This is a genomic window from Rubricella aquisinus (assembly GCF_014199445.1).
Classification (GTDB): Bacteria; Pseudomonadota; Alphaproteobacteria; order Rhodobacterales; family Rhodobacteraceae; genus Rubricella; species Rubricella aquisinus.
On sequence record NZ_JACIJS010000003.1, the window covers coordinates 280,999 to 334,648 of the forward strand.

The window sequence follows — 53,650 nt, forward strand, 5'->3', positions numbered from 1 at the left end:
CCGCTCCATCGCGATGGCGTTGATTGAGGGCGGGTTGAGCCGGACGGGCGATATGCTCGAATTCCCTATCTCTGACGACAAAACCATCCGGGCCAAAATCGTCAGCCCGGTATTCTATGACCCGGAAGGAGCGCGGCAGAATGTCTGATACCGTCACCATCACCCGCGCCCGTGTCCGGGGCATGATCACCCTGCGCGGCGATCTCGATAGCAGTGTTTTGCGCAAGGCCGTTGAGGTGATCGCCTCGATGCCCGCACAGCGCAGCATTGCCCGCAAGGGTGACAATGCTGCAGCGTGGATGAGCCCTGATGAGCTGCTTTTGATGGTGCCGCATGACGCGGTGTCACAGACCATAACGGATCTGTCGGGCGCGCTGGAGGGCACCCATCACCTTGTCGCTGATGTGTCCGACGCGCGCGCGATATTCAGCGTCAATGGGCCTGCATGGCGCGAAGTGCTGGCCAAGGGCGCGCCGGTGGATTTCCACAGCTTTGGCACGGATGAGGTCCGCCGCACCCGGATCGGGCAGGTCGCCGCTGCGTTCTGGCCCACCGCGCAGGGGGCGGAGGTGATCTGCTTTGCCTCCGTCGCGGACTATATGCAGGCGTGGCTGACGACCTCTGCGACCGAAGGCACGCTGCCCGACATCCTGCCGCGCGGATAGCCGACGATTCCTTGCGTCATACCAGAGGTGACGCAAGGGCAACCCATTGACAGCGCCGATCAGTTGGCCAACCCTGCACGGCAGTTTCAAACCGCTATGACAGGGACAAAACCATGAAAAAGACACTCGTCACCGCCGCCATCATGACCGCATTCGCCGGTCAGGCCATCGCGATGGACGTGGATATCTGCGTGGAGGGCGCCTACCCGCCGTTCTCCTACACCACCGATACCGGCGCGGTTGAGGGCTTTGACATCGACATCGCCAACGCCCTTTGCGAAGAAATGGGCGCGACCTGCGAAATGGTCAAAACCGATTGGGACGGCATCATCCCCGCGCTGCTTGAGGGCAAGTGCGACGCGATCATCGCCTCCATGTCGATCACCGAAGAGCGTAAGCAGGTCATCGACTTTTCCGAGAAGTATTACCAGACCCCGGCAATCTTCCTTGGTGCTGAAGGCATGACCCTGGACATGCTTGAGGGCAAGGTCGTGGGCGTGCAGCGCGGCACGATCCATCAGGATTTCATGGAAGGCGAGTTTCCGGGTATCGAGCTGCGCCTCTATGGTTCTCAGGACGAAGCCTATCTCGACCTGACCTCTGGCCGGATCGATGCGATCATGGCGGACAGCATCGCGATGGATGACGGCTTCCTCAAGACGGATGCGGGCGAAGGTTATGCCTTTTTCGGGCCGGGCTATTCGATCCCGCAATATCACGGCGACGGTGCCGGGATCGGCGTGCGTCAGGCCGATACGGACCTGCGCGACAAGTTCTCCGCCGCGATCCAAGCGATCCGTGCGGACGGCACCTATGCCGAGATCAACGCCAAGTATTTCGATTTCGACATCTATAGCGACTAATTGATCACGCTCCGGGCGGGGTTTATTCCCGCCCGGAGACACCCTTATGGACACTCTCATTCAATACGCGCCCTTGTTGGCGAAAGGCACGTTCGTCACGGTGATGCTCGCGGTGACGTCGCTTATTCTGGCGACCGTGCTGGGCAGCCTTGCTGCGGCAGGAAAGCTGGGCGGTGGCCGGATCGCCAAGGCGATTGTGTTCCTCTACACATCCATCGTGCGCGGCGTGCCCGATCTGGTGCTGATTCTGTTGATCTATTTTGGTGGTCAGCGGCTGGTGAACACCATCGGCAAGCAGTTCGGCATGGATTACATCGAGTTAAATCAGTTTTTTGCGGGCGTGCTGGCGATCGGCTTCATCTATGGGGCTTATCTGACAGAGACGTTTCGCGGCGCGTACCTGACTGTTCCGCCCGGGCAGGGGGAGGCGGCAAAGGCGCTGGGTATGCGCCCCTTTGGCATTTTCTGGGCGGTGAATTTCCCGCAAGTCATCCGATTTGCGCTGCCGGGCTATGCGAATGTCTGGCAGGTGCTGGTGAAATCCACGGCGGTCGTGTCGGTGATCGGGCTCGGTGATCTCGTTGGCCTCGCAGGGGACGCGGGCAAATCGGTGCGGGAGCCGTTCACCTTCTATTTTGCGGTGTTCTGCGTCTATCTCTGCATTACGGCGATCAGCCAATTCCTGTTTGACCGCGCAGAGCGGCGGTATTCGCGGGGGTTCTCGGATGCGCGTTGACCTCGTTCTGGCGAATTGGGAGCTGTTTCTGGGTGGGGTCTGGATGACGGTCCAGCTCACCGGCCTTGCATTGCTGATTGGCTTTTGCATCGCGATCCCGTTCGGCATCATCCGCGCGAACAAGGTCCCGGTCTGGTCGCAACTCATAAACGCGTATGTCTATGCGTTTCGCGGCACGCCGTTATTGGTGCAATTGTTCCTGATCTATTTCGGCCTCGCACAGTTCGATTTTGTCCGGGAAAGCTGGGCATGGGTGTTTCTGCGCGACGCATGGTGGTGCGCGCTGATCGCCTTCGCGCTCAATTCCGGTGCCTACGCGACGGAGATTATTCGCGGTGCCGTCGCCACCACCCCGAAGGGAGAGATCGAGGGCGCGCGCGCCTTGGGCCTTTCGCGCTGGCAGGTCTATGCGCTGGTGCTGCTGCCCTCCGCCCTACGGCGCGCTTTGCCGCAATACGGCAATGAGGTGGTGTTCATGCTGCATGGCTCTGCGGTGGCGAGCATCATCACCATTCAAGACATCCTTGGCGCAGGGCGTACGCTGAACGCGCGCTATTATGTGGCCTATGAGGGCTTTTTGACCGCGGCGCTGCTATATATGGCGATCACGTTCCTTTTGGTGATGATCTTCCGCCAGTTGGAGCGTCGCTATCTGCGCCATCTCGCTCTACGGTAGCTATGCGTCGGGCGCATGGCGATTGTGCAAAGCTATGCGGTGAACTCGGAATTTCCATGACCTATGTGTTGTGCATCAGCGGCGTTGGGCCGCTGGAGCACAGCCAAGAGGGCATTAGGAATGAACGACTTTTCGCAATTCACCCATCTCGACATGACACGGGTTGACGCTGAAGCACGCCAGATGCGCGCGCAAGCGATGCGTGACGCGCTCAAGGCATTTGGCACATGGATCGGCAATGGCGCACGCGCCGTGGTCGCGTTTATCGCACGGCCGTCGCACGTCTGATCTGACGACCATTCTGCGGGGCGTTGTCCCGCTGATCCGGCGCTTCTGTCTGCATGACAGGAGCGCCGTTCTCGTTTTTGGGAGACGCTTTGAGGAATAGAAAAAGGCCGCGCCATGAACCGGCGCGGCCTTTCTATTGTCGAATGAGACGTCTGCTGATTACTGCGACAGGCTCTCAAGATAGGCGATCACATTCGCCCGGTCCTGTTCGCTGCGCAGACCGTTATAGGTCATCCGGGTGCCGGGCGCATATTCGCGCGGGTTCTCAAGGAAGCCGTTCAGCTCCTCATAGCCCCAGTTGCCCTCAAGGCTGGTCAGCGCATCAGAATAGCGGAAGCCATCGACGGAGGCTTTCTCACGCCCCACAATGTCCACCAGATGCGGGCCGACACGGTTGGTCGGAGCGTCCGCGACATGGCAGGCACGGCACTGGCGGTAGACCTGCTCACCTGCGGCAGCGTCGGCGGAGGCCATGAAGGCCGGCAGGGCGACGGCTTCGGTCGCCTCTGCAACGGCTTCCGTTGCGGCAGCGGTTGCATCCTGAGCCGTTTCGGTCGCGGCGGCGGTTGCCTCTTCGGCTGCCTCGGTTGCGGAGGCAACCTGCTCTGTCGCTTCTTCCTGAACGACCGTCAGGGCCGCGGTCACATCTGCGGCTGCACTCTCAACTGCTGCGGTCGCGGCATCCGCCATTTCGGTCGCTTCCTCGGTCACGGCCTCTGCGGCTTCAGCGACAGCGGTGGTGGCCTCTTCAACGATTGCGTTGGCCTCTTCTTCGACCGCCTCAACGGCCTCTTCGGCCGTGGCCGGGGCGTCGCTGACCGGTGCAGCCGCATCGGATGCCGCCTGCGGGGCCTCCTCCGCGACGGCTTCGGTGATATAGGGGGCCAGATCAGTGCCGGACACGGACGCGAGATACGCGATCATGTTGCCGCGATCCTCGGACCGGCGCATGCCGTTATAGCCCATCTTGGTTCCCGGCATGTAGCCTTTCGGGTTCTCAAGGAAGAGATACATCGCTTCCGGGGTCCATTCGCCACCGAAATTCGCCATCGCGTCGGAATAGGCATATTCCTCAATCGCGCCTTTTGGACGACCGATCACATCATAGAGATGCGGGCCAACGCCGTTTGCACCGTCTTCGAGCTTGTGACAGGCCGCGCACTGGCGCCACAGGGTCTCCCCATCTGCGGCATTCGCGGCCAGCAGGATCTCTGCAATGGAGGGGGCTTCTTCAGCCACTTCGGCCACGGCTGTATCCGCGTCCGGCAGTTCGATCACGAACGCCTGCTCATGGTGATCCTTATGGCCGGCTTCGCCCGTGCCATAAATGATATCGCCAGCCCAGCCAAACAGCATGAAGGCGAGGAAGGATCCCAGCACACCTGCCGCGATCTTGTTGAACTCGAGTGCGTCCATAGGTGAAGACCTCTCTGACATTAACGTCGCATGATTTTGCGCTTGTTTACGCGCTACCCATCGCGGATGACAAGGTGTAGAACCCGCGACCAATCGCCCAACTGGTGAAAAAGCGGCTAAAATTGCGGAGGACAGCATGAATGCAGCGGTAAAGCGCGTCTCGTTTCAGGGGGAAGCCGGGGCCTATTCCCATCAGGCGGTCGTGGAGGTGTTTCCCGGTGCCGAGGCGCTGCCCTGCAAAACCTTCGAAGCCGCGATTGACGCGGTGCGTGAGGGGCGGGCCGATCATGCCATGCTGCCGGTCGAGAATTCGACCTATGGCCGCGTCGCGGACATCCACCAGCTTTTGCCCCATAGCGGCCTGCATATCGTCGGCGAGCATTTCGTGCGGGTCCATATCAACCTGATGGCGCTCAAGGGCGTCACACTCGATCAGGTGAAAGAGGCGCAGAGCCATACTGTCCTGCTGGGCCAGTGCCGCAGCTTCCTCAAGGAGCACGGGATTCATCCTATCGTGGGCGTCGATACGGCGGGATCCGCGCGTGAGATTGCGGAACTTGGCGATCCAAGCCGCGCGGCGCTTGCCTCTGAACTCGCGGCGGAAATCTATGACCTCGATCTGTTGGCCCGCCATATCGAGGATCAGGCGCATAACACGACCCGATTCCTTGTCATGGCGCCTGAACCGGAAGTGCCCGAACAGGGCACCGACCCCGTCATCACCACATTCGTGTTCCGGGTCCGCAACATCCCTGCGGCCCTTTACAAGGCGATGGGTGGTTTCGCGACGAATGGCGTGAACATGACCAAGCTGGAAAGCTATATGGTCGATGGCTCCTTCACCGCGACGCAGTTCTATGCCGATATCGACGGCCACCCCGATGACCCGGCGGTGCGCCGCGCGATGGAGGAGCTACGGTACTTCACCAGCTATCTGGAAGTGCTGGGCAGCTATAAAGCCGACCCGACGCGACCGTAGGAAAGAGTTTGTGTTGGGAGGGCGCAGTCCTCCCACCCTTTGCGACCGCGCCACACTGGGGGGCAGGCGTTAGCGCGTTTCCAGCCGGAATTTGAGGAATGTCTCCCCGTCATAGTCAACTGTGCCAATCTGCGTCGCCCCGAGTTTTCTTAGCGCGCCCAGATGTTTGCGCGATGGCGGCAGCAAAAAGGTCACGAAGGGAATGCGGTCGTCACCCTTGGCAAATGCGAGCGCCTTTTGCGTGATCCGGCGGCCAAGGCCGAAAACGTCCGGCCTTAGGACCAGCCCGAAATCCCATTCGTCCCCTTCCTTCTGAAATCCGCCCCAACCGACATAGGCGCCATCGTTGAGGAACGCCCAGTGCCCCAGCCCGTCGCGCGCCCAGCTTGCCTCTTTGAATGCGACGAACCGGTCCACCGCTGCCACGTCCCAATGCGATTTCAGCAGCGGCATATGCTCGGCCACGCGTGGGTCGGACATATGCGCCGCGATTTCTTCTGCGGGAATGGTCGTCAATCGTGTGAACGTGATTTTGTCGTGCAAAATGAGACCCTTTTCGGATGCTGCCGGGAGGTGATGATCCCAAAGCCAAGCAGAGCGGGTACTCCGGGCTGCTGGCATCGTCCAGCCCGCAAACACAGATTGCAGCGCGGCGTCACATCACGGCAACAGCGCCCCAAACAAGGCCAACCAAGACCGTCAAAACTGTCACCGCAAACGCATAGGCCGCCAGTTTCGAGCGGGAAAAGGGCCGCTCGCCATAGGTCCGGCCATCAATGCCGGAGACCACGATTTTCTTGGCCCGCCCGCCATAGCTGTAGTGCAAAATCCAAACCGGCAGCAGGATACGGCGATAATGGATGCCGGTTGTGTCCGTCCGGTAGCGCTGCACCTCGGTGCCGCGCTTATCGACCTTGCGGATGATGCGGTTGCGGATCAGCAGATCCTTGTCATCAGCGTTGGCGCGTAAGCCTTCGTCCACCGTCATATGATGCCGTTCCGCCGCGAACCCAGCGATAAACCCTGGTTGATAGGCACGCAGGCGCGACGGGTCAAAATCATGGAGGATGCCGTCGCGGATCAACGGCGTGACATGGGGGGAGGCCGGGACCAACAGATCATCGAAGGTGATCCGCATCTTGCCAGTGGTCTCGCGGGTCCGGCGATGTTTACCGCTGCCCACCACATACGTGGCCCAATATTCGACGGCTTCCTGCGAATCGAATGTCCAGAACGGGACATAGATTGGGGCCAACCGGCCCTGTGACGCGATATCCTTGAGGTCATCTGGTGCTGCGATCCGGCCCTTGATCCACGCCGCGATGCCGCGCGCCGCGTCCTCGTGTGTGCGGGCAAAGGGAATGACGGCCATGGTTTCAAACGCGCTTTGTTCGGTGCCGCGCACCACAGGGCCATCGCAATAGGCGCATCTGTCGGACAGGGACGGCCCGGCAAACACGACCTCGCCGCCGCAGGTTTGGCATTTGTGGATCTGTTCACCCTGAAACGCGGGCTGTTCGGCCTCTGGCCGGTCGGGATCGTAGGGAAACTCATCCGCCGCGCGCGCGTCCCCGTCGCTGGAGAGCGGGCGATAGGTGCCGCAGCTGTGGCAGGTCAGTTCCTGCGCGCGCGGATCAAACAGGCATTGGCCCCCGCATGCGAGGCACAAAAGATCAATCTGATGAACCTGCGCGCCCCCGGTCATCACGAATCCGACAGGGCGGACAGAAGTTCAAGCAGCACCCAGAGCCGCACCGTCCCCCGATCCACCGCCGCGTCCAGATCGCCGGTCACGGCCCAATCGCCAATCACCGTCGCAATCAGCCATGTAAACGAAAGCCAGATCACGATCACAAGCCACCCCGTGACGGAACGCAGCCACCCCGCGGAGTCTTTCTTCAGATCGTGATTGGCTTCAAAGATCGAGATGGTCTTGCGCACCTGACCAAGCCCGATCAACGTCGATACCGCCAAGAGAACCAGCACCGACAGCGCGGGCAAGGCAAATTGGGAGAGGGCTTCCATCGCGATGACATTCCTCCTTGGCGGCAAGGCCCCGTCAGGACCGCGCCAGCACCTCCACATGATTGCCTAGCCGCTTCACGGCTTTCTTGTAGCGTTTGGCGATGCGCGCCTCGGCAAGCCCCATGCCGCGCAGGGCAAGGCGCGCGCGCAATGTCTCTGCACTCAGTTCAGTGGTGACGCGCAACTCGGTCTTGCGGGGGGAGCGGGGGTGCAGGGCGACCGTGATCTTGGCCCGATAACCGCCGCCGGACAAAAGCCACCGCATGTGGCCATCCTCCTCCTCCGGCAGGCGGATCAGGGCGGCTTCCCGCTCTTTGTCACGATAGCTGCCGGTGAGCCGCCATGCGCCAGTGCCGTTTGGGCTGACAGCCACCTCCTCCACGCCAAGGGACAGACGGCATGGATCGGTCAGGATCGCTTTGGCGCGCTCGTCGTCGCATTCGATCAGGTCTTCATGGTGGAGCTTCATTCACGCCTCGTCCGCGAGCCACATTTCCAGAAGGGAGCGTGCGATTGCCCCCTTGCGCGCAGGCAGCAGATCGGGGTCGTGCCCGGCCATTGCCATCATGCACCGCTCCTTGCTCACCCACATTGCGTCCTCCACCTCCACCGGATCAAGGGTGATGTCGCGGGTCAGCGCCTCCCCCTTGCAGCCGATCATCAGGGAGGAGGGAAAGGGCCACGGTTGAGAGGCGAGATAGGTCACCGGGCCGACCTCGATCTGTGTTTCTTCGACCACCTCGCGGCGCACTGCCGCCTCGATCGTTTCGCCCGGTTCCATGAAACCCGCGAGCAGAGAATACATCCCCTCCGGCCAGCCGGGAGAGCGGCCCAACAGCACGTCATTGCCATGGGTGATCAGCATGATGACCACAGGATCGGTGCGCGGGAAATGATGCGCGCCGCAGTCAGGGCAGGTGCGCTGCCAGCCGCCCTTGTTCACGTTGCTTTTGGCACCACACCGCGCGCAATGGGGATGGGTGCGTTGCCATTCAAGGATCGCACGGGCGGTCGCCAAATCCCCGGCCTCATAGCCGCTCAAGCCGCCCATGGCGCTGCGCAGCGCGGTGAAGCCATACCGCTCGGGCAGGCTGGGATGGTGGTTGATGCTTTGGTCGATGAAGGCGCGCATCGCGTCCGCATCAAGGCTCGGATCGACCCAAGCGGAGATATCGACGGTGAAGCGCGGCGCGCCATGGGACAGGCCCAGAAACAGCATCTCACCGCCTTCGCGCAGCACCTCTGCGTCCATCGGCAGCCAGCCCGCGCGCAGGCCCTCTTCGGTGGTTTCAATCAACGGTTTGCCGCGCCACACCGGCACACATCGCGCCGCCGGATCGGCGGCCGCGCGGGCCAGCGCGTCCGGCTCACGCAGATGGGCGGCCCGGTCCAGACTGGTTTCGGAAAAGGCAATCGGATCGACCATGGCGCGCACTCCAGCAACAGAATTGACGTCGGTTGTAGGCCGAAGCGCGCGGGGTTTCCACCGATGCTTGACCTTTTTGTCCGGTCACGTCTCACTGTCGAAAACCGCAGGGAGGACAGCATGGCCAAGGCGCTGATCGTGGGAGCAGGGATCAACGGGCTAAGCACCGCATGGGCGCTGACCAAACGCGGCTGGGATGTGGAAGTGTTCGAGGCAGGGCCAGTGCCCAACCCCAAGGCCGCGAGCACCGATCACCACCGCCTGATCCGCAGCCATTATACCGATCCCGGCTATGCCGCCCGGATTTCAGAGGCGTTCAGCGCATGGGACCGGATGTTCGACGATCTGGGGGAGCGGCCTTACGCGCCGCTCGGCATCCTTGGCCTGTCGCGAGAGGAGGGCGACTGGACGGATCGCTGCCGCGCGACCATGGCCGCGCGCGGTGTGCGCAGCGATCTTTTGGACCCGGATGAGGTCGCCGCCCGCTATCCGATGCTTGAGACGGACGGTGTGCGCTATGGCCTCCTCACGCGGGATGGTGGGGCGCTGATGGCGAGGCGTATCCTGGCAGCCCTCGCGGCGTGGCTCCGGGGCGCGGGCGTCGTGATCCATGAGCACAGCCCGGTGACGGAGGTTGACCCGGCAGGCAGTCTGCGCAGCACGACAGGGCGGCATCACGCGGACCGCATCATCGTGACCGCCGGGATCGAGACGGGCGCGTTCTGCCCGGCGCTCGCGCCCAAGGTTCATCCCCGGCGGGTGACCGTGATCTATGCGCTGCCGCCCGACGATCTGCGCGAAGCTTGGGAGGCTGGCCCATGCTGGATTGATCTTGGCGGGGAGGATGACCTTTGGGGTATGCCGCCCATAGCAGGACTGCCGATGAAACTCGGGTTCGGGGCCTATACCCAGCCCGGCGACCCGGCGACGGAACGCGCGGTGCGTCAGGCTGATATCGACGCGGTGATGGGCGCCTATCAGGGGCGGTTCAAGGGTATCGAGCGGTTCACCGTGGTGGAGCCGCATGTGAATTTCTACCTCATGGCGGAGGAAGAACGCTTCCTCATGCATCAGGAGGGCGCTGCGCTTTTTGCCACGGCAGATAGCGGCCATGGCTTTAAGTTCGGGGCGCTGTCGGGAGAGGATATTGCCGAGGCTGCGGATGGCGGGAACGTGCCCGCCATCGCACGGCGTATGGCAGGGTTATTGCAGGTCTGAAAACGCGTTCTGCATCCGTGCCACGGCCTCTTTCACCACCGCGCGGGGTGTGGCGAGGTTGAAGCGCATGAACGTATCGCCACCCTTGCCGAAGGTCGGGCCGTAATTGGCCGCGATCTTCGCGTCCTGCTCGATCCGGCGCACGAATTCCTCTCGTGCCATTCCGGTATCCGCGAAATCGACCCATGCCAGGTAGGTCGCCCCCATCTCCATGCTTTTGACACCCGGGATCGTGTTGATCCCCTCGTCAAAGATTTTGCGGTTGCCGTCGATATAGGCGACCAACTCATCGAGCCACGCATCCCCTTCGGAATAGGCGGCGGTGGACATCAGGATGCCGAAGCGGTTGGGGCTTGCCCCTGCGGCCATGTGCACCTTGGAAAACCGCGCGCGCAGATCGGGGTCGGAGATGATGACGTTTCCCGTCATCCCGCCTGCAAGGTTGAACGTCTTGGACCCTGCGGTCAGCATCACCAGACGATCCGCGATCTCCGGCATGATCTTGTGAAAGACGTGATGCTTTTGGCCTGAGAACACGAGGTCATGGTGGATTTCATCCGCGACAAGGATCAGGTCATGCTTGACGCAGAAATCGCCCACGGCGCGCAGCTCGTCCTCCGTCCAGACCCGACCACCGGGATTGTGCGGGGAGCAGAGGATCAGCATCGATTCCGATCCGCTCAGTGACGCTTCCAGCGACCCAAGGTCCATGTGGTACTGCCCACCCTCAAGCCGCATTTCGCTTTCCACCAGGGTGCGGTCATTGGCGTTAATCATCTTGGCAAAGGCGTGATAGACAGGTGTGAACAGGATGATCCCGTCGCCCGGTTTGGAATAGGCTTGAAGGGCAAGGCCAACTGCCGCGACCAGCCCATGCGTGGTCAGGATCCAGTCATCCTCAACCTGCCAGCCATGGCGGCGCAGCATCCACCCCTTGATCGCGTCCTTATAGGCCCGGTCATCCCCGAAATAGCCATGTACGCCATGCGCCACCGCAGCGGCGAGTGTATCATTCACGCATTGGGGCGGTTTGAAATCCATATCCGCGACCCACATGGCGATGCCATCATCGGGGCTGACACCATAGAGCGCCTCGCACGCGTCCCATTTCACCGAATGCGTGCCTCGGCGGTCGATTACTTCGTCAAATTGGCTGGTCATGTGGTCGCTCCTGTCCTGATGGACAGAAACCTATTGCGCTGGTCGCCGGGCGCAAGCCCTACTTTCGCCGTCCCCGGTAATGGGTCGGCACGATCACCAGCGCACCGATGGAGGACACGATCGCATTCACGCCCGGGCTGCCAAATCGGATGCCGAACATCACGGTGATCATGAAAAACAGCGTTGCGCCACCAAGGCAGATGATCATCGACGGGATGATCCCATTGCGGGTGAAGCCATATTTTTCAGAGACATAGCCAATGATCCCGGCCAGAACCAAGGTGCCGAAAAATGCGAAAAATCCCATCGTCTAGCCTCCCAATATGGTGCCGGGGGTAAAGACCCGGCCCATCTGCAATCCGTCTGCGTCCTGCGCCTTTTTGCCAGCGCGCTGGGCGGCGGTGATTGTGATCGCGCCCGTGCCGCAGGCCACGCTCAGTCCATCCTCCAGCACCTGACCCGGCGCGCCTTGCTCTGATATAGGGCGGGAGCCAAGGATTTTCACCCGCTGATCCCCGATCATCGTCCATGCGCCGGGAAAGGGGGAGATGCCGCGAATGAGCCTGTCCACCTCGTAAGCCGGTTTGGTCCAGTCGATCTGCGCCTCTGCCTTGTCGATCTTGGCGGCATAGGTCACGCCGTCCTCGGACTGTGGGGCGGGTGTCACTGTCTCAATCCGCGACAGGGTGTCGACGATGAGGCGCGCACCAAGCGTTTGCAACTTGTCATGGAGGGTCGCCGCCGTATCCTCCGGTGCGATTGCCAGCGCCTCCCGCAACAACACGTCCCCGGTATCAAGGCCCGCATCCATCTGCATGATGCACACCCCGGTCTCCCCATCCCCTGCCATGATCGCACGCTGAATGGGCGCGGCCCCGCGCCATCGGGGCAGGAGGGAGGCGTGGATATTGAGGCATCCGCGCGTCGGTGCATCAAGGATCGCTTGTGGCAGGATCAGGCCATAGGCCACGACCACACCGATATCCGCACCAAGAGCCGCGAATTCCGCCTGTGCCTCTGCCGATTTCAGGGATTTCGGGTGCCGCACCTCAATCCCCAACGCCTCTGCCCGTGTGTGGACGGGGGAGGGCCGTAGCTTTTGCCCGCGCCCGGCGGGGCGGGGCGGCTGGGTATAGGCGCAAATCACCTCATGGCCCGCGTCGATCAGAGCATCGAGTGCGGCGACGGAAAAGTCGGGCGTGCCCATGAACACAATGCGCATCAACCACCCCTCCGCTGCCATTTGCGGGATTTCTCAACGAGCATCTTGCGCTTCACCGGGCCAAGATGGCTGATGAACAACTGACCGTTCAAATGGTCAATCTGATGCTGCACGGATGTCGCCTCTAGCTGCACGAAATCGCGCTCCACCGCCGCCCCTGTTTCATCGAGGTAGCGGACCGTGACCGCCCGTGGCCGCTCAATCGTGGCGGAGACGCCGGGCAGGTTCGGGCTGGCTTCCTCATGGGCGCGCAGTTTGACCGAGGCATGGAGGATCTCAGGGTTTGCCAGCCGGATCGGCGCGTTCTGCGCGGCGGAGCAATCGACGACCGCGAGCCGCAGATTGATGCCGAGTTGCGGCGCGGCAAGTCCGACGCCCGGCATGGCGTACATTGCCTCCAGCATCTCGTCCCAGATCGCGCGCACCTCGTCCGTGACCGCCTCCACCGGGTCCGCGATCCGGCGCAGGCGGGCATCGGGCCACATCACGAAAGGGCGCGGCATGTCAGGCGCGGGCCTTTTTCAGCTTTTTCATCTTGTTGGTGATCATCGTGCGTTTGACAGCCCCCAGATGGTCAATGAACAGCTTGCCGTTGAGATGATCCAACTCATGCTGCGCGCAGGTGGCCCAGATGCCATCGAAATCCGCCTGATGTTCCTCGCCATCAAGGCCGAGCCAACGCATGGTGACAGCCTTGGGTCGGGTGACTTCGGCATATTGCTCGGGGATCGACAGGCAGCCTTCCTCATAGACATTCGTCTCGTCCGAGGCCGCGATAATCTCCGGGTTCAGAAGCACCATCGGGGTCGGCTCCTGCCCCTCGTCGCGGCTGGCGCAATCCATGACGAACATGCGGTGCAGAACGCCGATCTGGGGCGCGGCAAGGCCGATGCCCGGCGCCTCATACATGGTCTCCAGCATATCGTCAGCGAGCGCGCGCAGCTGATCGCTGACATCCGCGACCGGATCGCAGGTTTTGCGCAGGCGCGCATCGGGGTGAATGAGGATCTTGCGTAAGGTCATGACAGGGATTTATGCGAGCAGACCGCGCGGGGCAATCCCAGAAAGTGAAGAGTTTGCCTTCGTGGGGTGCGCGCCCTATCCCGTCTTTTGCGGCTTATACGGGGCCATGCCCGCGCGGGCCAAGGCATCCGCCCGCTCATTTTCCGGGTGGCCCGCATGGCCCTTTACCCATTCCCATGACACATCATGCCGGGCCTGCGCGGTGTCGAGCCGCTGCCAAAGTTCCGCGTTCTTCACGGGCTTTTTGGCGGCGGTTTTCCAGCCATTGCGTTTCCAGCCATGAATCCACTTGGTCAGCCCGTCTTTGACATAAACGGAATCGGTCACGAGCGTGATCGCTGTGGGGCGGCCAAGCGCCTCCAATGCGCTGATCGCGGCCATCAGTTCCATGCGGTTGTTGGTCGTGTCGGGTGCGCCGCCGCTCAATTCCCGCTCCTTGAGGATTTGATCGCCGTCCTTGGCCTGAAGCACAACGCCCCAGCCGCCGGGGCCGGGATTGCCGGAACACGCCCCATCCGTATAGGCGAAAAAGGCGGTCATGCCAGCGCCCCGATCAGGAGGCAGATGCACACCACGGTTGTCAGCGGGATGCGCAGCGCCAGCCACCAGACCGGCGCGATCCCGCCCCGCTGAAACGTCACATCCGCCAACAAGAGCGCCAGAAATCCTGCAAAAATCGCCCAGATGGACACGTCCATGCCGCTTGATAGCGCGAAAAAGATCCAGATGGCTGGCAGCACCGTCATGGTCAATTCGCTCATGCTGGGGCTGCGGCCCGGTTGGGCGGCAAACCCCCACAGGCAGCCGCCCATGAACGCAAGGATGATCGTGCCGTAGCGCACCAAAACGACCTGACCGCCATTCGGCCCGTTTGGCAGGAACCAAAGCGCGGGCAATGTGCCCTGCGGCAACAGGATCATCGCCACCGCCCACAGGAATGGCAGCAATCCCGCCGCACCAAGGATCAGGGCTGGTCTTGGAATGCTGGCAAACATCGTGGCTCCTTTTGTGCTGATGGTTTGGGTTTTAACGCGGATCAGGGCCGCACGGCAGCCCCGGTTCCGCTTTTTATTGAAAAAGAAATGTAGCGGTTTCAGGGGGTTTCAAATTGTAACGATTTTATCGGCCCATCCGCGTGAACCAATTGCGCGCTCATGCCGTTTCCCCCCTGAGACGAGGGATCAGGCATGAGGGGGTCTGACCATCGGTGGGGCACCATAGCTGCGCCCCCTGCGGATGAGGGGCCGCATCGGGCGCAGCGCATGGTTCCAGTTTCGCGGATCACCTTGGGGGAGGTGGTTCCGCGTCAGGCGGCGGGAGCCTTAGCGGGTTTCCGCCGCCAAACGCAGCGCCAGTGCGCCAAATGCCATGGCAAAGACGCGCCGCAGCCATTTCATCACCGTCACATTGCCAAGCACATGACGCCGCGCTGCTGCCGCCGCAAAGCCATAGAGCAGAAATACGGCGAATGTCAGCGCCATGAACGCGCCGCCCATCACCGCCATTTGCACCGTTTCATTGCTCGCGCCGGGCTGGATGAATTGCGGCAGAAAGGCGAGGAAAAACAGCGACAGTTTGGGGTTCAGCACGTTGATCGCCACGGCGCGCAATCCCGTTTTGAGATAGGTGCGCGGTGTGGTCTGCGCGCCAACGTTCATCGCGCCCGCCTCCCGCAGGGTCATCCATGCCATATACAAAAGGAACGCGACGCCCGCGAATTTTACGATCTGGAAAGCCAGCGCGCTGGCATGAAGGATCGCCGCCAATCCCAGAATGGCAGCCACCAGATGCGGTACGATCCCGAATGTGCATCCTACAGCCGCCGCAACCATCGCCCGCCAGCCCCGGGTCAGGGCGACGGACAGCGTATAGACCACGCCAGTGCCGGGCGCGAGGACAACAATCAGGGCGGTGATGAGGAATTCAGGTCCGATCATGGGAACACTCCAAGGAATAGTTCCACAAACCCTAATCGTAGAAAAGCTGCCTGTCTGCCCCCAATTCTGGGGAGTTGGCAGGCGCTCAGGCCACTTTTTCGCGCAGCACGCGCGGCACCTTGAATTCCACGTTCTCCTGCGCCGTCTCGACGATTTCGACGGTGACCTCATAGCGATTGCCAAAGGCAGAGATAACCTCGTCGATCAGCACTTCAGGCGCGGAGGCACCAGCGGTGATCCCGACGGAGGTGATCCCTTCCAACGCGCGCCAGTCGATATCCGCGGCCCGCTGGACAAGCTGCGCATATTTGCAGCCCGCCTTTGAGCCAACCTCGACCAGACGGCGCGAATTGGACGAATTCGGCGCGCCGATGACGAGCAGCGCATCCACCAACGGTGCCACGGCCTTGACCGCTTCCTGCCGGTTGGTGGTGGCGTAACAGATGTCTTCTTTATGGGGGCCGACAATTTTGGGGAAGCGGGCCTGAAGGGCTGCGACGATATCTGCCGTATCATCGACCGACAGGGTTGTCTGGGTGATAAACGCGAGCTTTTCAGGATCGCGCGGCGTGATCTGCGCCACATCCTCGACCGTTTCGACAAGGATGACTTCGCCCACGGGAAGCTGACCCATCGTGCCCACTGTCTCGGGATGGCCCGCATGGCCGATCATGACCATCTGCAAGCCGTTCTGGTGATGGCGCTCCGCCTCGATATGCACCTTGCTGACAAGGGGGCAGGTCGCGTCCACAAAAACCATATTGCGCCGCTGCGCTTCCTGCGGGACGGCCTTTGGCACGCCATGGGCGGAAAAGATCACCGGGCGGTCCTGCGGGCAGTCGTCCAACTCCTCCACAAACACCGCGCCCTTCGCCTTCAGATCATCGACGACATATTTGTTATGAACGATTTCGTGCCGCACATAGACGGGCGCGCCCCATTTTTCCAAGGCCATTTCCACGATCTTGATGGCGCGGTCGACACCTGCGCAAAATCCACGCGGCGCGGCGAGATAGAGTTTCAGCGGCTGGGCCATGGGGGCGAATCTCCTGTAAACGTCGCCTGACACTATGGGGCAAAGCCGGGCAACGGAAAAGGGGACCTTATGTCTCGATCATGTCGTCGTCGCGCGGCTCCCGCGCGGGGCGGCCGATGACATCCTTGAGGTCGTCCAACTCGATGAAATTGTCCACCTGACGGCGCAAATCATCGGAAATCATCTGTGGATTGCTGCGGATCGTGGACACGACCGACACCCGCACGCCCATCCGCTGAAGCCCGGCGACGAGGGGTTTGAAATCCCCATTGCCGGAGAACAGCACGATGTGATCCACATGCTTGGCCATTTCCATCGCATCGACCGCAAGTTCCACATCCATGGAGCCCTTGATCTTACGCCGCCCTGCCGAATCGGTGAATTCCCGTGCCTGCTTGGTCACCATCGTGAACCCGTTGTAATCGAGCCAATCAATCAGCGGGCGGATCGGTGAATAATCCTCGTTTTCCAGCAAGGTGGTGTAATAGAATGCCCGCGAAAGCCGCCCACGGCGCATGAATTCTGCACGGAGCTTCTTGAAATCAATGTCAAAGCCGAGCGCGCGTGCCGCCGAATACAGGTTTGCGCCATCTACAAAGAGGGCCAGTTTTTCGTTTTGATAGAACATGTTGGAACCCATATATTGGTCAAATATGCAATTTTTGCTATGCACCCTCACTCTACGCCGCTGCGTGACGGATGCAAGGGCAGGGGGCGGCAATGCATGACTATCTGATCGCCCTTGGCGCGAATGTTCCGACAGGCAACAGCGCGCCGGTTGACACCCTCGAATGGGCGCTCACATCCCTTGCCGCAAAGGGTGTAGAGGTGGAGGCCGTCAGCGCTTTCTACGCCACGCCTGCTTATCCGGCTGGGTCCGGCCCGGACTTCGCCAATGCGGCGGCACGGGTCAAAAGCAGCCTTGCCGCTGCCGATTTTCTGGCGCTCCTGCATCAGATCGAAGCTGATGCGGGGCGGCAGCGCGTCAAACGCTGGGGGCCACGGGTGCTGGACCTTGATCTTTTGGCCGAGGGCGCGCGCATTCTGCCGGACAGGGCCGTCCTGACCGAATGGATGGGCCTGACGGCTGAGGAGGCAGCGACCCTGACGCCGGATATGCTGTTGCTGCCCCATCCGCGCCTGCATGAGCGGGGATTTGTGCTTGTCCCGCTGGCCGATATCGCCGCCGATTGGCGCCATCCCGTGACAGGCAAAACGGTCACGGAGATGCGGGATGCCCGGCCTGCGGCGGAATTGGCACAAATCCGTGCTATTCCACGCAAACTCTAGGGGAAACACGCCGGGCCGCCCTTGCATCCGGCTATCATGCGCGATATGTGCAGGGTTCGCCCCGCAGGACCGAGTTTTGGAGGATGCCGCATGGCCCGTGTCACCGTTGAAGATTGCGTAGATAAGGTTCCGAACCGTTTCGAGCTTGTCATGCTCGCGGCGCACCGTGCGCGTGAACTGTCCACCGGTGCGCCGCTGACCGTGGATCGCGACAATGACAAGGACGGGGTCGTTGCCCTGCGCGAAATCGCGGAAGAGACCATTGCCGTTGATACCCTGCGCGAGGACGCGATCGGCGCTGAGCAGGACCAGATCGAAGTGGACGAGCCGGAAGATGATCGGATGCCCGCCCTGATGGGTGAGACGTCCGACGCGCCCGAAGATGATATGTCCGAGGATGCCCTCCTCAAGGCGCTTCTCGAAGCGCAGGCCGGGCAGTAACACCGCGTGCCGGACGGAGCGAAAGCCTCGTCCACAGGAGAAGGCCACGCAGCCTTCTCCCCCACGGCTCAAGAGCTTGCCGCTCTGGTCAAGTCGTATAACCCAAGCTCTGACAGCGATCTGATCATCCGCGCCTATGCCTATGGCGCGGCGGCCCATGACGGGCAGAAGCGGCGCTCTGGCGAGCCGTATTTCACCCATCCCATTGAAGTGGCAGTGATGCTCGCGCATCAGCGGCTTGATGACGCGACCATCGTCACGGCCTTGTTGCACGACACGGTGGAGGACACGCAATCCACCCATAACGAGGTGGTGGACCTGTTCGGGGAGGAGATCGCCAATCTCGTCAACGGCGTGACCAAACTGACAAAACTGCAACTCGCGTCCAAGGAAACCCGGCAGGCGGAGGATTTCCGAAAACTCTTTGTCGCTATGTCCGCTGACATCCGTGTGCTTCTGGTCAAGCTGTCCGACCGATTGCACAATATGCGCACGATCAAGCATATGTCGCCCGACAAGCAGGCCCAGAAAGCCGCCGAGACGATGGAGATTTATGCCCCCCTCGCTGGTCGGATGGGGATGCAGGGGATGCGGGAGGAATTGGAGGACTTGTCCTTCAAGGTGCTCAACCCCGAGGCCCGCGACGCGATCCTGCGCCATTTCGTGATCCTGCGCCGCGAAACCGATGATGTGATCCCCGCAATCGCGCAAGACATCGAGCTTGAGCTGCGCAAGGCCGGGGTCAAGGCCACCGTCACGGGCCGCGAAAAACGCCCCTATTCGATCTGGAAGAAATTGAAGGCCACAGATGGCGGCTCTCCTACCGCGAATACGCCCGATGACCAGATCGAGTTTCACCGCCTGTCCGACATTTACGGCTTTCGCATTGTCACGCAGGATGAGCGGGATTGTTATGTGGCGCTTGGCGCGGTGCACAGGCGCTGGGCTGCGGTGCCGGGTCGGTTCAAGGATTATATCAGCCAACCCAAAAGCAACGGATACCGCTCCATCCACACCACGGTGTCAGGCCGTCGTGCGCGGCGGGTGGAGATCCAGATCCGCACACAGGAAATGCACGAAGTGGCCGAAAGCGGCGTCGCGGCGCATTGGTCCTACAAGGACGGCGTTCGGCTGGAAAACCGGTTTGCCACCGATCCCGTCGCGTGGCTTCAGGGTTTGCAGGATCGGCTGACCGCAGCGGAGAACCCGGCAGAGTTCCTTGAGCATGTGAAGCTGGAGATGTTCTCCGATCAGGTGTTCTGCTTCACGCCCAAGGGCGAGGTGGTCAAGCTGCCGCGTGGTGCCACGCCGATTGACTTTGCCTATGCGATCCATACCAAGCTTGGTGATAGCTGCGTCGGCGCGAAGGCGGATGGAAAGCGCATTCCGCTGTTTGCGCAACTGCGCAATGGGCAATCTGTGGTCATCATCTCTGCCCCCGGTCAGACCCCGCCGATCACTTGGGAGGACCACGTTGTCACCGGTAAGGCCAAGGCCGCGATCCGCCGTGCCGCGCGCGAAGAAAAGCGCGCAAGTCAAATCCGGCTGGGCCGCGAATTTGCCCGCGTCGCGTTCGAGAAGGTCGGCAAAAAGCTGACAGACAAGGCGCTGGGCACCGCCGCGAAACGGTTTATCGGCGTGGACCGCGAGGAATTGTTGCGCCAGATCGGTGCCGCAGAGCAATCGGCGGATGAGGTGGTCGGCTTCCTCTATCCTGAGCGCAAGGCCGCCGCCGATGGAAAAGATGCGACGCCATCGGGCGTGATCGGGCTTGAGCCGGGGCAATCGGTGCAGCCCGCCACCTGCTGCCGCCCCTTGCCCGAAGAGCGGATCATCGGCATCACCTTTCGCGGGCATGGCGTGGTCGTCCATGCCATCGACTGCCCGCGTTTGCAGGAATATGAGGATCAGCCCGAACGCTGGGTCGATCTGAAATGGGGAGACGGGCAAAGCCTTGGTATCTTCCGCGCCGATTTGCATGTCATCATGGGCAATGATGCTGGTGTTCTGGGGCGTGTCTGCTCTCTTATTGGGGAGCATGGGGCGAATATCGCCAATATCGAGTTGGAAGACCGCAAGCCGGATTTCTACACCTTCCGCTTTGAACTGGAAGTCAAAGATTTGAAGCATATTTTGCGTATTCAGACGGCGATTGAGGCCGATTCTGCGGTGTCATCCGTGCGGCGTCTGCGGACCAATACCGCCGTCGCCCCGAAACCATAGTCCGATGAAGCGAGGCTGATCCCCGGTGTTCAAAAGGCGAAACCCGCTCTCCCGTGCCGAACGGTTGCGCGCCTATGTGATGCCGCGCACCGGATGGATGCGCGCGCTGGGCTATATGGGGCACCGGCTGCGGCGCCTGCCGGATCGGCCAAGCAAGGTGGCGCTGGGTCTCGCGGTTGGGGTGTTTGTCTGCTTTACGCCGCTCTTTGGGTTTCACATCGCGGCGGCAGCGGCGCTGGCATGGCTGATTGGTGGCAATGTGCTGGCCGCGATGATCGGTACGTTTTTCGGCAATCCCGCCACGTTTCCTCTGATCGCGACCATCAGCCTGTGGTTCGGGCGCAAGGTGCTCGGCATCGGGCATAGCTCAGAGACGATGAATGATTTTGAGCTTGTCGCCTTCGCCTTTGCCAAGGCGTTTCTTGGCGTTTGGCAAACGATGAAAAGCCTCGTGACGGATGTGCCTGCCGCTTGGGGGATGCTCGGCACCTTCTTTCAGGAACTTTTCCTGCCATACATGGTCGGCGGTCTGATCCCGGGTCTGATCGCGGGCGCGATCACGTTCTTTGTCAGCCGCCCGCTTGTCGCGGCCTATCAGAAGCGCCGGCGGGATAAGTTGCGCGCGCGGGTCGCAAAACGGGAAGCCCGTGCGCGGCTCGCCGCCGAAAAGGCCGCGCTCAAAGCGGGCAACGCAAAACATTCCCCGCCCAAGGGCTGACCTGCGCGAAATTTCGGTCTATCTCTTGGAAACCGAAGGCTATGGAAGGACATGGCGATGACAGATCAACCCTTGGGCCGGCTGCGGCTTGGCGTGAATATTGACCATGTGGCCACCGTGCGGAATGCCCGTGGCGGGGCCTATCCTGACCCGGTACGCGCGGCAAAACTGGCCGAAGCTGCTGGGGCCGATGGCATCACCGCGCATCTGCGCGAGGATCGTCGCCACATCACCGACCCGGATATCGAGCGCCTGATGGAGGCGCTGACGCTGCCGCTGAATTTTGAGATGGCCGCCACGGATGAGATGCAGGCCATCGCCCTGCGCCACAAACCGCACGCTGTCTGCATTGTCCCTGAACGGCGGGAGGAGCGCACAACCGAAGGCGGGCTTGAGGTCGCGCGGGAGGAAAACCGACTTGCCCATTTCATCGCCCCATTGGCAGAGGCCGGGTGCCGGGTGTCGATCTTTATCGCCGCCGACAAACGACAGATCGAAGCCGCCGCACGCATCGGCGCGCCGGTGATCGAATTGCACACGGGCGCCTATTGCGATGCTCATTCCGAAGGCCGCTTTGCGGAGCGGGATGACGAATTGAGGCGGCTCGCCGATATGTCCGCCTATGCCACATCCTTGGGGCTTGAGGTCCATGCCGGCCACGGCCTGACCTATGACACGGTGAAGCCCATCGCCGCCTTCCCGGAGGTGATGGAACTCAATATCGGGCATTTCCTGATTGGGGAGGCGATTTTCTCTGGGCTCGACAGTGCGATCCGGCGGATGCGCGCGCTGATGGATGAGGCGCGGCAGGATGCGTTCGGGTCGGGTGCCGCATGACCGGGCCGGACCTGTTGCTGATCCTAGGGGCTGCGTTGATCGCAGGCGGCAGCCCCGGCCCCGCGACGCTCGCCATCACGGGCACCGCGATGACCCAAGGGCGGGCAGCGGGGCTTGCCCTTGCATCGGGCGTGACGAGCGGGTCGTTCATCTGGTCCATCGCGGCGGCGCTCGGTCTGAGCGCCCTCATGGTCAGCCATGTCTGGGCGGTGGAGGTGATGCGCTATCTCGGGGCCGCGTATTTGGGCTGGCTGGCGTTCAAATCCGCGAAATCCGCATGGAAAGGGGGCGCGCTCAAAACGGTTGAGATCGACACGAAAGGGCGGCTTGGCCGCGCCTATGCGAAGGGCTTGGCGCTGCACCTGACCAATCCCAAGGCGATCCTGTTTTTCGGCTCATTGTATGCCATCGGTGTGCCACCGGGCAGCACACCCGCTGACCTGATGATCGTGATTGCCGCCGTGGGCCTGCAAAGTGCGATTGTGTTTCATGGCTATGCGGTCCTGTTCTCCACCGGTGGTGCGATGCGGGCCTATGCGCGGATGAAGCGCGGGTTTGAGGCCGCGTTTGCCGTCCTGTTTGGTGCGGCAGCCCTCAAGATTTTGACGGCGAGGCTGACGTGATACTTGGCATCGGTACCGATCTTGCCAATATCGAACGGATCGGGCGCACGCTTGATCGGTTTGGTGAGCGGTTCCTCAATCGCGTGTTCACCGATACCGAACGCCGCCGCTCCGACAATCGGGCGGAGCGGGTGGCGAGCTATGCCAAACGTTGGGCCGCGAAAGAAGCCTGCTCCAAGGCGCTCGGCACTGGCTTGCGCATGGGCATCGCGTGGAAAGACATGGCCGTGAGCAATCTGCATACCGGGCAGCCGGTGATGGAGGTCACAGGCTGGGCCAAGCGGCGCTTGGCGCAGATGACGCCCGATGGCTACACCGCGATCATTCATGTATCGCTCACCGACGATCACCCATGGGCGCAGGCTTTCGTGACCATCGAAGCCCGCCCCAACAACGCGCCCACCCTTGACTCGGTCCCCCCGAGTGGAGACAAGCGCGCGAAGCATTGAGCAAGGGCTGAGAGCATGGGAAAAAAGGACGAAGGCGGATTTCTGGAAACGGTCAAAACGATCGTCTACGCGCTGCTTTTGGCGGGTCTGTTCCGGACGCTGTTTTTCCAGCCGTTCTACATCCCGTCCGGCTCTATGAAAGAAACGCTGCTGATTGGCGATTTCCTGTTCGTGAACAAGATGGCCTATGGCTATTCGCGGTATTCCTGCCCGTTCTCCATCTGCCCGATTGAGGGCCGGTTGTTCGCCAGTGAGCCGGAGCGGGGCGATATCGTCGTGTTCCGCCATCCCACAAATGGCACCGATTACATCAAGCGTCTGATCGCGATGCCGGGTGACACGGTGCAGATGGTCGATGGGCGTGTGGTCCTCAATGGCGACATGCTGCCCCATGAGCCGCTGGGCGTATTCACCGAAACCTTCGAACCGCAGGGCGGGGCGGGCAACACGCCGCGCTGTTCCAACAGCCCGGTTGCCCTTGGCGGGGCGTGTGAAAAGCGCGCTTACCGCGAAACGCTGCCCAATGGGGTCAGCTATACGGTGCTCGATACCGCCAATATCTACACCGACAACACGCCGACCTATACCGTGCCCGAAGGCAACTATTTCTTCATGGGCGATAACCGCGACAATTCCGTGGACAGCCGCGTGGCACAGCGCGCGGGTGGCGTCGGGTTCGTGCCCTTTGAGAACCTTCTCGGTCGGACCAGCATGGTCGTGTTCTCCTCTGGTGGGTCGTCCATGTTCGCAATCTGGTCCTGGCGGTTTGATCGCTTCTTTGAGGGGTTGGAGTGAGCCTGACTGCCGCGCAAACGGCCTTTGCCCGAAACCTCGGCCATGCGTTCGCCAATCCCGCTTTGCTGGAAACGGCGCTGACGCATTCGTCGATCTCCTCCAACGTGCGGCCCGCCAATGAACGGCTGGAATTCCTTGGTGATCGGGTTTTGAACCTTGTTATCGCGGAGGCCCTGCTGGATCAGGACAAGGCAGCGCAAGAGGGCGACATCGCCCCGCGCCTCAACGCGCTGGTGCGCAAGGAAACCTGTGCCGAAGTGGCCGAAAGCATCGGGCTTGGCGAGGCGCTGATCCTTGGCCGGGCAGAGGCGAAATCGGGCGGGCGGCGCAAGATTGCCCTTCTCGGTGACGGGATGGAGGCAGTGATCGCCGCCGTGTACCGCGATGCGGGGTTTGACGCGGCCCGCCGCGTGATCCGGCGGCTCTGGCATGATAGGATCAAGGCCGCGGACAAAATGGAGCGGGATCCGAAAACCCAGCTTCAGGAATGGGCGCAGGCGCGCGGATGGGCGCTGCCCCGGTATGTGGATGTGGATCGCAGCGGCCCGGACCATGCGCCGGTGTTTGGCGTTGAGGTCCGGTTGGAAAATGACATGGCCGCGCGCGGCACGGCGAAATCTAAACGACAGGCCCAGCAGGAGGCTGCCGCCCAGATGCTCGCGCGGATCGAAGGATTGAATGATGACGGATAAGATAACACGCGCGGGCTTTGTCGCCCTGATCGGGGAGCCGAATGCCGGCAAATCCACCCTGACCAATGAAATGGTCGGCGCGAAAGTGTCGATCGTGACCCATAAGGTGCAAACCACCCGCACCCGCATTCGCGGCATCGCCCTTGAGGGCGACAGCCAGCTTGTGTTTGTGGACACACCGGGCCTGTTTCGACCCCGACGCGGGCTCGACCGCGCGATGGTCGCTGCTGCGTGGTCGGGGGCAGCGGATGCGGATGTGGTCGTGCTGATGATCGAGGCGCATCGCGGCCTGACGGATGGCGTGCGCGCGATCATCGAAGGATTGGGAGAGCGGAAAGACCAGACCATCGCGCTCGCCATCAACAAAATCGACCGGGTGAAGGCCGAAACCCTGCTGGCGCTGAGCGAGGAGGCAAATGCCGCCTATCCGTTCGAGCGGACCTTCATGATCTCTGCTGAGCGCGGGCATGGGGTGCGCGATCTGCGGGCATGGCTGGCCGATGAGGTGCCCGCGGGCCCGTGGCTCTACCCCGAGGATCAGATTGCCGATCTGCCATTGCGCATGATCGCGGCGGAAATGACCCGCGAAAAGCTGACGCTGCGCCTGCATCAGGAATTGCCCTACCAACTGACCGTAGAGACGGAAAAATGGGAGGAGCGCAAGGACGGCTCGGTCAGGATCGACCAACTGATCTATGTGATGCGGGACGGGCACAAAGGTATCGTTCTTGGCAATCGGGGTGAGACGATCAAGGCGGTGTCGATGGCGGCACGCGCCGAGATGGCCGAGTTTCTGGATCGGCCCGTGCATCTTTTCCTTCAGGTCAAGGTTCGCTCCGGCTGGATGGAAGACAGCGAGCGCTATGAGGAAATGGGGCTGAACTTTTCCGACACCAAGGGCACATGAGCGCCCCGCGCCTTGCCACCGGATTTTGGGTCGCGGCCTATCGCGCACGGCTGGCACAGGCGGATATCCCCTGTTTCGTGACTGCAAAGGGCGATGAAACGGCAGGAGCCGTTATCGTCAAACTCAACACGCTGGATGGGCAAGCGCGGGCCTTTCACCGGACCTATGGGGCGGATTGGGAACGGGTCTGGGCGGAACTTGCCGCAGGCCCGGACGCGGAGGTCGAGGCCGCCCTTGACCGGCAGCGCCAATATGACCCTGACCTGTGGATCATCGAGGTGGAGGACCGCGCGGGGCGGCATCTTCTGGAAGAGGACGGATTGCGGTAAAGAGGGGATGCCGCCCTGACGGGCGGCATGCGCTGACGCGCGTGGATATTTGGAGAAAGTGAATTGGGAGCAGGGTCGTGATCCAATGGGAAGGGGAGGGCATTGTTCTTTCCGTGCGACCCCATGGGGAAAGCTCTGCCATTGTTCAGGTATTCACCGAAGCGCAGGGCCGTCATGCGGGCGTGGTGCGCGGCGGGGCATCCCGCAAGATGACCCCCGTATTGCAACCCGGCGCGCAAGTGGCCGTGGAATGGCAAGCGCGGCTTGAGGATCATATCGGGAGCTTTCGGGTTGAGCCGGTGCGCAGCCGGGCTGGGCTTTTGTCGGACCGGGCCGGGCTTGCCGGATTGACCGCGATTTGCGGTCTGTTGCGCGAATGCCTGCCAGAGCGGGAGGCCCATGGCGCGCTTTATCGTCGGACCGGGGTTTTGCTTGACGCGATGGTCGCCGGGCATAGATGGGACGCGGCCTATGTACTTTGGGAATTGGACCTCTTGGGCGAGTTGGGGTTCGGGCTGGATCTGTCGCGCTGTGCGGTGACCGGACAGACGCAAGAGCTTGCTTATGTCTCTCCCAAATCGGGGCGGGCGGTCAGCCGAGGCGGCGCGGGGGAGTGGGCGGATCGGCTGCTGCCCAATCCGGCCTTTCTTGGCCTTCGTGACCTAGAGCCGCCGCCCGATCAACTGCGCGATGGCTTGTCGCTGACCGGTCATTTCATCCGGCAATGGCTGGTGCCAGCCTTCGGGCGCGCGGGCCTTGCCGATGAGCGGGACCGGTTGGCCGCAGTTTTAACCCGTCAGGTCGGATCGGGCGCATCCTCTACCGGGGCATCCGGATAGAAAGCGTCGAAGGTCATCACCGCCGCCCCGCCCTCATCCAGAAGCGTCAGGGTGCGATCCTCAATCTGCCCCGACCGGGCAGTCAGCAGCGTCTGGATGAAATCCTGCTCATATTCGATCTCGGGACAGGTCGCGCGGGTGGTGACAACCGTTTCCACGCGGAAGATCGGCCCGGTGCCAAGGTAATTGCCCTGAATGCTGTTGCACGGTCCCTGACCGTCAATGAAGCTGCCGGAAAGCTGCAAACGGATCAGTGACGTCGCGTCCTCCCCGGCGAGGGTGGCGAGTTGCCATTGCGCATCCCCCAAACGCTCCGGCGGGGGCGGCGGGGTCCATGGGGCGGCCTGGTCGGTTGGCACAGGCTCGCAGGCGGCGAGGGTCGCGCAGGCAAGCGCAATCATCCCTAATCGTTGCATTATGAAACTCCCCAAACATTTGTTGCCACATGGGTAACAAGCCGCTTGGAGAGTGGCAACGATGCTCAACCCGTGATTGTCAGCGGGTCTTGGCGCGATTTTCCAGCACGCGCCGGGCAATGACCTGTGCCTGAATTTCCGCCGCACCCTCAAAAATGTTGAGAATACGCGCGTCACACAGAATGCGCGAAATCGGGTATTCCAGCGCAAAGCCGTTGCCACCATGGATTTGCAGGCCATTATCGGCTGCGGCCCACGCCACACGCGCGCCCAAAAGTTTGGCCATGCCCGCCTCCAGATCGCAGCGGCGATCGGCGTCTTTCTCGCGGGCGGAGAAATAGGTGAGCTGCCGCGCGATCATAATCTCCACCGCCATCATGGCGAGTTTTGAATACACTCGGCCATATTCCGCCAATGCTTTGCCGAACGTCTCCCGCTCAAGGGCGTAGCGCATCGACACATCAAGCGCGTTTTGCGCCACGCCAATGGCGCGGGCTGCGGTCTGGATGCGGGCCGATTCGAAGGTTTGCATCAACTGTTTGAAGCCCTGGCCCTCAACCCCGCCCAAAAGCGCGTCTTTCGGCACTTTATGCCCGTCAAGCGCGAGGGTGTATTCCTTCATCCCGCGATAACCAAGCACTTCAATCTCCCCGCCATGGATGGTGTCATCGGGGAAGGGCGTGTCATCCGTGCCGCGCGTTTTCGGGGCGAGGAACATCGAGAGGCCCGCGTAATTGTCGGTGCCGGGGATCGTGCGGGCGAGCACGGTCATCACATCGGTGCGCGCGCCATGGGTGATCCATGTCTTGTTGCCCGTGATCGTCCAGCCCTCGTCATCCTCAACCGCGCGGGTTTTCAGCGCACCAAGGTCGGAGCCGGTGTTGGGCTCGGTAAACACCGCAGTGGGCAGGGTTTCACCGCTGGCAAGTTTCGGCAGCCATTCGGCCTTTTGCGCGTCGGTGCCGCCGCACAGGATCAGTTCAGCCGCGATCTCCGACCGGGTGCCGAGCGAGCCCACGCCGATATAGCCGCGCGACAATTCCTCTGAGACGACACACATGGCCGTTTTGCCCATGCCGAAGCCGCCGAACTCCTCCGGGATGGTCAGGCAGAACACGCCAAGCTCTGCCATCTCTTCGATGATGCCCATGGGGATCAACTCGTCCTTCAGGTGCCACTCATGGGCATGGGGCAGCACCCGGTCGAGGGCGAAGCGGCGGAACTGGTCGCGCACCATGTCGAATTCATCATCCAGCCCCGTCGCGCCGAATGTGGTCGCCCCCTCACGCTCCACCATCAGGCGGGCGAGGTGGCGGCGGGCGGTATCGGTGTTGCCCTGCGCGATCAGGCGGGAAATGGCGGGATCGGTGGCCATTGTGCGTGCCTCTGCCGCCACGCCAATATCCGCGGGCCGGGCCAATTCGCCCTGGCTCATGGGCAGGCCGCCCGTCAATTGCGCAAGGTATTCGCCCAGCCCGATCTGTAGCAAAAGCTGCTCCATCTCACCAAATGCGCCATCAGCCTCCAGCGCCTCGGCCCATGCGGCCATTTGGGTGATGCTCTCCGCATAGGTCGCAACCCAGGCAAGCGCGTGTGCGGCGTATTGGTCGGCCTCCAGCGCCTTGCCCGAAATCCGCTCTCCTGCCGTCACGCGCGCGGCCACGGCATCCGCCGCCGCATCCGCATATTGGCGCACGGGGGCCACCGCCGCGCGGGACAGGGACAGCAGGTCCGACAGGATCGGGCTTTCGGGCAGGGTATCTTTCATCGGGCTCTCCATCATGCGGCGTCGCAGCATTCTCTTCGCAGTTGCGGGCAAACTAGCTTTGCAGGGAGGGAGGGTCAATCTCTATCCGCAAGAAAATGACGCGATATTGGGTCACACCGGAATTATATTAGCATTGTGTTTGCTCAAGCCGCGTGGGACATCACACCATGCTCGACACGCTCCTGTCTGATATTGGCCCGACCGCGATGGTTCTCGCTGCGCTTGTGATGTTCACGGCGGGGCTGGTGAAGGGCATTGTCGGCTTTGCCCTGCCGATGGTTGCGGTGAGCGGGTTAGGCTCCTTCCTGCCCGCGACATATGCCGTGGCGGGGCTGCTGTTGCCCGCGTTGCTGACCAACATCTGGCAAGGGTTGCGTGACGGCCCGCGCGCGGCGTTTGAGACGGTCATGAAATGGTGGCGGCTAACAGTGATCGTCGTCGTGGTAATAGGGTGCGTGGCGCCTTTTGTGGCGATCATGTCCCAGCAATTGCTGTTCCTGATCCTTGGCGTCGGCGTGACCGGCTTTACGCTGTTGCAACTGTCCGGCTGGACCCCGAGTGAGGCGATGGTGCGCCATCAGGTTGCCGAATGGCTGGCGGGTATCTTCGCGGGCATCTTTGGCGGATTGGCCGCTGTCACTGGCCCGCCCATCGTGCTCTATCTGTTGGCGAGCAACGTCAAGAAGGCCGAGCAGGTGCGCCTGCAAGGTATCATCTTTTTCCTTGGGCTTGCGTTGTTGGTGGTGATCCATGGGCAGACGGGCGTGCTGAATGCGAGCACCGGGCCGCTGTCGGTTTTGCTGATCCTGCCTGCCTTCGCGGGAATGGCGTTGGGGCTTTGGGTGCAGGACCGGATGGATCAGGTCACGTTCCGCCGGGCAACACAGATCGTGCTGGTGATCGCGGGGCTCAACCTGCTGCGGCGCGGGATTTTCGCCTAGAACCAGATCTCGGCCCTGAGGCCATTCGTGTCCGTTTCCGGCGTCTCGGGAATATGCTGCGCCGTGCCCGCGATGCAGCGTTGAGCGGTGCGGATCAGGATACAGGCATCCAGAAGGTCATCCGTGCCCCAGCGCCCTTTTCGTCGTCCAAGCATGACGGGAAGGTCGTCGTGATACAGCCCAAGGGTCCGCAGCAGCGCAATCCGCGTATGTCGCCATTGGCTGCGTTTCTTCGGGCCAAGGGTCTTGCCCGCAGCCTCAAGAAAGGAAAGCTCTGGGTGCCCCTCCCGAATACGGTTTTGAAGTGCGGGAGTGATCTGCCGGTCGGCCTCATCAATCTTGTTGAGGATATGAAAGGCCTGAAGCGTGAGCTTTTTGCCCAGCATCGCGGCGTTGATGTCGCGGTAAGCCATGCCGCCCCGCCACATCTCCAGCGCGGGGCGGGGTGGGGCCGGGAACACGCGCGATCCGACGGAACGATGCCCATCGGTGTTTCCCTCTTTCAGCAGACGTCTTGCGATGCCGTCCGTTGCGCGCGGGCGTGTTCCGTCCATGGGCAGGCCGACAGGCGTGTCAACGACAATCATCGGGTCCGGCCAGCGGTCTGCCACATCGAGGAGGCTAGGCAAAATGGCCGCCTCCAAAATGCCGGAAGGCTGGCGCGCAACCGCGAGCCAGCCCCCTTTGCACCCGTCTATCCCGACGGGAATGGTCACGCGGCCTTCACAGCCGCGGCCAACACATCTTCCCCGACGAAGGGCTCATACTGGCCAAAATTCTCGGCAAACATGGACGCAAGTTTCGCAGCCTGCGCGTCATAAGCGGCCTTGTCATCCCATGTGCGGCGCGGGTCGAGCAGCACATCCGATACCCCATCGACAGAGATCGGAACCTCAAAGCCGAAATTCGGGTCGGTGCGGAACGTGGCATCCTTGAGCGATCCGTCGAGGGCCGCGTGCAGCAGCGCCCGCGTCGCGCGGATCGGCATCCGGGAACCGGTGCCATAGGCACCGCCGGTCCAGCCAGTGTTCACCAGCCAGCAATCCGCGCCATGCTCTGCGATCTTGTCTCGCAACAACGCGCCGTAAACCTCTGGCCGACGCGGCATGAAGGGCGCGCCAAAACAGGTGGAGAAGGTCGGCTGAGGCTCTGTCACGCCCTTCTCGGTCCCGGCCACCTTGGAGGTGAAGCCCGACAGGAAGTGATACATCGCCTGCGCAGGCGTCAGCCGCGCGATGGGGGGCAGCACGCCAAACGCATCACAGGTCAGCATCACCACATTGCGCGGATAGCCCCCGATGGAGGTTTCCGACGCGTTGGAGATGTAATGCAGCGGATAGGCGCAGCGCATATTCGCCGTCAGGCTGTCATCCTGAAAATCCAGTTCCTTGGTGTAAGGATCATAGACCATGTTTTCGATGACCGTGCCGAATTTCGACGTGGTGGCATAGATTTCAGGCTCGGCCTTCGGGTTCAGGTCGATGGTTTTCGCGTAACAGCCACCTTCAAAGTTGAAGGTGCTCTCTGACGTCCAGCCATGCTCATCATCGCCGATCAGCACGCGGGACGGATCGGCGCTGAGCGTCGTTTTGCCGGTGCCAGACAGGCCAAAGAAAACGGCGGTGTCCTTGGGATTGCCCGGCGCGTGGTTGGCCGAGCAGTGCATCGGCATCACGCCCTTTGCGGGCAGCAGGTAGTTGAGGATGGAGAACACGGATTTCTTGTTCTCACCAGCATAGGAGGTGCCACCGATCAGCACGAGCTTCTCCTCAAAGCTGATCGCGATCACCGTCTCAGACCGGCAGCCATGGCGCGCGGGATCGGCGTTGAAGCTAGGGCAGTTCAGAACGGTGAATTCAGAGGTGAAGGTTTCCAGCTCTTCCAATTCGGGCCGCCGCAGCAGGTGACGGATGAAAAGGTTGTGCCAGGCAAGCTCGGTCACCAGGCGCACGTTGAGCCGGTATTCCGGGTCCGCGCCACCATAAAGGTCCTGCACGAACATCTCGGACCCTTTGACATGCTTCAGCATGTCCGCCTTGAGCACCGCGAATGCCTCCGGGCTCATGGGCTTATTGTTTTCCCACCAGATGGAGTCTTCGACGGAGGCTTCGCGCACGACAAACTTATCCAGCGGCGACCGCCCGGTATGTTTGCCGGTGGTGACAAGGAATGCCCCCCCGCGACCAACCTCGCCTTCGCCCCGGCGCACGGCGGCGTTGATGAGGTCATGCTCCAGCAGATTGTAATGAACGGTTTTAACACCAGTGATCCCCGACTGCTCCAAGCGGAACGACGGATTGACCTTGCCAGTCTCCATGTGGACTGAACTCCCAGGATTTGGGGTGGTAGGTTTTCTCAAGCGGCATCCACCCCGCACTTTTTCGACCAAGCCCGGCGGCGGCGGAAGGGCCAGTCCCGCGGGTAGCCTGCAAAACATGCGCAGGCCCGTCACCGGGCGGTGAGGTCTGCCGTATATCATGAACTTTTCGTGAATCCAGCCACAAGGTGTGGATCATTTCCGCGCACCCACTTCCCGGTAGACGACAGATTATTGCGATCGCCTCACCGGGCTTGTGTCGGGGGGGCTGTTGCCGCTAGGTTTAGCAATCACGGAGTTTGCTAGTTAAGGGGCGGGGTATGACGCGCATTGCGTTGGTGGATGACGACCGGAATATTCTCACATCCGTGTCTATTGCCTTGGAATCCGAAGGCTATCAGGTCACGACTTATAATGACGGGGCATCGGCCTATCAGGCCTTGTCACAAGATCCGCGGGATTTGGGTGTGTTTGACATCAAGATGCCGCGCATGGACGGCATGGAGCTTTTGAGCCGCCTGCGCCAGAAATCGGACATGCCGGTGATTTTCCTCACCTCCAAGGATGAGGAGATCGACGAGGTGCTCGGCCTGCGGATGGGCGCGGATGATTATGTGCGCAAGCCCTTCTCCCAGCGTTTGCTGATCGAACGGATTCGCGCCGTTCTGCGCCGCCGCGAAGCACGGATGAACCCCGACGCCGAAGAGAACGCCGCCAGCACCATCACCCGTGGAAAGCTGACGATGGACAACCAGCGCCATCTGGTGACTTGGGACGGGCAGTCTGTCTCCCTGACGGTGACGGAGTTCCTGATCCTCGAAACGCTCGCCTCCCGCCCCGGTTTCGTGAAAAACCGCGATCAGTTGATGGATGCGGCCTATGACGATCAGATTTATGTGGATGATCGCACCATCGACAGCCACATCAAACGGGTGCGCAAGAAATTCAAAGCCGTGGATGACAGCTTCTCCTCTATCGAGACGCTCTATGGCGTAGGGTACAGGTATAACGAAGCGTGACCACCGGGTCGTCCGACGAGCAGATGACAGACCGCCCGAAACGGCGCTGGGGAGGCTTGCGCGAAAAGCATTCCCTGCGGGAAGGGATGACCCTCTCGCTTGATCCCGGCAGTCACGGGGGTGGCCCGTCGCAATCGCGCTGGCTCACGACCTCACCCATCGCGCGGCGCATCATGACGGTGAACGCGGTCGCGATGAGTGTGCTGTTCGTCGGTGTGCTGTTCCTCAACCAATCCGAAGACAGCCTGATCGAACAGCGGGCCCGCACCCTCGTGATCGAGGCGGAAGTGGCAGCGCGCGCCCTTGGCGCGTTTGCAGGTGATCCTCAACAGCGCGCCCTTGATACGCTTCAGGTCGTGGAAGTGATGCGCGTCATCGCCCGGCCAGATGGTGCCACGATCCGCGTCTATGATCCCGAGGCGATGGAGATCGCGTCGTCGGAGACGATTGTCGGCCGGGAGATGCAGCTTCTGGAGGCCGCGAAAAGTGCCAACCTCCATACCGCAGAGGTTGCCCCCGCCGAAGAAACAGTCTGGGACAGGCTCACCACCCGATTGACCCGGTCGGCCAACGCGACCTCGCCTGCGGGAACATCCGTCAGCCCGCAAAACGCAGGGCCAATGATTTCCGCGGCGCTTGATGGGCGAACCGTGTCGCAGGCCATTCGCGATCAGGACAGCAATCTGATCCTCTCTATCGCGATGCCGATCTATTCGGGAACGATTGTTAAGGGGGCGGTGACCCTCTCGACCCCGGCGGGCGATATCGACGCCATCGTCGCGCGCGAGCGGGTGGAGGTGCTGATCCTTTTCGCGCTTGCGCTTGTGGTGTCGGTTTTGCTGACGACGATCCTGTCGGGCAACATCGCGCGCCCCTTGCGCCAGCTTGCGGCAGCAGCGGAGGCTGGAGGGAATGACGGCGCAGGCGGCAAATTCGCCGCCGAACGCATCCGCATCCCCGACATGAGCCATCGCCCCGATGAAATTGGCTATCTGAGCCAAGCCATGCGCGGCATGACCAACGCACTGTTCGACCGGATCGAGGCGAATGAAAGTTTTGCCGCGGACGTGGCCCATGAGATCAAAAATCCGCTGACCTCCCTGCGTTCAGCGGTGGAGACGATGCGCTATGCCAAGACGGACGAGCAGCGCGAACGCCTGATCGGCGTGATTGAGAATGATGTGGGGCGCCTTGATCGTCTGGTCACGGATATCTCCAATGCGTCACGTCTCGACAGTGAACTGGTGCGCGAGGAAATGGAGGAGTTTGACCTCGCCCGCCTGACCGAAAACCTCGTGGAGTATAATCAGGGCGTGGCAGAGGATGCGGGCGCAGCCCTCGTGCTCGACCGACCGGAAGAGCCGTTGCTGATGCGCGGATTGGAAGGGCGGATCGCGCAGATCATCATCAATCTCATCACCAATGCGCTGTCTTTCTCGGAACCGGGGCAGACCGTGCGCGCCATCGTGCGCCGCAAGGATACCTCTCACCTGCGCGTAGAGGTGGAGGATGAGGGGCCGGGCATCCCAGATGACAACCTCGAAGATGTGTTCGAGCGGTTCTATAGCGAGCGTCCGGGGCAGGAGTTTGGCAACCATTCCGGCCTTGGCCTTGCGATTTCCCGCCAGATTGCGGAGGCGCATGACGGGCGGCTTTGGGTGGAGAATATCCGGGCCGAAGGACATGGGCGCGACGATCCGCGCCTGGGCGCGCGATTCATCCTCGAAATTCCGGTATGAGCGACGGGCGGACCGTCGCGGGAACGGCGGTTGCCCTGAACGGCGCTGCTGTCTGGATCAAAGGCGCCTCCGGCGCGGGCAAAAGCCTTCTGGCGCTGGACCTGATCGCGCGCGGCTGCGTGCTGATTGCGGATGACCGGGTCTTGATCGGGCAGGGTAAGGACGGCCCGGTCCTGTCCGCCCCACCCGCCATTCGTGGCTTGATCGAAGCGCGCGGCATCGGCTTGCTGAAAACCGAACCCGCTCCGCACCCCGTCCCGCTGAAATGGGTGGTTGATCTTGATGCGCGGCCTGACACCCGGCTGCCCACCCAGAAACAGGTTGTGGTTCAGGACCATTCGATACCCTATATTGCAGGGCGGGGGCTTACAGGGCTTGCCGCGGTGGTCATGCTGCTTTTGTCCGACCGCGCGCACCTCTTGGACCCCGACGCAGTGGATCAAGGGTGACATCAGCATGGTGACTTCAAAAGAGGGGCAGAAGATCGTTCTGGTCACTGGCCCGTCGGGCGCAGGGCGGATCACGGCGATCCGCAGCCTTGAGGATTTGGGCTTTGAGGCGATCGACAATCTGCCTTTGGGCCTTATCCGGCCCCTATTGATCAGCCAGCCGGATGCCGCAGCCCCTGTTGCGATTGGGGTGGATGTACGCACGCGCGGCTTTAACTCCTCTGCGATGCTCGATGTCCTTTACTGGATGCGGAAGGAGCCGCGTCTGGACCCGGTGCTCCTGTATCTCGATTGTCACGAGGACGTGCTGCTGCGCCGCTTTTCAGAGACGCGGCGCAAGCATCCGCTGGCCCATGAGGACACCCCGTCGGAAGGGATATCGCTTGAAATTCAGGCGCTGGAGCCGCTGCGCCAACATGCCGACATGCTGATCGACACGTCCGATTTGTCACCCCATGACCTGAAAGCGGAACTTGGCAAGCTGTTTGGCCGGGGTGCCGGGCCGACCATGTCGATCAGCCTCGAATCGTTTTCCTATAAGCGGGGCACGCCCTCAGGGCTGGATATGGCACTTGATTGCCGGTTTTTGCGCAACCCCCACTGGGATGAACGGCTGCGCCCTCTCACAGGGCTTGATCCGGCTGTTGCCGCCTATGTGCAAGAGGACAGCCGACATGCGCAATTCATGGACCAAACGATTGAATTGCTGAAACTTTTGCTGCCCGCCTATGTCGAAGAAGGAAAGGCGTATTTTACCCTCGGTTTCGGTTGCACTGGCGGCAAGCATAGATCAGTCTATATGGCTAACGAAGTCTCAAAGCGCCTTGCCCAAATGGGTTGGCCGGTCACCGTCAGGCACCGGGAGTTGGAGAGACGACAGGTCTAGGCAGCTCTTGGGAAGGGACACCCGCGCTGTGATTGGGATTGTAATTGTTGCACATGACACTCTTGCGACGGCCTATAAGGCCGCGATGGAGCATGTGGTGGGCCCGCTCGACAATGTGCGCGCGATGGCCATTGCGTCAGACGATAGCCTTGCCGACAGGCAGGCCGATATCTGCCTTGCCGCTGATGAGGTGGATACTGGGGCGGGCGTTGTGCTGGTGACGGACCTGTTCGGCAGCACGCCGTCCAATCTGGCGCTGAATGCCTGTATCGTGGACCGGATGGATGTGATTTATGGCGCGAACCTACCATTGCTGATCCAATTGGCAAAATCGCGAAACCTGTCCCGGTCCGAGGCCGTGGCCAGCGCGCTCAAGACCGGGCGCAGGTATATTGATGTATGGGATGCGCCTGTCGCAGCCGCTGAGTAACACGATTTAAGAATGCTCCAGACACTTGAGATCGTAAATGAAAAGGGCCTTCATGCCCGCGCCTCCGCCCGTTTTGTCGAAACGGTGGAGGGGTTCGATGCCAACGCGAAAGTCACCCGCAATGGGGAGACGGTCTCGGGCGATTCGATCATGGGCCTGTTGATGCTGGCCGCCGCCAAGGGCACGGTGATCGAGGTGGAAACCAGCGGTCCTCAAGCAGAAGCGCTTGCCACCGCGCTGCGTGATCTGGTGGCGGACAGGTTCGGCGAGGGGCGTTAAGAGCCCTTCACCATCCGGGCAAGCACGCGGTCCTTGTTCACGAAATGATGCTTGAGCGCTGCACCGATGTGAACAAGCAGCGTCAGCGCCATCACCTTACCCGTGACATCATGCACAAGATGCGCGGCTTCTTCGATCCATTTCACGCCTGGCACCCATGGATCGGGCAGCGCGAACCAGTCGAACACCATATTGTCGATGTTGAGCAAATCCTGAAGCGGTGACGCGGCAGACATGATCCAGCCGGACAGCGGCAAAAGGAAAATCCCGATATAGAGGATCGCGTGGCTGACCCGTGCGCCGATGCTTTCATACCGGGGCGCATCCGCGCCCGGCTCTGGACGCGTGCGATTGATCAACAGCCAACCGACCCGCAGCACGGCGAGCGCGAACACCAGAAAGCCCCAGCTTTTATGGGTCTGGGTCAGGCCGAATTGCACGATCGGATCGGAAACAAACCGTGTCATGTAAACGCCCAATCCCATCGTCCACAGAAAGAGACCGGCAGTGATCCAGTGAATGGCGCGGCTTGGAAGGCCCCAGCCCTGCTTGTCATTCTTCAGTTTCATTGGATGCCTCCTGTTGGACATGGGGCCGCACCGTTTGTGGTGCGGCCCCGTTTTGGTGAGGTTAGTTGATCAGTGCGGCAGGCGCATTCAATTCCGTGTTAATCGTCACCGGAATGATCGCCCCAATCACTGGCGCGCCAAAGTCGATGCCGAATGCCGTCCGGTCCACTTCGCCCGTGATGGTGAAGCCCGCAACCCCCTGCGTCGGGTTGAACGGGTTGGGGGCAAGCTGGTTGAGCGATGCGTCAAAGGTCACTTCCTGAGTCACGCCGCGCAGGGTCATGTCGCCCGTAATGATCGCGGTCGTGTCGCTCGTCTGCTCAACAGACGTGGAGACGAAGGTGATCGCCGGGTGGTTCTCAACATCGAGGAAATCGGCGTTGCGGATATGCGCATCGCGTGCCTCCCAAAGCGTGTTGATGGATGCAGCGTCAATGGTGAAGGACACTTCGGTTGCCGGGATGTTGTTGGCATCGAACGTCACATCGCCATCAAAGGACTCGAAAAAGCCGATCGTATCGGAAAAGCCAAGATGGTTGACGCTGAACATGATCGAGGTGTGCGACGGATCAAGCGTCCAGTCCGCCTGCGCGGCGAGCGGGGCGGAAACAAGTGCGGTGGTCAGAGCCAAAGAGCGGATAAGCATGGGGAAATCCTCCTGTTGCGTTGCTGTGAACGGAACATGGGTTCGTTTCCCGACGGTGCCTAGAGCGAAAGCAAGAACAGGTTTGTTGATGAAATCAGAACGATCACCGGGTGGGCACTGGTACCTCGCCGCGGTAATCATAAAAGCCGCGATCCGTCTTTCGGCCCAGCCATCCGGCCTCGACATATTTCACCAAAAGCGGGCAGGGGCGGTATTTCGTGTCCGCCAACCCGTCATGCAGCACGTTCATGATCGCAAGGCAGGTATCCAGCCCGATGAAATCGGCAAGTTCCAGAGGCCCCATCGGATGATTGGCGCCGAGCTTAAGCGACGTGTCGATGCTCTGCACCGATCCGACCCCTTCATAAAGCGTGTAGATCGCTTCATTAATCATCGGCATCAGGATGCGGTTCACGATGAAGGCTGGGAAATCCTCCGCACTGGCCGCCTGTTTGCCCAAGCGGTCCACCACATCGGCGAGTGTCTTATACGTCGCCTCATCAGTCGCGATCCCCCGGATCAGTTCCACCAGTTGCATCACCGGCACAGGATTCATGAAGTGAAAGCCCATGAACCGCTCTGGCCGATCCGTGCGGGACGCAAGCCGCGTGATGGAGATGGAGGAGGTGTTTGACGTCAGGATCGTATGCTCCGCCAGATGCGGCGCGAGGGAGGCGAAGATCTTGTTCTTCACATCCTCATTTTCGGTCGCGGCCTCAATGATCAGATCGCTTTGACCAAGGGCTGCGAGGTCCATCTGCGGGGCGATCCGGGCCATTGCGGCGTCGCGGTCCTCCTGACTGATCTTACCCCGGCCCACCTGCCGATCGAGATTGTTTTCGATCAGGCCAATCGCCCGGTCGACCGCGTCAGAGGAGATATCGTTGAGCGCCACGTTATAGCCGGACAACGCAAAAACATGGGCAATCCCATTGCCCATTTGCCCCGCGCCGATCACGCCAACTGTCTGGATCGCCATCGCATTCTCTCCTGTATCCGCTATGGGCCTGACAATAGGGCGATTGCCAGAATGGCCGCAAGGGGAATGGGGCGTTCAGCCTTTGTTTACTGACAGACGGTATGGCTGGTCAGGACGCAAGACGGAGAGCGCGATGTCAGTGCAAAAGGTCATTCCGACCACCCTCAATTATCAGGAATACCGGTTCGGGCGCAGTCGGCAGATTTTTCGCGGCCCGATGCCGGACCTCTCGAAACCCTATGCCGCGTTTATCGGTGGGTCGGAAACCTATGGCAAATTCTCCCCCGAAACCTACCCTTCGGTTCTGGAACAGGAACTGTCCTATCAGTGCATCAACTGGGGCACGCCGGGGGCGGGGCCGGGCTTTTTCATCAAGGATCCCGTGATTCTGGAGGCATGTTCACAGGCCAAGATCTGCGTGATTTCGGTGATGAGCGCGCATACCGTGCCCAACCGGCTCTATTCCACCTATCTGCGCCGGAACGAGAAATTCAAGGAGGCGTCGGAACAGTTGAAAACCCTCTACCCAGAGGTCGATTTCAGCCAGTTCCGTTTTGCCGCCAACATGGTTTCGCGATTGGAGGAAGTGGACGAGACCCGCTTTGCGATGATCCGGCTTGAGATGAAAAATGCGTGGATCGCGCGGATGAAGGAATTGATGACCGATATCGAGACGCAGAAAATCCTGCTGTGGTTCTCTGATCTGTCGCCGGAGGAGAGTGGCAGCCTGCCCGCGCGGGAAGTGCGCCGCCGGGTTCCTGCCTTCGTCTCTCGCGAGATGGTGGAGGCGGTGGCCCCGATGGCCGATTATTATGTCGAGTATGTGGCCTCCGAGGAGGCTGCGCGCGGGGAGGTTGGCGACCGCATTCCGGGCGCGCGCGGGATGCATGTGGCCCGCCGGTTTCCCTCCGCAATGATGCATGAGGAGGTCGCGGAATTGTTGGAAGCCCCCTTGACCAAGCTGCTGCGCATCCGCCGCTGACCCATGCAAAAAGGCCCGCCTCGGGGGGGCGGGCCTTTCCTGATGTCGATTTGAGGGCGCTTAGCCGAGTTTGCCTTCAAGCTCTGGCACCGCATCGAACAGATCCGCGACAAGGCCATAATCGGCGACCTGGAAAATCGGCGCCTCTTCGTCCTTGTTGATGGCGACGATGATCTTGGAATCCTTCATCCCCGCAAGGTGCTGGATCGCGCCCGAAATGCCGACCGCGATGTAGAGTTCGGGGGCTACGACCTTACCCGTCTGGCCCACCTGCCAGTCATTCGGGGCATAACCGGAATCGACCGCCGCGCGGGAGGCACCGACTGCGGCACCGAGCTTGTCCGCGAGCTTTTCGATGATCGCGAAATTCTCTTCCGAGCCGACGCCACGGCCACCCGATACGACGATCTTTGCGGAGGTGAGGTCGGGGCGGTCGCTTTCTTCCACCTTGTCCTCAACCCATTCAGACAGGCCCGGATTGTCCGCCGCCGCCCCGTCGGACACAGCGGCAGAGCCGCCTTCGCCCGCCGCGTCAAAGCCTGCGGTGCGGATCGTCATGACCTTTTTCGCATCGGCGGATTTCACGGTCTGGATCGCGTTCCCGGCATAGATCGGGCGCTCGAACGTGTCGCCATCAACGATGGTCATCACGTCGGAGATCACCATCACATCAAGAAGGGCCGCGACCCGCGGCATCACGTTTTTGCCCGTCGCAGTGGAGGGGGCCACGATATGCTCAAAATCACCTGCCATCGACACGACAAGTGCTGCCAGCGGCTCGGCCAGACCATTGGCAAGTGACGCGTCAGACACCGCGATCACGGCGGATGCGCCGGTCAGCTTGGCCGCTTCTGCGGCGGCGGCAGCCGCGTTGCCACCTGCGACCAGCACCGTCACGTCACCCAGCTGGGCCGCTGCCGTCAGGGCCTTTGCGGTGGAATCGACGGACAGGTCATCGCCCATCACTTCAGCAAGAAGAAGAACAGCCATCTTAAAGCACCTCCGCTTTCAGCTTTGCGACCAGCTCGTCAACGGAGCCAACCTTGATCCCGGCGGCACGTTCCGCAGGCTCGGTCGTTTTCACGACGGACAGGCGCGGGCTCACGTCAACGCCATAATCCGCAGCCGTTTTCTCATCAAGCGGCTTTTTCTTTGCCTTCATGATGTTCGGCAAGGAGGCATAGCGCGGCTCATTGAGGCGCAGATCGGCGGTGATGATCGCAGGCATTTTCACCTTGATCGTTTGCAGGCCGCCATCGACCTCACGGGTCACAACGGCGCTGTCCCCATCGACGTTCACTTCGGATGCGAAGGTCGCCTGAGACCAGCCCAGAAGGGCGGACAGCATCTGGCCGGTTGCGTTCATATCATTGTCGATCGCCTGCTTCCCCGCGATCACGAGACCCGGGGCCTCCTCATCAATCACGGCTTTGAGGATTTTGGCCACGGCGAGCGGCTCGATATCCTGATGCACATCATCCGCCGCAATCACGAGGATCGCGCGATCCGCCCCCATGGCGAGCGCCGTGCGCAGGGTTTCCTGGCTTTGCTTGACGCCGATGGACACCGCGACCACTTCGTCCGCGACGCCCTTTTCCTTCAGACGGATCGCCTCTTCCACGGCAATCTCATCGAACGGGTTCATCGACATTTTGACATTTGCAAGATCGACACCGGAACCATCCGCTTTCACACGGACCTTCACGTTATAATCGATCACACGTTTGACGGGGACGAGCACCTTCATTCGCGTTCACTCCATAGGGTTGCGCCGGGTGGGTCCGGCAGATTTCATCCCCTAGGTGGTAATTTTATTTCGCTAACGCGCCTAGGGGAAAAGCGACGCAGGAGCCGCTTTTCACGTCGAAATCTGCCCCATAGTTGACGTGCGCGTCAACTAAGACGCCGCGTCAGCGATTTGCGCCCGGCACCCAAAGCACGTCATCGGCACCGTTGTTATTCGCAACCCGGCCCGCCACGAAAAACCAGTCGGACAGGCGGTTGAGGTAGCGAATCGCGGCCTCGTTCACGGGCTCCGTCGCGGCCAGTTCGACCACCAGCCGCTCCGCCCGCCGCGATGTGGTGCGGCACAGGTGCAGATATGTGGCAAGCGGGCTGCCACCGGGCAGGATGAAGCTGCGCAACGGTGCCAGATCGGCATTCATCGCATCAATCTCCGCCTCCAGCCGGTCCACTTGAGAGGGCACGACGCGCAGCGCGGGGTATTCGCGCTCGTCATCCTTGTCCATATCGGGGGTGCAAAGGTCAGCGCCCACATCAAACAAGTCATTCTGAATCCGGGTCAGGGCTGCCGCCATCTCCCCGCTGGCATGGAGTTGGGCAAGGCCAACCGTCGCGTTCGTTTCATCCACCGTGCCATAAGCCGTGACGCGCGCGGAATGTTTGGCCACCCGCGCGCCATTGCCAAGCGCGGTTTCCCCCGCATCGCCGGTGCGGGTGTAGATCTTGTTCAGAACGACCATTTGTCAGCCCCCTTGTCGCGCCAGAAAGACAAACAGCAGGATCAACAGCACAGCCACAAATTGTGCGCCGATCCGCAGCCGCATGATCTTGTTCGCGTATTTCTTGTTGAATTCACCGCCGCGGGCGAAACCACCCACGCCGACAAGAAGGATCGCCAGCACCGCAAGGCACGCGATGATAACAATCCAGAATAATGGTCCCTGTGTCATAATCGTGCATCTAGTGTGGTCAGGCGGGCAGGGAAAGGGTCAATTCCGTCGCAATATCGCATCCGCCGCGCGCGTGGGCAAAAACCGGCGGACAAGATTGCCCAGATAGGTGCCCGGCGTGATGAAATAGCGCGCCTTGGGGCGGGGGCTTTCGCAGGCATGGATCACGGTTTGCGTCACCGCAGACACCGGTCGCTCAAACCGGTCTGGCGTGCCGCTTTCGTCATAAAGGCGCGGGCGCAGGCTGCGTTCGTAGAAGGGGCGGTGGCGGGAGGTTTCCCAAGCAATCCACCGCTCGAAATTCTTTTGCGCGTTTTGCCTGATGCGGGTCGGGATCGGTCCCGGCTCGATCAGGCTGACGTCGATCCCTGAGCCGTGAAGCTCCATCCGCAGGCAATCGGCATATCCCTCCATCGCGAATTTGCTCGCCACATAGGGTGCGCGATATTTGATCCCCACCAGCCCAAGCACGGAGGAGCAGAACAAAAGCCGCCCATGCCCCTGATCGCGCATGATCGGGACAAGCTGGCGGGCAATGTCATGCACGCCGATGAAATTCGTCTCCATCACCGCGCGCATCCCGTCGCGCGGCACGTCCTCCGCCATGGCGGGCAGGGCAAAGGCTCCGTTGAGGAAGGCCGCGTCGATCCGCCCCGCACGCTCCATCGCTTGCGCAATCGCGGCGGTGATGCTTTCAGGGTCGTCATGATCCAGAACGAAGCTCTCTAAGCCTTCGGCCTGCAACCGCGCGCAATCCTCCGCCTTCCGGCAAGTCGCAAACACGCGCCACCCACGGGCCGCCATGCTGCGCGCGGCATCAAGACCGATGCCAGATGAACACCCGGTAATCAGGATCGTGCGGGTCATGGGCATCCTTTCCGCTGGACCGATTTCATCATGGGCATTACACAACATCTATGTCCGACGATACCCTCATCCCCGATATGGAGCCCGAACACGGGCATGTCACCAGCGAATTGCTCGCCAAGGCGATTGGCGATCGGTATTTGCAGTATGCGCTGTCCACGATCATGCACCGGGCGCTCCCGGATGCGCGCGACGGGCTGAAGCCGGTGCACCGGCGTATCCTTTATGCGATGCGCGAACTCAGGCTTTCCCCCGAGGGACGATTCCGCAAATCGTCGAAGATTTCGGGCGATGTGATGGGCAATTATCATCCCCATGGCGATCAGGCGATCTATGACGCGATGGCGCGGCTCGCGCAGGATTTCAACGTGCGCTATCCGCTGGTCGATGGGCAGGGGAATTTCGGCAATATCGACGGGGATAACCCCGCGGCCTCCCGCTACACCGAGGCGCGCCTGACCGCTGCGGCTGAGGCGATGATGGTGGGACTTGCGGAGAACGCGGTCGATTTTCGGGAGAATTACGACGGCTCCCTGACCGAGCCTGCGGTGATGCCCGGCGCGTTCCCCAACCTGTTGGCCAATGGCTCCTCCGGGATTGCGGTTGGCATGGCCACGAATATTCCGCCCCATAACGTGGGCGAAGTGATTGACGCGGCCCTACACCTCATCAAATTCCCAAATGCCGGGATCGAAAAGCTGGTGGAATTTATCCCCGGCCCTGATTTTCCCACGGGCGGCGTGATCGTTGAACCGCGCGAGACGATCATCGAAACCTACCGCACCGGGCGCGGCGCGTTCCGCCTGCGCGCGACGTGGAACACGGAGGATCTTGGCCGGGGGCAATGGCAGATCGTCGTCACCGAAATCCCCTATCAGGTGCAAAAATCCAAGCTGATCGAAAAGATCGCGGAACTGATCAACGCCAAGAAAATCCCGATCCTCGCCGATATCCGGGACGAGAGCGCGGAGGACGTGCGCATCGTGCTGGAGCCGCGCGCCAAAACCGTCGATCCGCAGATGCTGATGGAAGCGCTGTTCCGGCAATCGGACCTTGAGATCCGCTTCTCTCTCAACATGAACGTGCTGATTGATGGACGCACACCCAAAGTGTGCAGCCTGCGGGAGGTGTTGCGCGCCTGGATCGACCATCAGCGGGATGTGATGCTGCGCCGCGCGCAACACCGGCTTGATAAGATCGACCACCGGCTTGAGGTGCTTGAAGGCTATATCACCGCGTTCCTCAATCTCGACCGCGTGATTGAGATCATCCGCAATGAGGATGAGCCGAAACCGATCATGATGGCGGAGTTTGACCTCACCGACCTTCAGGCAGAGGCGATCCTGAACATGCGCCTGCGCGCCCTGCGGCGGTTGGAAGAGATGCAATTGCGTGAGGAGCGTGAGGCGCTGCTGATCGAACGCGCCGATCTGGAGGATTTGCTGGCCTCCGAAGACACTCAATGGTCCCGCCTGTCCGATCAACTGCGCAAGACCCGCGATACGTTCGGTGCCCCGCGCGCCTTCCGTGGCATCACCTTCGCGGATGATCTGACTGCCCTGAAGGCGCAGCACGGCGCCGACTATCCCTTGGGCGCGCGCCGTTCGGGCTTCAATGATGCGCCCAGCGTGGGCGACATCTCCCTCGATGCGATGATCGAGCGGGAACCGATCACGGTCGTCTGCTCCCAAATGGGCTGGATCCGCGCGATGAAAGGGCATGTGGCGCTGGATCAGGAATTCAAGTTCAAGGATGGCGACGGCCCGCGCTTTGCCTTCCATGCCGAGACCACGGATAAGGTGCTGCTGTTTGCCTCCACGGGCCGGTTCTACACCCTTGGCGCGGACAGGTTGCCCGGCGGGCGCGGCATGGGGGAACCGCTGCGCCTGATGATCGACCTGCCGAATGAGGCAGAGATGATTTCCCTGTTCAAACACGTCCCCGGCCGCCATCTGCTCCTGGCCTCCAGTGCGGGCGATGGGTTCCGCACACCGGAGGATGAGGTGATCGCGCAGACCCGGACGGGCCGTCAGGTGATGAATGTCAAAGCGCCCGTTGTGGCAAAGGTCTGTGTCCCGGTGGAGGGCGATCATGTCGCCACCGTCGGTGATAACCGAAAGCTCCTTGCCTTCCCGCTTGACGAATTGCCCGAACTGACCCGCGGCAAGGGCGTGCGCTTGCAAAAATACAAGGATGGCGGCCTGTCGGATGCGCGCACCTTCACGCTTGCAGACGGCCTGAGCTGGCCGATGACCAATGGCAACACACGCACCGTCACGGCCGATGAACTTGAAGAATGGCTTGCAAAGCGCGCCGCTGCGGGCCGCATGGCGCCGCGAGGCTTCCCTCGCGACAACCGCTTCACCGCATAAAAAACGGGTGGTCACCTGATCGCGACCACCCGTTTCTTTTTTCCCTAAATACCTCCCGCCGGAGGCTTCCGCAGGATCAGCCGGGCTCAATCCTCGGGGCTGAGCGCGGTGGGGTCGATCCCTTTTCCTTCCGTCAGGTGGCTGTAGACGAGCGTTGCAAAGATCGCGATCACGGCAAGGCCAATCGCACCACCTAGGAGGTCCGTGATCACGGTCAGCCCGGTCACACTGCCGATGATGCCGATCACGAACGCAATCACCATGATCGACAGGATTGACAGGATGAACCCGCCCGCGATGGTCCAGCGATGCTCGCGGGTCAAATCCCAGCTTTCGCCAATCGCCCCCCAACCGGCATTGCCGATCACAACAGCCGGGATCACCACGGAAAGCGCCGCACCAATATAAATCCCCGGAATGATCAGCAAAGCTGTGCCAAGCGCCACGGCGATGCTGACAACCAAGGACAGCAACACGAGGATCAGGACCACGGAGATGGCTTTTTTCACATAGGCCCCGGGCTGGATCGGGGCGCGATGCATCACATCCCACGCAGCAAGGTGCAACACGGCTGACACAACTTGCCCGGCAAAGGCGCTGATAAACCCAGCCAAAGCCATGCCCGCGGCGGCATCCGCTATAACCTCGGACGGATCGCCATCAACAACGCCGACCGCCACTGGCCCCGCGATGATGAGCGAAAGGAATGTCACGATGACTTGCCCGGCCAAAGCCAGCGTGAAGAACAAAAAGAAGTTCTGCTTCAAAAGGCGAAACGTGTCGCCAACCAATCCTGTTGCGGTCATTCAAATGCCTCCGGGCGCATGGCATGGGCCATATGATCTAACACGGCATTGACGAGCCGGGCTTCCTTGCCTTCAGGATAGAAAGCTTTTGCGACATCCACAAATTCAGAAATCACAACCTTTGGTGGTGTCCCCTTGCCGAGTAGCTCTGACCCCGCAGCCCGGAACACGGCACGCAGCGTCGGGTCGATCTTGCCCAGCGGCCAACGATCCACGAGCGCTGTGTCGGTCGCCTTGTCAATCTCCACCTGCCGCTCCAGCGCCCGCGCGATCAGGGAGCGGAACAGGGTCACATCGCCTTCGGCATAAGTGTCGCCTTCGATATCGGCGCCGAACCGGTGGGTTTCGAATTCGGACTGCACATCCGGCAGGCTGGTGCCGGAGGCTTCCATCTGGAACAGCGCCTGCACAGCATAAAGCCGCGCTGCGGATTTCATCCGTTTCTTTTCTTCATGGGTGGGTTTCGGCACGGGGCGTGGCATTACGCGATGTCCTTACTGGTCTCATTGGACGCGAGTTGAAACCCGGTCCCTTTGGGCGCGCGGCGCCGGTATTTTTGGGACAGGGCCAATAGGTGCAACGCGGCCTCTGCAGCACCTCCGCCCTTGTTCATTTTCTCCGGGTTGGCGCGGGCCTCCGCCTGATCCATATCTTCGACCGTCAGGATGCCATTGCCGATGCAAAAGCCCCCCAGCCCCAGCGTCTGGATCGCGCGGGAGCTTTCGCCCGCCACGATATCATAATGGGTCGTCTCGCCCCGGATCACGCAGCCAAGTGCGACATAGGCGTCAAACCGGTCGGATTTATCGGCAAGCACAATGGCGGTCGGAATTTCCAGCGCGCCGGGCACGTCAATCACCGTGACCTCCGCATCCACCTGCGCAAGCGCGGCTTTTGCCCCGGTCAACAGACCCGCCGCGATATCGGAATAATAGGGGGAGGAGATGATCGCGACGCGCGGTGGCATCTCGAATGCGGGCAGGGGCAGCGTGGTGTGCTCTTGACTGCTGGCCATGTCAGGCTCCTTTCGGGGTGATGCGGCGGGTTGCGGTGATGCTCAGGCCATACCCGTCAAGGCCCACGACCTTCGGACTAGGGGAGTTGGTGAGCAGGATCATGTCCTGCACCCCAAGCGCACCAAGGATCTGCGCGCCCAGCCCGTATTGGCGCAACGTCTGTGGCGCGCCATGCTCCCCATCCAGATCAAGCTGTTCGGACATGTCGCGCAGCAGAACGACCACGCCGCGCCCTTCCTCCCCGATCACCCGCATCGCGTCGGCCAATTGGCCGGATTTCGCGGGGTTGAGGCCCAGAAGGTCATCCAAAGGGTTCATTGCGTGCATCCGCACCAACACCGGATCCTTGCCCGCGACATCGCCTTTGGTCAGTGCAAGATGCTCCGCCCCGCCGGTCACGTCGCTAAAGACGCGCAGCAGCCAATCGCCGCCAAACTCGGATTTGACCGGTTTTGAAGCGCGCTCGCGCACCAGATTGTCATAGCGGCGGCGATAGGCGATCAGGTCGCTGATCGTGCCGATCTTGATATTGTGTTTCTGGCCGAAGGCGATGAGGTCCGGCAGGCGCGCCATTTCGCCGTCTTCCTTCATGATCTCGCAGATCACGCCCGACGGGTTCAACCCGGCAAGGCGGGAGATATCGACCGCCGCCTCAGTATGCCCGGCGCGGACCAGAACGCCGCCCTCGCGTGCGCGCAGCGGAAATACATGGCCCGGCGTCGCGATATCCTGCGCGCCCGAATTGGGATCAATGGCCACCGCAATGGTGCGCGCCCGATCCGCGGCGGAGATGCCAGTGGTGACACCCTCCCGCGCCTCAATGGACACCGTAAACGCCGTTTCATGCCGGGAGGAATTGCGCGCGGACATCATCGGCAGACCCAGCGCATCGAGCCGGTCGGCCTGCAAGGTGAGGCAAATGAGGCCCCGCCCATGGGTCGCCATGAAATTCACCGCATCCGGCGTGGCCATCTGCGCGGGGATCACCAGATCGCCCTCGTTTTCGCGGTCTTCATGGTCAACCAGAATGAACATCCGGCCATTGCGGGCTTCGTCGATGATCTCCTCAATGCTGGAGATCGCGTCGGAATATTGCGTATCGGTCATGGGCACTCCTCTTGGACCCGCGACCTAACCGATTGCGCGTACATGTTCCAGCGAAACCGCGCGTTACACCTGTGGAAGCCTCCGGCGGGAGGTATTTTGGGAAAAAAGAAACGCTGGGGTGTTACGTGCCGGGGGCGAAGTAATCATGGGAATTGATGAAGCGGGCAAGCTGGCCTGCATGGGCCCAAGGCTCCTGCGGGTGGGTGCCAATCAGGATCACGGCCTGTCCGGGCAGGTTTTGCGCCCGCAAGGTGGATTTGATCGCAGCCCGCGTCTCAGCCCAACTGGCCGAGGGGAGCGGAGCAGGCTCCAGCGCGTCGAGGATTTTGGGATCGCGGGTGAGGAACGGTCGCGCCCCTTCAGCCCCGAGCAAGACCCGTTTGACTGGCAGAGATTCGAGCCGGTCGGCATGGGCGCGGGGCAGGGTCACGCTGCGCATATCCGCGCGCAATCCGTTTTGCGAGAACAAAAAGCCAATCACGTCGCGCCCAGTGCCCGCGCGGATCGAGGCATAGGTCTTGTAGGGCAGGCCAAGCGCCTTGGCGCGGGCGATCCGGGTTTTCAGCGTTTCGATCGGCAGGCGCGGCAGCAATTCGGCGCGCGCGACCGTCCAGCAGTGTTTCTGCCAGCCCGTGCTGCCAGGCGGGTTGTTGTGGCCGATCCCGCTCATGACGCCTCCGCCAATCGGGCGACGTAGCGGGCCAGCGTGTCGATCTCAAGGTTCACGCGGTCGCCAGCTTTGGTCGCGCCCCAGGTGGTCTGCTCTTTGGTGTGGGGGATGACGTTGATGCCAAACACATCGCCCTCCACTTCGTTGACGGTCAGCGACGTGCCATCAAGAGCGACGGAGCCTTTGGGGGCGATGTATTTCGCCAAATGGGCCGGGGCGCGGAACCGGATGCGCGTGCTTTCGCCCTCATCCGTTACGGACAGCACATCCGCCACGCCATCCACATGGCCCGACACGATATGCCCGCCCAACTCGTCCCCGACGCGCAAGGCACGCTCAAGGTTCAGAACGCTGCCCACGGCCCAATCGCCGATCGTCGTCTTGTTTACCGATTCCGCAGAGATCGTCACGTCAAACCAGTTGCGGCCTTGGGACGTGCCGCGATCCGTGACCGTGAGGCACACGCCATTGCACGCGATGGACGCGCCAAGGTCGATCCCCGCCGGGTCATACCGTGTTCCGATCCGGACATGCAGATCGCCGCGATGTTCCAGCGCCAGAATTTCGCCCTGATCGGTGATTATGCCGGTGAACATGCTTGCCTCTCCTCGCGCTATTTCGTCCAACAGGTAGCGCTCCCGCCCCGGAAAGGGCAAGAGGAGGGGGCGAATTATCCTGAGCTTAATGCGGTTGCGGAACACTCAGGCGCGTGAAGGGAGAAGATTGCATGACGGCGCCACGCCATGTCCTGTTTTTGCAAGGCCCACATGGGCCGTTCTACCAGCGGCTCGCCGCAGCACTGGTGCAGGCGGGCTGTGCCGTGTCGCGGATCGGGTTCAACCGGGGGGACCGGGCCGAATGGGGCCGCGCGGGCCCCTATCACGCCTATCGGGGTGGCATGGCGGAATGGGCCGGTTGGCTCGACACTTATGTCAGCACGGCGGGTGTGACAGAGATCGTGATCTACGGCGATCAACGCCCGCAGCATGTGGCCGCGCGGCAGGTGGCGCAGGCGCGCGGGCTGACGCTGCATTGCTTTGAGGAAGGCTATTTGCGGCCGCATTGGATCACCTATGAGCGAGGCGGGGTGAACGGGCATTCGCGCCTTATGGAGTTGAGCATCGCGGAGATGGCCGCCGCCCTGGGGCCGGGAGAGCGTCCGCTGGCCGCCGTGCCGGATCAGTGGGGCACGCTGTGGCACCATGCGTTTTGGGGGGCTGTCTATCACGGCTGGATTGCCCTGCGTAACGGGGCCTATCCGCATTTCGTGCCGCATCGCGGGGTCAGCGTCTGGCAGGAACTGTCCGCGCATCTGCGCAAGGCGTTGTTGCATCCAGTGACCGGGCTGGGCCGACGCTGGGCGGAGGCGCGGCTGCGCCGGTCTGGGGCGCCCTACACGCTCGTTTTGCTGCAACTCGGTCATGATGCGTCGGTGCGGATGCATAGCCCGTTTGACGGGATGCGCGGCTTTATGGATCAGATGGCTGCTGCCTTTGCCAGCGGTGCGCCCGGGCATCATCATCTGGTGTTCAAGGCGCATCCGTTCGAGGATGGGCGCGACGCGCTTTCCGCCCATGCCCGTGATCTGGCGCGGGCCTATGGGCTGGATGGGCGGGTGCATTTCATCGCGGGGGGCAAGCTTGGCCCGCTTCTTGACCGCGCGCGGGCGGCGGTCACGATCAACAGCACCGCCGGGCAGCAGGCCCTGTGGCGCGGGCTGCCGCTGCGCGCATTTGGGCGGGCGGTGTATGTGAAGCCCGAGCTTGTCTCTGACCAGCCCGCGACCGCGTTCTTTGCCAACCCGAAACCGCCCGAACATGCGGCCTATCTGGCCTATCGGCAGTTTCTGCTCGAAACATCCCAGATCAAGGGCAGCTATTATACGCGCGCGGGACGGGCCAATATCCTGCGCGAGGTAATCGACCGGATGCTCGCTGCGGAGGATTGCTATGATCGCAAGCGGGCGGGCGTGCAGGAGCCACGCGCAATGACTTCCCACGCTGCTGCTTTTCACGTTATAAGCAAAAGAAAATCGTGATTGGGCAGGGCAGATGATGACACCAACCTTTATGCTGGCGCGGATGCGGTCGGGTTTGCTGATTGGGCTATGTCTGGTGGTGGCGGGCTGCACGCTGCCGCGCTCTGGCCCGACGATCTCTGAAATCACCGCGCCCAACCCGGATGGATCGCCCGCCGTCGATATCATCGAGATTGACGACCGCGTTGCCCTCGTGTCGCGGATTGATGAGCCGCTTGTGCTGTCGCCGCAATTCACCTCCGCCACAATCGAGAATATCGAATTGATCCGCCCGCTGGATGTGCTGACCATCACGATCTGGGAAAACACCGATACCGGCCTGTTCGGCGGGCTTGTCGGGCCGACGGTCCTGGCGGAGAAGCGTGTCGATCTGTCGGGCCATGTGTTTATTCCGCAGGTGGGCCGGTTGCAGGTGGCGGGCCTCACGATTGAACAGTTGCGCCAGCGCCTGACGGCGCGGCTGGCGGAGATGACACCAGAGCCGCAGGTCGAAGTGTCCCTCGTGCTCGCTGACAACAACACCGTCAAAGTGTTTGGGGAGAATGGCGCCATCGGGGAGTTCCCGATCGAGGCGCGGACCCGCACGCTGTCGGGCCTTCTGGCCAATGCCGCCGGATCGGGGATCGAGACGGAAGTGGCGCAAGTCACGATCCGCCGCGGCGGGCAGGTTGGCCGGGTGTGGATGGAGGATGTCTACCGCGATCCCCGCGCCGATATCGCCCTCAAGGGTGGCGATATCATTCTGGTCGAGCGGGATGACCGCTCCTTCCGGGCCTTGGGCGCACTTGGCGGAAATGGGGAGATTGATTTTCCCGGGCGTGATATTTCGTTGATGACGGCGCTGGCCTCGCTTGGCGGATTGAATTCCGCCACAGCGGATCCGACGGGCGTGTTCGTCTTGCGGATCGAAGGGCCGAATATCCTCAACCAGATCCACCCCGAAAAGCCGGTGACGACGCCGCAGCGTGTTGCCTATGTGATGGACCTGACCAAGCCGGCTGCGTTTTTCACCGCGTCGAATTTCTATGTCCGGGATGATGACATCGTGTACGTGACCGAAGCCCCCTATGTGCAGTGGCTCAAGATCATTGGCTCCATCGCGCCGCCGATCAACACGGTCAGCTCCACTTCCGATCTGCTCACCGAGACGTTCAACTGACGACGTGATGCGCAGCACCGTCACAGCCGAATGCTACTCGCTGGGGCTGTGGCGCAATCGCGGCATCCGCCGGATGTTGGCAGCGACGGGAGTGCAGCTTTGCCTGCCGGGGCAGGGAGAGGCGGTTGCGGTCTGGGGGGCCAATGGCCGGGCGAGCGCGCGGGCGATGCGCGCGGCCATGCGGCAGGGAAAGCCGCTTTTGTGGCTTGAGGATGCGCCGCTCCGTTCCGTGTATCCGAACGATCCTCTGCCCATCGGCGTCTGGGTCGATCATCAGCGATTGGCGACCGATGCCAGCGGGCCGAGCGACCTGGAGGACAGGCTCAACGCCGCCCCTGTGCCATCGGAGGCCGCAGAGCATCTGTGCGCGCTTTGGCCCGCCTATGGCCTTTCCAAATTCAATCACTGGCCTGAGGGCGTGGCACCGCCAGAGGGACCATTTGTGCTGCTGGTCGATCAAATGCGCGGGGACGCGGCGGTCGCGGGGGCAGGTGCCACGGCAGACAGTTTCGCGCGGATGCACGCTGCCGCGCGCGCCTATGCTGAGAAGGCTGGCCTGCCGCTCCTGATCCGGGCGCATCCGCGTGGCGCGGGCTATCTGACGGCGCGGGACGGGGACTGGATTTGCCCCATGGCGGCGCATCCGGCGCACGTCTTGCAACAGGCCGCAGCGGTGTTCACCGTGTCC

Annotated in this window: 66 protein-coding genes (2 of these 66 running past the window's edge); 32 read left to right on the top strand and 34 right to left on the bottom strand. The window is 61.6% G+C overall.

Annotated elements, in window-relative coordinates; genetic code table 11:
• The 6 genes from FHS89_RS06330 to FHS89_RS06355 form a co-directional block, all read left to right on the top strand.
• Nucleotides 1-148, top strand: partial view of a sarcosine oxidase subunit alpha family protein gene (locus FHS89_RS06330; RefSeq protein WP_184009672.1) — the 3' portion only. The gene continues 2,837 nt to the left of window position 1, outside the view; the window shows 148 of its 2,985 coding nt (coding positions 2,838-2,985); the start codon falls outside the window, past its left edge; the stop codon is at nucleotides 146-148.
• Nucleotides 141-665, top strand: a complete 525-nt coding sequence (locus FHS89_RS06335; protein WP_184009674.1) for a sarcosine oxidase subunit gamma — start codon at nucleotides 141-143, stop codon at nucleotides 663-665. Before FHS89_RS06330 ends, FHS89_RS06335 begins: the two co-directional genes overlap by 8 nt.
• A gap of 113 nt (nucleotides 666-778) precedes the next feature.
• Nucleotides 779-1,528 carry a transporter substrate-binding domain-containing protein gene (locus FHS89_RS06340; protein WP_184009676.1) on the top strand — a complete coding sequence of 250 codons (750 nt, stop codon included), beginning with the start codon at nucleotides 779-781 and terminating at the stop codon, nucleotides 1,526-1,528.
• 46 nt (nucleotides 1,529-1,574) lie between these two features.
• Nucleotides 1,575-2,264: an ABC transporter permease gene (locus tag FHS89_RS06345; protein ID WP_184009678.1), complete on the top strand. Its 690-nt coding sequence runs from the start codon at nucleotides 1,575-1,577 to the stop codon at nucleotides 2,262-2,264.
• Complete coding sequence (locus tag FHS89_RS06350; protein ID WP_184009680.1) at nucleotides 2,254-2,940, top strand: ABC transporter permease; 687 nt, start codon at nucleotides 2,254-2,256, stop codon at nucleotides 2,938-2,940. The genes FHS89_RS06345 and FHS89_RS06350 overlap by 11 nt, the downstream gene beginning before the upstream one ends.
• Before the next feature lie 120 nt (nucleotides 2,941-3,060).
• Nucleotides 3,061-3,228, top strand: a complete 168-nt coding sequence (locus FHS89_RS06355) for an RSP_7527 family protein (RefSeq protein WP_184009681.1) — start codon at nucleotides 3,061-3,063, stop codon at nucleotides 3,226-3,228.
• Nucleotides 3,229-3,387: 159 nt separating this feature from the next.
• Here the strand turns inward: FHS89_RS06355 and FHS89_RS06360 are convergent, their stop codons facing one another.
• Nucleotides 3,388-4,644, bottom strand: a complete 1,257-nt coding sequence (locus FHS89_RS06360; RefSeq protein WP_184009684.1) for a c-type cytochrome — start codon at nucleotides 4,642-4,644, stop codon at nucleotides 3,388-3,390.
• Nucleotides 4,645-4,780: 136 nt separating this feature from the next.
• Between FHS89_RS06360 and FHS89_RS06365 the strand changes: the two genes are divergently transcribed.
• Nucleotides 4,781-5,623 carry a prephenate dehydratase gene (locus FHS89_RS06365; protein WP_184009686.1) on the top strand — a complete coding sequence of 281 codons (843 nt, stop codon included), beginning with the start codon at nucleotides 4,781-4,783 and terminating at the stop codon, nucleotides 5,621-5,623.
• Nucleotides 5,624-5,692: 69 nt separating this feature from the next.
• Here FHS89_RS06365 and FHS89_RS06370 read toward each other — a convergent pair whose 3' ends face one another.
• The 5 genes from FHS89_RS06370 to nudC form a co-directional block, all read right to left on the bottom strand.
• Nucleotides 5,693-6,154, bottom strand: coding sequence for a GNAT family N-acetyltransferase (locus tag FHS89_RS06370; protein ID WP_425502780.1), 462 nt, complete (start codon nucleotides 6,152-6,154; stop codon nucleotides 5,693-5,695).
• Between the two features lie 124 nt (nucleotides 6,155-6,278).
• Nucleotides 6,279-7,328: a hypothetical protein gene (locus FHS89_RS06375; RefSeq protein WP_184009690.1), complete on the bottom strand. Its 1,050-nt coding sequence runs from the start codon at nucleotides 7,326-7,328 to the stop codon at nucleotides 6,279-6,281.
• The gene (locus FHS89_RS06380) at nucleotides 7,328-7,648 is read right to left on the bottom strand and encodes a hypothetical protein (RefSeq protein WP_184009692.1); all 321 of its coding nucleotides are present in this window, start codon (nucleotides 7,646-7,648) and stop codon (nucleotides 7,328-7,330) included. Before FHS89_RS06380 ends, FHS89_RS06375 begins: the two co-directional genes overlap by 1 nt.
• A gap of 34 nt (nucleotides 7,649-7,682) precedes the next feature.
• A complete protein-coding gene (locus FHS89_RS06385) occupies nucleotides 7,683-8,117 on the bottom strand; it encodes a hypothetical protein (protein ID WP_184009694.1) in 435 nt (144 codons plus the stop codon).
• On the bottom strand, nucleotides 8,118-9,074 hold the full coding sequence (nudC, locus tag FHS89_RS06390; protein ID WP_184009696.1) for an NAD(+) diphosphatase: 957 nt from the start codon (nucleotides 9,072-9,074) through the stop codon (nucleotides 8,118-8,120).
• A 120-nt stretch (nucleotides 9,075-9,194) separates the two neighbouring features.
• Between nudC and FHS89_RS06395 the strand changes: the two genes are divergently transcribed.
• Nucleotides 9,195-10,292 (top strand): NAD(P)/FAD-dependent oxidoreductase, encoded by a 1,098-nt coding sequence (locus tag FHS89_RS06395; protein WP_184009698.1) that lies wholly within the window; start codon nucleotides 9,195-9,197, stop codon nucleotides 10,290-10,292.
• On the opposite strand, the gene FHS89_RS06400 is transcribed toward FHS89_RS06395, so the two are convergent.
• The 10 genes from FHS89_RS06400 to FHS89_RS06445 all read right to left on the bottom strand — a co-directional run bounded on the left by FHS89_RS06400 (nucleotide 10,278) and on the right by FHS89_RS06445 (nucleotide 17,299).
• Complete coding sequence (locus tag FHS89_RS06400) at nucleotides 10,278-11,453, bottom strand: MalY/PatB family protein (RefSeq protein WP_184009700.1); 1,176 nt, start codon at nucleotides 11,451-11,453, stop codon at nucleotides 10,278-10,280. The genes FHS89_RS06395 and FHS89_RS06400 overlap by 15 nt on opposite strands.
• Before the next feature lie 58 nt (nucleotides 11,454-11,511).
• Entirely contained in the window at nucleotides 11,512-11,760 is a 249-nt protein-coding gene (locus FHS89_RS06405) for a hypothetical protein (protein WP_184009702.1), read from the bottom strand.
• A gap of 3 nt (nucleotides 11,761-11,763) precedes the next feature.
• Complete coding sequence (gene fmt, locus FHS89_RS06410) at nucleotides 11,764-12,675, bottom strand: methionyl-tRNA formyltransferase (RefSeq protein WP_184009704.1); 912 nt, start codon at nucleotides 12,673-12,675, stop codon at nucleotides 11,764-11,766.
• On the bottom strand, nucleotides 12,675-13,178 hold the full coding sequence (gene def / locus FHS89_RS06415; protein ID WP_184009706.1) for a peptide deformylase: 504 nt from the start codon (nucleotides 13,176-13,178) through the stop codon (nucleotides 12,675-12,677). The genes fmt and def (FHS89_RS06415) overlap by 1 nt, the downstream gene beginning before the upstream one ends.
• Nucleotide 13,179: 1 nt before the next feature.
• Complete coding sequence (gene def, locus FHS89_RS06420; protein ID WP_184009709.1) at nucleotides 13,180-13,698, bottom strand: peptide deformylase; 519 nt, start codon at nucleotides 13,696-13,698, stop codon at nucleotides 13,180-13,182.
• 75 nt (nucleotides 13,699-13,773) lie between these two features.
• On the bottom strand, nucleotides 13,774-14,238 hold the full coding sequence (gene rnhA / locus FHS89_RS06425) for a ribonuclease HI (RefSeq protein WP_184009711.1): 465 nt from the start codon (nucleotides 14,236-14,238) through the stop codon (nucleotides 13,774-13,776).
• The gene (locus tag FHS89_RS06430) at nucleotides 14,235-14,693 is read right to left on the bottom strand and encodes a DUF3429 domain-containing protein (RefSeq protein WP_184009713.1); all 459 of its coding nucleotides are present in this window, start codon (nucleotides 14,691-14,693) and stop codon (nucleotides 14,235-14,237) included. Before FHS89_RS06430 ends, rnhA begins: the two co-directional genes overlap by 4 nt.
• Before the next feature lie 327 nt (nucleotides 14,694-15,020).
• A complete protein-coding gene (locus FHS89_RS06435) occupies nucleotides 15,021-15,635 on the bottom strand; it encodes a LysE family translocator (RefSeq protein WP_184009715.1) in 615 nt (204 codons plus the stop codon).
• A gap of 85 nt (nucleotides 15,636-15,720) precedes the next feature.
• Nucleotides 15,721-16,671 (bottom strand): 4-hydroxy-3-methylbut-2-enyl diphosphate reductase, encoded by a 951-nt coding sequence (gene ispH, locus FHS89_RS06440; protein ID WP_184009717.1) that lies wholly within the window; start codon nucleotides 16,669-16,671, stop codon nucleotides 15,721-15,723.
• A gap of 67 nt (nucleotides 16,672-16,738) precedes the next feature.
• Entirely contained in the window at nucleotides 16,739-17,299 is a 561-nt protein-coding gene (locus tag FHS89_RS06445; RefSeq protein WP_184009719.1) for a LabA-like NYN domain-containing protein, read from the bottom strand.
• A 92-nt stretch (nucleotides 17,300-17,391) separates the two neighbouring features.
• Between FHS89_RS06445 and folK the strand changes: the two genes are divergently transcribed.
• The 12 genes from folK to recO all read left to right on the top strand — a co-directional run bounded on the left by folK (nucleotide 17,392) and on the right by recO (nucleotide 26,814).
• The gene (gene folK / locus FHS89_RS06450; protein WP_184009721.1) at nucleotides 17,392-17,961 is read left to right on the top strand and encodes a 2-amino-4-hydroxy-6-hydroxymethyldihydropteridine diphosphokinase; all 570 of its coding nucleotides are present in this window, start codon (nucleotides 17,392-17,394) and stop codon (nucleotides 17,959-17,961) included.
• A 90-nt stretch (nucleotides 17,962-18,051) separates the two neighbouring features.
• Complete coding sequence (rpoZ, locus tag FHS89_RS06455) at nucleotides 18,052-18,402, top strand: DNA-directed RNA polymerase subunit omega (protein WP_184009723.1); 351 nt, start codon at nucleotides 18,052-18,054, stop codon at nucleotides 18,400-18,402.
• 6 nt (nucleotides 18,403-18,408) lie between these two features.
• The gene (locus FHS89_RS06460) at nucleotides 18,409-20,625 is read left to right on the top strand and encodes a RelA/SpoT family protein (protein WP_184009725.1); all 2,217 of its coding nucleotides are present in this window, start codon (nucleotides 18,409-18,411) and stop codon (nucleotides 20,623-20,625) included.
• 25 nt (nucleotides 20,626-20,650) lie between these two features.
• Nucleotides 20,651-21,343, top strand: coding sequence for a DUF2062 domain-containing protein (locus FHS89_RS06465; RefSeq protein ID WP_343051351.1), 693 nt, complete (start codon nucleotides 20,651-20,653; stop codon nucleotides 21,341-21,343).
• Nucleotides 21,344-21,400: 57 nt separating this feature from the next.
• Nucleotides 21,401-22,180: a pyridoxine 5'-phosphate synthase gene (locus FHS89_RS06470; RefSeq protein ID WP_184009727.1), complete on the top strand. Its 780-nt coding sequence runs from the start codon at nucleotides 21,401-21,403 to the stop codon at nucleotides 22,178-22,180.
• The gene (locus tag FHS89_RS06475) at nucleotides 22,177-22,803 is read left to right on the top strand and encodes a LysE family translocator (RefSeq protein WP_184009729.1); all 627 of its coding nucleotides are present in this window, start codon (nucleotides 22,177-22,179) and stop codon (nucleotides 22,801-22,803) included. Before FHS89_RS06470 ends, FHS89_RS06475 begins: the two co-directional genes overlap by 4 nt.
• Nucleotides 22,800-23,252, top strand: a complete 453-nt coding sequence (gene acpS, locus FHS89_RS06480; RefSeq protein ID WP_184009731.1) for a holo-ACP synthase — start codon at nucleotides 22,800-22,802, stop codon at nucleotides 23,250-23,252. The genes FHS89_RS06475 and acpS overlap by 4 nt, the downstream gene beginning before the upstream one ends.
• A gap of 15 nt (nucleotides 23,253-23,267) precedes the next feature.
• Nucleotides 23,268-24,047, top strand: a complete 780-nt coding sequence (gene lepB / locus FHS89_RS06485) for a signal peptidase I (protein ID WP_184009733.1) — start codon at nucleotides 23,268-23,270, stop codon at nucleotides 24,045-24,047.
• Nucleotides 24,044-24,739: a ribonuclease III gene (rnc, locus tag FHS89_RS06490; RefSeq protein ID WP_184009735.1), complete on the top strand. Its 696-nt coding sequence runs from the start codon at nucleotides 24,044-24,046 to the stop codon at nucleotides 24,737-24,739. Before lepB ends, rnc begins: the two co-directional genes overlap by 4 nt.
• Nucleotides 24,729-25,646, top strand: a complete 918-nt coding sequence (gene era / locus FHS89_RS06495) for a GTPase Era (protein ID WP_184009737.1) — start codon at nucleotides 24,729-24,731, stop codon at nucleotides 25,644-25,646. Before rnc ends, era begins: the two co-directional genes overlap by 11 nt.
• Nucleotides 25,643-25,975 carry a DUF1491 family protein gene (locus tag FHS89_RS06500; protein ID WP_184009739.1) on the top strand — a complete coding sequence of 111 codons (333 nt, stop codon included), beginning with the start codon at nucleotides 25,643-25,645 and terminating at the stop codon, nucleotides 25,973-25,975. Before era ends, FHS89_RS06500 begins: the two co-directional genes overlap by 4 nt.
• 77 nt (nucleotides 25,976-26,052) lie before the next feature.
• A complete protein-coding gene (gene recO, locus FHS89_RS06505; RefSeq protein WP_184009741.1) occupies nucleotides 26,053-26,814 on the top strand; it encodes a DNA repair protein RecO in 762 nt (253 codons plus the stop codon).
• On the opposite strand, the gene FHS89_RS06510 is transcribed toward recO, so the two are convergent.
• Entirely contained in the window at nucleotides 26,772-27,230 is a 459-nt protein-coding gene (locus FHS89_RS06510) for an META domain-containing protein (RefSeq protein WP_184009743.1), read from the bottom strand. The two genes, recO and FHS89_RS06510, sit on opposite strands and share 43 nt — an antisense overlap.
• Nucleotides 27,231-27,309: 79 nt before the next feature.
• A complete protein-coding gene (locus tag FHS89_RS06515; protein WP_184009745.1) occupies nucleotides 27,310-28,998 on the bottom strand; it encodes an acyl-CoA dehydrogenase family protein in 1,689 nt (562 codons plus the stop codon).
• A 167-nt stretch (nucleotides 28,999-29,165) separates the two neighbouring features.
• On the opposite strand from FHS89_RS06515, the gene FHS89_RS06520 reads away from it, so the two are divergent.
• The gene (locus FHS89_RS06520) at nucleotides 29,166-29,939 is read left to right on the top strand and encodes a sulfite exporter TauE/SafE family protein (protein ID WP_184009748.1); all 774 of its coding nucleotides are present in this window, start codon (nucleotides 29,166-29,168) and stop codon (nucleotides 29,937-29,939) included.
• Here the strand turns inward: FHS89_RS06520 and FHS89_RS06525 are convergent.
• Together FHS89_RS06525 and FHS89_RS06530 are read right to left on the bottom strand one after the other, a co-directional pair.
• Nucleotides 29,936-30,655 carry a DUF429 domain-containing protein gene (locus FHS89_RS06525; protein ID WP_184009750.1) on the bottom strand — a complete coding sequence of 240 codons (720 nt, stop codon included), beginning with the start codon at nucleotides 30,653-30,655 and terminating at the stop codon, nucleotides 29,936-29,938. The genes FHS89_RS06520 and FHS89_RS06525 overlap by 4 nt on opposite strands.
• Nucleotides 30,652-32,256, bottom strand: coding sequence for a phosphoenolpyruvate carboxykinase (locus FHS89_RS06530; RefSeq protein WP_184009752.1), 1,605 nt, complete (start codon nucleotides 32,254-32,256; stop codon nucleotides 30,652-30,654). Before FHS89_RS06530 ends, FHS89_RS06525 begins: the two co-directional genes overlap by 4 nt.
• 320 nt (nucleotides 32,257-32,576) lie before the next feature.
• Here FHS89_RS06530 and FHS89_RS06535 point away from each other — a divergent pair, with 320 nt between their 5' ends.
• From FHS89_RS06535 to FHS89_RS06560, 6 genes are read left to right on the top strand one after another with little or no spacing between them, the layout of a single operon-like run.
• Nucleotides 32,577-33,275, top strand: a complete 699-nt coding sequence (locus FHS89_RS06535) for a response regulator transcription factor (protein WP_184009754.1) — start codon at nucleotides 32,577-32,579, stop codon at nucleotides 33,273-33,275.
• On the top strand, nucleotides 33,272-35,014 hold the full coding sequence (locus FHS89_RS06540; protein ID WP_184009756.1) for an ATP-binding protein: 1,743 nt from the start codon (nucleotides 33,272-33,274) through the stop codon (nucleotides 35,012-35,014). The genes FHS89_RS06535 and FHS89_RS06540 overlap by 4 nt, the downstream gene beginning before the upstream one ends.
• Nucleotides 35,011-35,463, top strand: coding sequence for an HPr kinase/phosphorylase (locus FHS89_RS06545; protein WP_184009758.1), 453 nt, complete (start codon nucleotides 35,011-35,013; stop codon nucleotides 35,461-35,463). Before FHS89_RS06540 ends, FHS89_RS06545 begins: the two co-directional genes overlap by 4 nt.
• 7 nt (nucleotides 35,464-35,470) lie before the next feature.
• On the top strand, nucleotides 35,471-36,349 hold the full coding sequence (gene rapZ, locus FHS89_RS06550) for an RNase adapter RapZ (protein ID WP_184009760.1): 879 nt from the start codon (nucleotides 35,471-35,473) through the stop codon (nucleotides 36,347-36,349).
• Nucleotides 36,350-36,377: 28 nt separating this feature from the next.
• On the top strand, nucleotides 36,378-36,779 hold the full coding sequence (locus FHS89_RS06555; RefSeq protein WP_184009762.1) for a PTS sugar transporter subunit IIA domain-containing protein: 402 nt from the start codon (nucleotides 36,378-36,380) through the stop codon (nucleotides 36,777-36,779).
• 12 nt (nucleotides 36,780-36,791) lie between these two features.
• Nucleotides 36,792-37,058: an HPr family phosphocarrier protein gene (locus FHS89_RS06560; RefSeq protein ID WP_184009764.1), complete on the top strand. Its 267-nt coding sequence runs from the start codon at nucleotides 36,792-36,794 to the stop codon at nucleotides 37,056-37,058.
• Here the strand turns inward: FHS89_RS06560 and FHS89_RS06565 are convergent.
• The 3 genes from FHS89_RS06565 to FHS89_RS06575 all read right to left on the bottom strand — a co-directional run bounded on the left by FHS89_RS06565 (nucleotide 37,055) and on the right by FHS89_RS06575 (nucleotide 39,252).
• A complete protein-coding gene (locus FHS89_RS06565; protein ID WP_184009766.1) occupies nucleotides 37,055-37,627 on the bottom strand; it encodes a cytochrome b in 573 nt (190 codons plus the stop codon). The two genes, FHS89_RS06560 and FHS89_RS06565, sit on opposite strands and share 4 nt — an antisense overlap.
• A 61-nt stretch (nucleotides 37,628-37,688) precedes the next feature.
• Complete coding sequence (locus FHS89_RS06570; protein WP_184009768.1) at nucleotides 37,689-38,273, bottom strand: YceI family protein; 585 nt, start codon at nucleotides 38,271-38,273, stop codon at nucleotides 37,689-37,691.
• Between the two features lie 103 nt (nucleotides 38,274-38,376).
• Complete coding sequence (locus FHS89_RS06575) at nucleotides 38,377-39,252, bottom strand: 3-hydroxybutyryl-CoA dehydrogenase (RefSeq protein WP_184009770.1); 876 nt, start codon at nucleotides 39,250-39,252, stop codon at nucleotides 38,377-38,379.
• Nucleotides 39,253-39,385: 133 nt separating this feature from the next.
• On the opposite strand from FHS89_RS06575, the gene FHS89_RS06580 reads away from it, so the two are divergent.
• Complete coding sequence (locus FHS89_RS06580; RefSeq protein ID WP_184009772.1) at nucleotides 39,386-40,234, top strand: DUF6473 family protein; 849 nt, start codon at nucleotides 39,386-39,388, stop codon at nucleotides 40,232-40,234.
• Nucleotides 40,235-40,294: 60 nt separating this feature from the next.
• Here the strand turns inward: FHS89_RS06580 and FHS89_RS06585 are convergent, their stop codons facing one another.
• From FHS89_RS06585 to FHS89_RS06605, 5 genes are all read right to left on the bottom strand, one after another.
• The gene (locus tag FHS89_RS06585; protein ID WP_184009774.1) at nucleotides 40,295-41,224 is read right to left on the bottom strand and encodes an electron transfer flavoprotein subunit alpha/FixB family protein; all 930 of its coding nucleotides are present in this window, start codon (nucleotides 41,222-41,224) and stop codon (nucleotides 40,295-40,297) included.
• Nucleotide 41,225: 1 nt separating this feature from the next.
• Nucleotides 41,226-41,981 (bottom strand): electron transfer flavoprotein subunit beta/FixA family protein, encoded by a 756-nt coding sequence (locus FHS89_RS06590; RefSeq protein WP_184009776.1) that lies wholly within the window; start codon nucleotides 41,979-41,981, stop codon nucleotides 41,226-41,228.
• A 163-nt stretch (nucleotides 41,982-42,144) separates the two neighbouring features.
• Complete coding sequence (locus FHS89_RS06595; RefSeq protein ID WP_184009778.1) at nucleotides 42,145-42,717, bottom strand: cob(I)yrinic acid a,c-diamide adenosyltransferase; 573 nt, start codon at nucleotides 42,715-42,717, stop codon at nucleotides 42,145-42,147.
• 3 nt (nucleotides 42,718-42,720) lie between these two features.
• Nucleotides 42,721-42,927, bottom strand: coding sequence for a twin transmembrane helix small protein (locus FHS89_RS06600; protein WP_184009780.1), 207 nt, complete (start codon nucleotides 42,925-42,927; stop codon nucleotides 42,721-42,723).
• Nucleotides 42,928-42,966: 39 nt separating this feature from the next.
• Nucleotides 42,967-43,794, bottom strand: a complete 828-nt coding sequence (locus FHS89_RS06605; RefSeq protein WP_184009783.1) for an SDR family NAD(P)-dependent oxidoreductase — start codon at nucleotides 43,792-43,794, stop codon at nucleotides 42,967-42,969.
• A 50-nt stretch (nucleotides 43,795-43,844) separates the two neighbouring features.
• Between FHS89_RS06605 and parC the strand changes: the two genes are divergently transcribed.
• A complete protein-coding gene (gene parC, locus FHS89_RS06610) occupies nucleotides 43,845-46,166 on the top strand; it encodes a DNA topoisomerase IV subunit A (protein ID WP_184009785.1) in 2,322 nt (773 codons plus the stop codon).
• A gap of 86 nt (nucleotides 46,167-46,252) precedes the next feature.
• On the opposite strand, the gene FHS89_RS06615 is transcribed toward parC, so the two are convergent.
• From FHS89_RS06615 to FHS89_RS06640, 6 genes are all read right to left on the bottom strand, one after another.
• Entirely contained in the window at nucleotides 46,253-46,972 is a 720-nt protein-coding gene (locus tag FHS89_RS06615) for a hypothetical protein (RefSeq protein WP_184009787.1), read from the bottom strand.
• Complete coding sequence (nusB, locus tag FHS89_RS06620; RefSeq protein WP_246413627.1) at nucleotides 46,969-47,454, bottom strand: transcription antitermination factor NusB; 486 nt, start codon at nucleotides 47,452-47,454, stop codon at nucleotides 46,969-46,971. The genes FHS89_RS06615 and nusB overlap by 4 nt, the downstream gene beginning before the upstream one ends.
• Entirely contained in the window at nucleotides 47,454-47,987 is a 534-nt protein-coding gene (locus FHS89_RS06625; RefSeq protein WP_184009789.1) for a 6,7-dimethyl-8-ribityllumazine synthase, read from the bottom strand. Before FHS89_RS06625 ends, nusB begins: the two co-directional genes overlap by 1 nt.
• Before the next feature lies 1 nt (nucleotide 47,988).
• The gene (gene ribB / locus FHS89_RS06630) at nucleotides 47,989-49,095 is read right to left on the bottom strand and encodes a 3,4-dihydroxy-2-butanone-4-phosphate synthase (protein ID WP_184009791.1); all 1,107 of its coding nucleotides are present in this window, start codon (nucleotides 49,093-49,095) and stop codon (nucleotides 47,989-47,991) included.
• A gap of 121 nt (nucleotides 49,096-49,216) precedes the next feature.
• Nucleotides 49,217-49,765 carry a hypothetical protein gene (locus FHS89_RS06635; RefSeq protein ID WP_184009793.1) on the bottom strand — a complete coding sequence of 183 codons (549 nt, stop codon included), beginning with the start codon at nucleotides 49,763-49,765 and terminating at the stop codon, nucleotides 49,217-49,219.
• Nucleotides 49,762-50,361, bottom strand: coding sequence for a riboflavin synthase (locus tag FHS89_RS06640; protein ID WP_184009795.1), 600 nt, complete (start codon nucleotides 50,359-50,361; stop codon nucleotides 49,762-49,764). The genes FHS89_RS06635 and FHS89_RS06640 overlap by 4 nt, the downstream gene beginning before the upstream one ends.
• A gap of 131 nt (nucleotides 50,362-50,492) precedes the next feature.
• Here FHS89_RS06640 and FHS89_RS06645 point away from each other — a divergent pair, with 131 nt between their 5' ends.
• The 3 genes in view from FHS89_RS06645 to FHS89_RS06655 are tightly spaced (at most 16 nt apart) and all read left to right on the top strand, a layout consistent with a single transcriptional unit that may run on beyond the window.
• A complete protein-coding gene (locus FHS89_RS06645; protein WP_184009797.1) occupies nucleotides 50,493-51,803 on the top strand; it encodes a capsule biosynthesis protein in 1,311 nt (436 codons plus the stop codon).
• Between the two features lie 16 nt (nucleotides 51,804-51,819).
• Nucleotides 51,820-52,962, top strand: coding sequence for a polysaccharide biosynthesis/export family protein (locus tag FHS89_RS06650; protein ID WP_184009799.1), 1,143 nt, complete (start codon nucleotides 51,820-51,822; stop codon nucleotides 52,960-52,962).
• A gap of 7 nt (nucleotides 52,963-52,969) precedes the next feature.
• Nucleotides 52,970-53,650, top strand: the 5' portion of a protein-coding gene (locus FHS89_RS06655) for a capsular polysaccharide export protein, LipB/KpsS family (RefSeq protein WP_184009801.1). Its footprint extends 1,248 nt past the window's final position; only the first 681 of its 1,929 coding nucleotides appear in the window; its start codon is at nucleotides 52,970-52,972; the stop codon falls past the right edge of the window.

Coding starts and splice junctions, on each gene's coding strand:
- FHS89_RS06500 (WP_184009739.1), top strand. CDS start 25,643: ATGAGCGCCCCGCGCCTTGCCACCGGATTTTGGGTCGCGGCCTATCGC.
- FHS89_RS06395 (WP_184009698.1), top strand. CDS start 9,195: ATGGCCAAGGCGCTGATCGTGGGAGCAGGGATCAACGGGCTAAGCACC.
- parC (WP_184009785.1), top strand. CDS start 43,845: ATGTCCGACGATACCCTCATCCCCGATATGGAGCCCGAACACGGGCAT.
- FHS89_RS06535 (WP_184009754.1), top strand. CDS start 32,577: ATGACGCGCATTGCGTTGGTGGATGACGACCGGAATATTCTCACATCC.
- rpoZ (WP_184009723.1), top strand. CDS start 18,052: ATGGCCCGTGTCACCGTTGAAGATTGCGTAGATAAGGTTCCGAACCGT.
- FHS89_RS06565 (WP_184009766.1), bottom strand. CDS start 37,627: ATGAAACTGAAGAATGACAAGCAGGGCTGGGGCCTTCCAAGCCGCGCC.
- nudC (WP_184009696.1), bottom strand. CDS start 9,074: ATGGTCGATCCGATTGCCTTTTCCGAAACCAGTCTGGACCGGGCCGCC.
- FHS89_RS06530 (WP_184009752.1), bottom strand. CDS start 32,256: ATGGAGACTGGCAAGGTCAATCCGTCGTTCCGCTTGGAGCAGTCGGGG.
- fmt (WP_184009704.1), bottom strand. CDS start 12,675: ATGCGCATTGTGTTCATGGGCACGCCCGACTTTTCCGTCGCCGCACTC.
- def (WP_184009706.1), bottom strand. CDS start 13,178: ATGCCGCGCCCTTTCGTGATGTGGCCCGATGCCCGCCTGCGCCGGATC.
- FHS89_RS06375 (WP_184009690.1), bottom strand. CDS start 7,328: ATGACCGGGGGCGCGCAGGTTCATCAGATTGATCTTTTGTGCCTCGCA.
- FHS89_RS06615 (WP_184009787.1), bottom strand. CDS start 46,972: ATGACCGCAACAGGATTGGTTGGCGACACGTTTCGCCTTTTGAAGCAG.
- FHS89_RS06475 (WP_184009729.1), top strand. CDS start 22,177: ATGACCGGGCCGGACCTGTTGCTGATCCTAGGGGCTGCGTTGATCGCA.
- FHS89_RS06405 (WP_184009702.1), bottom strand. CDS start 11,760: ATGGGATTTTTCGCATTTTTCGGCACCTTGGTTCTGGCCGGGATCATT.
- FHS89_RS06510 (WP_184009743.1), bottom strand. CDS start 27,230: ATGCAACGATTAGGGATGATTGCGCTTGCCTGCGCGACCCTCGCCGCC.
- FHS89_RS06385 (WP_184009694.1), bottom strand. CDS start 8,117: ATGAAGCTCCACCATGAAGACCTGATCGAATGCGACGACGAGCGCGCC.
- FHS89_RS06340 (WP_184009676.1), top strand. CDS start 779: ATGAAAAAGACACTCGTCACCGCCGCCATCATGACCGCATTCGCCGGT.
- lepB (WP_184009733.1), top strand. CDS start 23,268: ATGGGAAAAAAGGACGAAGGCGGATTTCTGGAAACGGTCAAAACGATC.
- FHS89_RS06600 (WP_184009780.1), bottom strand. CDS start 42,927: ATGACACAGGGACCATTATTCTGGATTGTTATCATCGCGTGCCTTGCG.
- FHS89_RS06640 (WP_184009795.1), bottom strand. CDS start 50,361: ATGTTCACCGGCATAATCACCGATCAGGGCGAAATTCTGGCGCTGGAA.
- FHS89_RS06435 (WP_184009715.1), bottom strand. CDS start 15,635: ATGATCGGACCTGAATTCCTCATCACCGCCCTGATTGTTGTCCTCGCG.
- FHS89_RS06350 (WP_184009680.1), top strand. CDS start 2,254: ATGCGCGTTGACCTCGTTCTGGCGAATTGGGAGCTGTTTCTGGGTGGG.
- FHS89_RS06430 (WP_184009713.1), bottom strand. CDS start 14,693: ATGTTTGCCAGCATTCCAAGACCAGCCCTGATCCTTGGTGCGGCGGGA.
- FHS89_RS06355 (WP_184009681.1), top strand. CDS start 3,061: ATGAACGACTTTTCGCAATTCACCCATCTCGACATGACACGGGTTGAC.
- FHS89_RS06335 (WP_184009674.1), top strand. CDS start 141: ATGTCTGATACCGTCACCATCACCCGCGCCCGTGTCCGGGGCATGATC.
- FHS89_RS06445 (WP_184009719.1), bottom strand. CDS start 17,299: ATGTTCTATCAAAACGAAAAACTGGCCCTCTTTGTAGATGGCGCAAAC.
- folK (WP_184009721.1), top strand. CDS start 17,392: ATGCATGACTATCTGATCGCCCTTGGCGCGAATGTTCCGACAGGCAAC.
- FHS89_RS06560 (WP_184009764.1), top strand. CDS start 36,792: ATGCTCCAGACACTTGAGATCGTAAATGAAAAGGGCCTTCATGCCCGC.
- FHS89_RS06575 (WP_184009770.1), bottom strand. CDS start 39,252: ATGGCGATCCAGACAGTTGGCGTGATCGGCGCGGGGCAAATGGGCAAT.
- FHS89_RS06570 (WP_184009768.1), bottom strand. CDS start 38,273: ATGCTTATCCGCTCTTTGGCTCTGACCACCGCACTTGTTTCCGCCCCG.
- FHS89_RS06520 (WP_184009748.1), top strand. CDS start 29,166: ATGCTCGACACGCTCCTGTCTGATATTGGCCCGACCGCGATGGTTCTC.
- FHS89_RS06605 (WP_184009783.1), bottom strand. CDS start 43,794: ATGACCCGCACGATCCTGATTACCGGGTGTTCATCTGGCATCGGTCTT.
- ribB (WP_184009791.1), bottom strand. CDS start 49,095: ATGACCGATACGCAATATTCCGACGCGATCTCCAGCATTGAGGAGATC.
- FHS89_RS06380 (WP_184009692.1), bottom strand. CDS start 7,648: ATGGAAGCCCTCTCCCAATTTGCCTTGCCCGCGCTGTCGGTGCTGGTT.
- FHS89_RS06635 (WP_184009793.1), bottom strand. CDS start 49,765: ATGAGCGGGATCGGCCACAACAACCCGCCTGGCAGCACGGGCTGGCAG.
- FHS89_RS06360 (WP_184009684.1), bottom strand. CDS start 4,644: ATGGACGCACTCGAGTTCAACAAGATCGCGGCAGGTGTGCTGGGATCC.
- FHS89_RS06545 (WP_184009758.1), top strand. CDS start 35,011: ATGAGCGACGGGCGGACCGTCGCGGGAACGGCGGTTGCCCTGAACGGC.
- ispH (WP_184009717.1), bottom strand. CDS start 16,671: ATGGCCCAGCCGCTGAAACTCTATCTCGCCGCGCCGCGTGGATTTTGC.
- rnhA (WP_184009711.1), bottom strand. CDS start 14,238: ATGACCGCCTTTTTCGCCTATACGGATGGGGCGTGTTCCGGCAATCCC.
- def (WP_184009709.1), bottom strand. CDS start 13,698: ATGACCTTACGCAAGATCCTCATTCACCCCGATGCGCGCCTGCGCAAA.
- FHS89_RS06515 (WP_184009745.1), bottom strand. CDS start 28,998: ATGAAAGATACCCTGCCCGAAAGCCCGATCCTGTCGGACCTGCTGTCC.
- rapZ (WP_184009760.1), top strand. CDS start 35,471: ATGGTGACTTCAAAAGAGGGGCAGAAGATCGTTCTGGTCACTGGCCCG.
- FHS89_RS06585 (WP_184009774.1), bottom strand. CDS start 41,224: ATGGCTGTTCTTCTTCTTGCTGAAGTGATGGGCGATGACCTGTCCGTC.
- FHS89_RS06625 (WP_184009789.1), bottom strand. CDS start 47,987: ATGGCCAGCAGTCAAGAGCACACCACGCTGCCCCTGCCCGCATTCGAG.
- FHS89_RS06590 (WP_184009776.1), bottom strand. CDS start 41,981: ATGAAGGTGCTCGTCCCCGTCAAACGTGTGATCGATTATAACGTGAAG.
- era (WP_184009737.1), top strand. CDS start 24,729: ATGACGGATAAGATAACACGCGCGGGCTTTGTCGCCCTGATCGGGGAG.
- FHS89_RS06595 (WP_184009778.1), bottom strand. CDS start 42,717: ATGGTCGTTCTGAACAAGATCTACACCCGCACCGGCGATGCGGGGGAA.
- FHS89_RS06580 (WP_184009772.1), top strand. CDS start 39,386: ATGTCAGTGCAAAAGGTCATTCCGACCACCCTCAATTATCAGGAATAC.
- FHS89_RS06645 (WP_184009797.1), top strand. CDS start 50,493: ATGACGGCGCCACGCCATGTCCTGTTTTTGCAAGGCCCACATGGGCCG.
- FHS89_RS06345 (WP_184009678.1), top strand. CDS start 1,575: ATGGACACTCTCATTCAATACGCGCCCTTGTTGGCGAAAGGCACGTTC.
- FHS89_RS06400 (WP_184009700.1), bottom strand. CDS start 11,453: ATGACCAGCCAATTTGACGAAGTAATCGACCGCCGAGGCACGCATTCG.
- FHS89_RS06365 (WP_184009686.1), top strand. CDS start 4,781: ATGAATGCAGCGGTAAAGCGCGTCTCGTTTCAGGGGGAAGCCGGGGCC.
- nusB (WP_246413627.1), bottom strand. CDS start 47,454: ATGCCACGCCCCGTGCCGAAACCCACCCATGAAGAAAAGAAACGGATG.
- FHS89_RS06470 (WP_184009727.1), top strand. CDS start 21,401: ATGACAGATCAACCCTTGGGCCGGCTGCGGCTTGGCGTGAATATTGAC.
- FHS89_RS06650 (WP_184009799.1), top strand. CDS start 51,820: ATGACACCAACCTTTATGCTGGCGCGGATGCGGTCGGGTTTGCTGATT.